Genomic DNA, 57,671 nt, shown 5'->3' with positions numbered 1-57,671 from the left:
GTTGATAATATAGGTTTTCATATTCAGCCGGTGGCATCTGCTCGCTCGAACCATGCCGACGCTTACTGTTATAAAACATTTCGATATAATCAAAAATATCGCTTCTGGCTTCGTCTCTCGTTCCGTAGATCCTTTCTTAATTCGTTCGCGTTTCAGTAACTGGAAAAAGCTTTCCGCAACCGCGTTGTCATGGCAGTTACCGCGACGACTGATGCTGCCTTTCAGACCGTGTGATTTCAGGAACGACTGCCACTCATGGCTCGTGTACTGACCGCCCTGATCAGAGTAAACCAGTACCTGCTTTTGAGGATTACGCCTCCACACCGCCATAAGTAATGCGTTCAGGACAATCTCTTTTGTCATGCGGGGTTGCATTGACCAGCCGATAACTTTTCGTGAGAACAGGTCAACCACCACGGCCAGATACTGCCAGCCTTCGTGGGTTCGGATGTAGGTTATGTCCGTCACCCAACGCTCATCCGGTGAGTCCGGATTGAACTGCCGCTGGAGCCTGTTGGGTGTCACGATGCTGGCTTCACCTTTACGTGCCCGTGGGCTACGGTACCCAACATGAGCTTTTATTCAGGCACGCTTCATCAGCCGCCAGACCCGATTCACTCCGCACTGCTGTCCGGTATCACGCAGATCGGGATGGATCTTGCGATAACCATAGACACAGCCAGACTCAAGCCAGAACTGTTTGATCTGCCCGGTCAGCATCTGGTCTGTCTGGTGACGCTGTGAATGTGGCTGCTGAAGCCAGAAATAAAATCCCCTCGGATGGACATCCAGAACCCGACAGAGCAAACGAACAGGCCAGCAACGGCGGTGGTCGCGGATAAAGGCGTACCTCAGTCGGACAGCTTTGCGAAGTACGCCGCGGCTTTTTTTAATATGTCCCGTTCGTCTGTAACCCGCTTCAACTCTTTCTGAAGGCGGCGGATCTCGGCCTGAGCATCTAACTGTTCTTTATTAGTGGAAGAATCCGGACCGTACTTCTTTATCCAGGCGTAAAGACTGTGAGTGGTGATACCAAGACGTGTTGCAACACTGGAAACAGAATGACCACGATCAACAACCTGTCTGACTGCTTCAATTTTAAACTCTTCAGGATAACGCTTATCGCTCATGGGCACCTCTCTTTAAGTCATCTTAAATGACTCTGAGGTATCTGTTAAACCTGTGGCGATTAAGAAGTATTCTACAACCGGGCCCGACGCCATAGCCATCTTGATGGCGTTAGTCCTGAGGAGAGGACATGTCCACGGCCATGAAGTCAGTCCACTTAACACCACCTGTATATCTAAAACGATCTAATGTTGTTAACGATCAAAAAAATTGCCAGTATCCCTAAAAAAGTTGGTAAACCTGCCGATGAACTGACAACCTATGTCAGCATTTCACATATAATCCATGTCAGGAAAACAGAAAAGTAGGTGCTTATGGCCGATTCAGCAAGGAGTTGCTCAGCGGGACGTTTAGTCGATATTCTGATAGAACTACAAACTTGTGGCGCTGTGAATCGCTATCAGTTGATGAGGAAATTTAATATTACTGAACGAACGGTCTATCGTGATCTTAATATGCTTTCCTCATTTATAGAGGGGTGTGGTGGTGGAGAGTATCGATTGATACCTATTCGAGCTCAGAATAATCGCTACGATGCTCTTCATTACCCACTGGCTAAGTTGCTGGACGCCGACGCGGTTTTTCCTGACAGAGATGAGGATTTTTGGCTTAGCTTAGAGAAAAGAGTTGCAGAACAGCATGTTAGAGTTCATTTTGGTCGCCCTGAACATTCAGTCAGAAATGATTTGCGAAAGTATTTTAACTTATTAGAAAAAGCGATTCAGAAAAACAGCATCTGTCATATTGTATATAAAGACAAAACGCGCACCGTTCATCCTTATAAATTAGTTAACCAGAAAAATATTTGGTATCTGCTGGCGACTGAGGACGGAAAACTAAAGTCTTTTTCGTTAAGTAAAATTCGGTGGTTGGATATCCGGAAAGAGCATTTTGCTGTAGATACACCCACACTGTCATTAATTGATGAGCATCACGATCCTTGGGTGAGTGAAGAGACGTTTGAGGTGCGGGTGCGTATTAAACACAGTATTGCTGGCTACTTCGCAAGACGAGACTTACTGCCTCAGCAAGAATTGGTTCGCGAAGAGAATGATGGCGTGACTTTGCTTTGCAAGGCAGCACATCAGAATCAAATTATTCCACTAATTCTATTCTGGTTACCGAATATAGAAATTCTGGAACCAGAATGGTTGAAAAAAACGGTCATCAACTTACTGCATAACTACATCACTGTCGATCGCGACTCCGTTCCTGTTCAGGAATGTGATGCGTAGCGGGTAACAACGACTTATTGCAAAGGAGATTATTATCTATGGCATTACCATTCATTATTCTGGGCGTCGCGGCAGCGGCAACGGCGTTTGGCGGTAAAAAAGCTTATGATGGCTACCAGAAAAAATCGGAAGCTGATGATGTATTAGATCGCGCGCAGCGTCGCTTTGATAAGCATAAAGAGAGCTTTGATCTGGTAAATGAAATAACGTCGAAAAAACTGGCCGAACTGGGTGAAAAAGAGCTGGAAATCGGTAGAGATTTCAATGAGTTTAAAACGATTGCCGACGATCTGCTGGCGCGTATGGCGAAAGATGGGCATAAAGATCTTCGGCTGAAGGTACCACAGCATAACATCAATAAAATTCAGAACTTGGCGATTTCCGCCACGGAATACCTGACGACGGTCGTCGGTGCCGGGGTTTCTGGTGCTGCCGCTGGTTTTGCCGTGTACAGCGGCGTGATGGCGTTTGCCGCAGCTTCTACCGGTACGCCGATCGCCGCCCTGTCTGGTGCGGCGGCGTATAACGCCACAATGGCGGCGATTGGTGGTGGTTCCCTGGCCGCAGGTGGTTGGGGGATGGCGGGCGGCGCGATGGTGCTTGGCGGTGCAGTGGTGGCTCCGCTGATTGCTATTGCGGGCTGGGCTTACGATAGCCATGCCGAAAAGGCGCTTAACAATGCTTATCAAAGCTCCCGCGAAGTGACCGCGGCGGTGGAAAAAATGAATGCGGCTGAAGCGCAGCTGACGAAGGTGCAGCAGTATGTAAATAGAATTTATGAATCAATCACCCGTATGCATAGCGTCTTTATTCAGCACTACTTTGAGCCGCTGAAAGCGATGCATGCCATCATTGTTGAACGTCATGAGAAGAATATCACTACCGAGATTAGTGAGTCGGAAGAGATTATGGCGATTATCGACCATGGTTATGAATTAGCCGCCATAATGACCGACGTGATCACCACGCCGTTGTTCAAGCCGGTGACGCAGGAAAACGGTGAAGCCGTTATCGAAGATGGCGTGATCCAACTGCAGACCGACAGCAACGGTATGAACCTGCTGAACAAAGAGATTCTGGACGAAAAACTGGCGGCTTCTGATTCTGAGTTTGACGCATTTTCTTCTCGTATTTAATCGACTCGCCGGGCGAATCTGCCCGGTATTGCTATGGGCGAGCACAATGAACACAGCCAGGTTTGACTGGGGTGAAGAGTTACATCAGACGGTAGTCAAGAGTCTGACTACCTCTTTTGGGTTGGATTTTCTCTTGCTGGAGGATAAACACGGCGGCGATGTGAATACCATTCATAACGCTCGCGAGGGAGTGTATGCCTCCGATGCCGAGCGTCAACGGTACGGGCAACGCGAAGGGTATGATTCTCATCATTACCATAGCCACGAAAACTACATTGCCACCAACCGGGCGGGAAAAAAGGCGCACGAGGCCGGTACGTTGACCGATACCTACACTGGTGAGAAATTTGCGGCTAATGATAAAAAGAATCTCGACCATATTATTGCCGCCCATGAAATTCACAACGATCCAGGGCGTATCCTTGCCGAATGCGATGGTGCCGACCTGGCTAATGATTCATCAAATCTGACCTTTACGAATGAGTCGCTGAATAAGGCGAAGAAGGCGAAAACGATGGATGCCTTCGTGCAAACGCTACAAGAACAGCATGCTGTGACCACGCAGGAAATTGCCCGTTTACGCAGCCAGCCAACGCTTTCCGAGCAAGAGCAAAAACAACTGAATAAGCTGGAAAATAAAGCAGCCGCCGATTTTGAACGGATGAAAGAGGCTGACAAAAAGGCGCGGGAAAAATACAACAGTACGATCAATCAGGAATATTACACCAGCAGCAAGTTTGCGAAGAATGTCGCCACTGCCACAATGAACAATGCATTTCGCATGGGAACGCGGCAGATGTTGGGGCTGGTTCTGGCAGAGACCTGGTTTGAGTTCCGCGAGCGCATTCCCGTGATGTTCGAGAAGCATCGTCGTTCATTCGATGCCGGAGACTTCCTGCAAGATGCGGCGGAGGCATTACGCGCAGTCTGGCAGCGAGTGCAGGGTAAATTCAGCACTTTCCTGACGTCCTTTAAAGACGGTGCCATCGGTGGCGTGCTCTCCAGCGTTACGACGACGCTCTTCAATATCTTTTTTACGACTAAGAAGATGATGGTGCGCCTGATTCGTGAGATGTGGAACAATTTGGTACAGGCCTTTAAAGTTATGGTCTTTAACCCTGAGGGATTAGCGCCGGGGCAGCTAGCTAAAGCGGTGAGCAAGCTGGTGGCTGCGGGTGTGGCCGTGGCTGCTGGTGTGGTGGTTAACGAAGCTTTAGCCAAGATGCTCGTCTTTCCTTTTGGTCCGGAACTGGCGGCTTTCTGCGGCGCGCTGGCGACCGGTCTTCTGACGATGGTGATGAACTACTTCCTTGAACACAGCGCATTGATGAAAAAGGTCTGGGCGTTTCTGGATACGTTTAAAGATAAGTATCAGAAAGCACTAGAGTATTATCAGCAGGTGAATGCTGAACTCGATAGCTATCTACTGGAGCTTTCGGCGTTAGAGTTTGTTATTGATACGTCTGCGTTATCGCGTTTCTCGCTGCATCTTAACGCGGTGAATAGTGAAATTGAGCGCGGTTTGTTGCTGCGTGCGGAGGTTGAGCGCCGTAATATTGCGCTACCGTTTGAAGCAGGGAGTACCCGCTCTGTGCGTAGCTGGTTAAGTAAGCTATGACGCTAACGCCCGCGTTTCCCTGTAACCAGTGCGGCGCTTGTTGTCGCCACGTCAATCGCGCCAGTGAAACGCAATTTCTCGATCGTGGTGACGGCATTTGTCGTCACTATCAGATGGAGACAAAGCTGTGCGCGATTTATGAAACACGTCCGCTTATTTGCCAGGTAGAAAAACAGTATCAGCTTAACTACCAACAGCAATATAGCTGGCAGGAATTCATTACTCTTAATCGTGAAGCTTGTTTAATTCTAGAAAAACTTGAGCAGTAGGATGGACTGATCCCATGACCGTAGTCACGACTAGGCCAGTTTGAAGGCCTTTGGACTGATGCTGCCGTTGTTTTAACCACTTGAACCCGAATCAAAGAGCAGAATCTAAAGTAAATCACTTCGGAGACAAAAAACACCAAATAATAGCCATCTAGATTTATAGATGGCTAACGCATTTTTGTATTTACCCCGCAACACGCCTATTCACTACAGCTTCTCTCATCCTTAGCTCATCAATAAAATCCCCATACCACTGCATCATTTCCCTTCTTCCTTCCAGATATTGCACATGGTTGTAAGTACCACGGATCGCATTCTTATCGACGTGTGAAAGTTGCGTTTCAACCCACGCCGAGTTAAATCCCTGCTCATGCAAAATGGTACTCATGGTGTGACGGAAGCCATGTCCAGTTAGCCTACCTTTATAACCCAGTAGCTCTATTACCTGATTCACACTTTCCTTTGAGATTGGTTTAGTTCGATCATTACGCCCGATAAACACTAATGGATACTGCCCGGTAATCGGTTTAAGCGATTCAAATAGGGCCACTACCTGGTTCGATATTGGAACAATATGGGGTCGCTTCATTTTCATCACCTCGGCAGGTATTTCCCAGGGTCGTTTTTCAAAATCAATATCTTCCCATCGGGAAAAACGTAGCTCCTGAGTTCGTACGCCCGTCAGCATGATGATCTGTGTTGCTGTTTTTGTGATGACACTGCCGGTATAGCCAGAGAGGTCTTTGAGGAAATGCGGGAGCTCCTCTGCAGAGAGGAAAGGAAAATGCGTTTTCTTTGGTGTTGCCAGGGCAGTTGCAAGATCCGGTGCTGGGTTATATTCGGCCCTGCCTGTGACTATTGCATAGCGAAACACTTCACCACAGCGTTGACGAACCTTGCGCATTTTCTCTAACGCCCCGCGCTTTTCCATGCGACGGAGTGCTTCCAGTAATTCCATTGGTTTGATTTCAGCAATAGGGCGCTTATCAATGTAGGGAAAAATATCTTTCTCAAAGGTATCAATGATTTCATCGCGGTAGCGTAATGACCAGCGATCGGCTTTTGAGTGATGTCACTCACGAGCTATAGCTTCGAAGGTGTTCTCAATATTGAGCTTTTGGGCTATTTTCTCCGCTTTTTTTACTTCTGCTGGATCACTTCCTGCAGCTAATGTCTTTTTAGCCGCTTCTCTTCTGTCACGAGCCTCTGCAAGTGATACTTCAGGATAAACACCAAATGCTAAGCGCTTCTCTTTACCGCCGTAGCGATATTTTAGTCTCCAGTAGCGAGAGCCGCTGGTTGCTATCTCAAGATAAAGTCCACCACCGTCTGAGAGCTTGTATGGCTTATCTTTAGGTTTTGCGGTCTCTCCTTGTCGGGCTGTCAGTTTCATTGGGGGCACCTAGAAATAGGGGCATCTTCTATGCCCCAGAACACGCTTGATTCTGATAGACATGAGTTGACCTAAGGAGAGCATAGATGCTTTCAGTTGCAGGTATTATAAGGGATTAATTGACTTAGGGAGAATTTAGAAGAGGCAAATTGGCGGAAGATCACAGGAGTCGAACCTGTCCGGGACCGCTGGCGGCCCCAACCGGATTTGAAATCCGGCCGCCTCACCGGAGACGACGATCTTCCTTTGAAGATGCCGCGCAGTATAGCGGCAATTGGCGGCAAAATCTTGATCGCAGCGGGGCGTTATTGCACCTTCTCGCCGTGATGCTGCCGATACTCCTTTGGCGTGGTGGCGTAACTTTTCTTAAACACCGAATAGAAGTACTGCAGGGAAGGATAGCCGCACATCTGCGAAATTTCATTAATATTCAATGAAGAGCAGGCCAGCAGTTCACGCGCTTTCTCCAGCTTCTCGCGGTGAATCATGGCGTGAATGGTGTCGCCGGTCTCATCGCGAAAACGTTTTTCCAGATTGGAGCGCGACATGCCAATCGCATCCAGCACCTGTTCGACCTTGATGCCTTTACAGGCGTTAAAGCGGATGTAATGCATCGCCTGAATCACCGCCGGATCGCGCAGCGAGCGAAAATCGGTAGAACGGCGGGCAATGACTTTCACCGGCGGCACCAGAATGCGTTGCAGCGGCAGCGTTTGCCGATCGAGCAGACGATGCAGCAGCTTGGCGGCCTGATAACCCATCTGGCGCGTGCCCTGGGCTACCGAAGAGAGCGCCACGCGGGACAGATAGCGCGTCAGCTCTTCGTTATCGATGCCGATTACGCTGAGCTTTTCCGGCACCGGAATTTTCAGGTGTTCACAGGCCTGCAGCAAATGGCGCGCACGCGCGTCGGTCACCGCGATAATGCCGGTCTGCGGCGGCAGCGTTTGCAGCCAGTCGGCGAGGCGGTTTTGCGCGTGCTGCCAGTTTTCCGGCGCGGTTTCCATCCCCTGATACACCACGCCCTGATAGCGCTCGCGCATCACCAGCTGGCGAAACGCCTGCTCGCGCTCCTGCGCCCAGCGTTTGCCACTGGCGGCGGGCAGGCCGTAAAACGCAAAGCGGTGAATGCCTTTCTCTTTCAGATGCAGAAAGGCACTCTCCACCAGCGCAGCGTTGTCGGTGGCGATGTAGTGCACCGGCGGATAATCCTGCTGCCGGTGATAAGAGCCACCAACACCGACAATCGGCACCGGCACATTGCTGAGCAGGCTCTCGATCGAGCTGTCGTCGTAATCCGCAATGACACCGTCGCCCAGCCATTCGCGGATGTTGTCGATGCGGCAGCGGAAATCCTCTTCAATGAAGATATCCCAGTCGGTTTGCGAAGCCTGCAGATACTCGCCGACCCCTTCCACTACCTGGCGGTCATACACCTTGTTGGCGTTAAACAGCAGCGTAATACGGTAACGTTTTTCGTGCATCGTGGCGCGCTCCCTTAAACCTGTTGCGCATTGCATAGCACGGCGGAAAAGGCAGCAGAAATTGTTTGCGCCACATTGTGATCGCCCACGCGATTACACCCGGCGGCGCGTGGCCGTATCCATCCACACCGCCAGCAGTAAAATCGCCCCTTTGACGATGTACTGCCAGAAGGTCGGCACGTCCATCATGCTCATGCCGTTATCCAGAGACGCCATGATGAAGGCGCCCATCACCGCGCCGGCCACCGAACCGACGCCGCCCGCCAGGCTGGTGCCGCCAATCACGCAGGCAGCGATGGCGTCCAGTTCGGCAATATTGCCCGCAGAGGGCGAGCCAGCACCAAGACGTGAGCTAAGGATCAGGCCGGCGATAGCCACCATGACGCCGTTGATGGCGAACACCGCCAGCTTGGTGCGCGCCACGTTGATGCCCGACAGGCGCGCTGCATCAATGTTGCCGCCGATGGCGTAAATCCGTCGTCCGAAGGCGGTGCGCGTGGCCATAAACATGCCGCCGAGCAGCAGCAGTGCCAGCAGCAGGACCGGTGTCGGCACGCCGCGGTAATCGTTCAGTAACCAAATGGCACCCAGCACCAGAACAGCGGTAATCGCCTGGCGTGCCACCGTGCCGCTGGCGGCTGGTTGTGATAACCCCAGCTGCTGGCGACGCAGCCGCAGCCGCCATTGCCAGAGAATAAACAGCGCCAGACCGGCGAAGCCGAAGCCAAAGCCAACACCGCCCGGCAAATAGCTTTGCCCGATCTGCGACATCGCCGGCGTTGTTGGCGCTACGGTGGTGCCATCGGTAATACCAACCAGAATGCCGCGAAACGCCAGCATGCCCGCCAGCGTGACGATGAACGAGGGCACTTTACGGTACGCGACCCACCAGCCATTCCAGGTGCCCAGCAACAGGCCAAGCACCAGCGTTACCACGATGGTCAGCGGCAGCGGCCAGCCGAGCCAGACGTCAAAGATGGCCGCGGCACCGCCCAGCAGGCCCATCATCGAACCGACGGAAAGGTCGATCTCCGCCGAGATAATGACAAACACCATGCCCACCGCGAGGATGCCGGTGATGGCGGTCTGGCGCAGCAGGTTAGAGACGTTGCGTGGGCTAAGCCAGGCACCGTCGGTGGTCCAGGTGAAGAACAGAGCGATAAGCACAATCGCTCCCAGCATCACCAGCACCTGCAGATTGAAGCGCGGAAACTTGCCCGGCGCTGGCTTGCCCGGGGTACCGGACAGGCTCTGGCTACTTTCAGTTTTAAGCATAATGTTCGCTCCGCAGGGCAGCTTCCATGACCTGCTCCTGAGTCAGGTTGTCGTTAATCAAATCGGCTTTGATTTGCCCTTCATGCATCACCAATACGCGGTCGCTCAGCCCCAGCACTTCGGGCAGTTCAGAGGAGATAACGATTACCGCGATGCCCTGCTGCACCAGCGCGTTAATCAGCAGATAGATCTCCTGGCGAGCGCCGACGTCGATGCCGCGCGTCGGTTCATCAAGAATCAAAATGCGCGGATTGAGCAGCAGGCATTTGGCGAGGATCGCCTTTTGCTGATTGCCACCGCTGAGACGGCCAATCGCCAGTTCGGGTGAGGAGGTTTTGACACGCAGACGGCGGATAGCATCGTTAATCGCCTGCTGCTCCTGCGCTTCATCCAGCGTGGAGAAGCGATGGCTGTATTGATCCAGCGCAGCCAGCGTGATGTTTTTCCCTACGCCCATCAGTGGCACGATGCCATCTTTTTTCCGGTCCTCCGGCACCATGGCGATGCCGTGCGCAATCGCGGCCCGGCAATCGTCGATCTTCACCTGCTGGCCATCAATCCAGATTTCGCCCTGCCAGCGACCGGGCCAGACACCAAACAGGCACTGGACCGTTTCGGTGCGTCCTGCACCCACCAGCCCGGCAATACCGAGAATTTCGCCGCGCTTCAGGCTGAACGACACATTATTGACGCGGCGCACGTGGCGGTTGACCGGATGCCAGGCGGTGAGGTTTTCCACTTTCAGTACCGTTTCGCCGATCTCGTGCGGCTGGTGCGGATAGAGTGCGGTGAGCTCGCGACCCACCATCATCGTGATGATGTCATCTTCACTCAGCCCGGCCGCTGGCCGTGTGGCGATATGCTGACCATCGCGGATCACACAGATGGTATCCGAAATCGCTTTGACCTCATTAAGCTTGTGGGAGATGTAGATGCAGGCAATACCGTGCTCGCGCAGGTTAGTGATAATCCCAAGCAGCACCTCGGTTTCCTGTTCGGTGAGCGACGAGGTCGGCTCATCGAGAATTAGCAATCGCACCTGCTTATTCAGCGCCCGCGCGATCTCTACCAGCTGCTGCTGCCCGAGGCCGAGCTCGCCAACTTTGGTGGCAGGCGAAACGTTAAGTTTGACCCGCTCCAGCAGCTGCTGGCAGCGCAGCGTCATGGTTTCATCATCGACCATACCGAAGCGACCGAGCTCGGCACCGAGGAAAATGTTCTCCATGACCGTAAGCTGCCGCACCAGCGCCAGCTCCTGATGAATAATCACAATGCCTTTGCGCTCGGTGTCGCGGATGGTTTGCGCCTCGATGCGATCGCCGGCAAAGCGAATTTCGCCGTCAAATTCGCCGTGCGGGTAAAGCCCGCACAGCACTTTCATCAGCGTCGATTTGCCCGAGCCGTTCTCACCGCACAGCGACATGACTTCACCGGCTTCGAGCCGCAGGCTGACGGCGTCCAGCGCTTTCACCGCGCCGAAACGCTTGGTGATGTTGTTCATTTCCAGCAGCATCGATCTGCTCCTTCGCGTTTCAGGCGCTTAGAGTTCGCTCTGTTTATGGAAGCCGTCTTTCACCACGGTGCTTTCGATGTTGTCTTTGTTGACCGGAATCGGCTTCAGCAGGCGCGACGGCACCTCTTTCAGGCCATTATTCAGCTTGCTGTTGCTGGCGGGCGTTTTGCCATCGCCCAGTTCCACCGCAATTTTTGCCGCTTCGGTGGCAAGTTCGGTGATGGGTTTGTACACCGTCATGGTTTGCGTGCCGTTCATGATGCGTTTGATGGCGGCGAGATCGGCATCCTGACCGGAAATGGCGACTTTGCCCGCCAGTCCCTGCGCGCTCAGCGCCTGAATGGCCCCACCGGCGGTGGCATCGTTGGAGGCAACAACGGCATCAATGTGGTTGCTGTTAGCGGTCAGCGCGTTTTCCATGATTTTCAGCGCATTCTCTGGCAGCCAGGCATCAACCCACTGATCGCCCACCACTTTGATGCTGCCGTTATCGATGTAGGGTTTTAACACTTTCATCTGGCCGGCACGGAACAGACGCGCGTTATTATCCACCGGCGATCCGCCCATCAAAAAGTAGTTCCCTTTAGGTACCTGTTTAACCAGACTTTCGGCCTGCAGTTCACCGACTTTTTCATTATCAAACGAGATATAAAAATCGATGTCGGCATTATTAATCATGCGGTCATAAGCGAGGACTTTAATGCCTTCGCGTTTCGCTTCGGCCACCACATTACTCAATACCTGACCGTTATAAGGAATGATGACCAGCACATCGACACCGCGGTTGATCATATTTTCAATCTGTGAGATTTGCGTCTCTTCATTGCCGTTGGCCGACTGGACAAATACTTTGGCCCCAGACTTTTCCGCCTGGCTGACAAAAATGTCCCGGTCTTTCTGCCAGCGTTCCAGACGTAAATCATCGATCGCCATACCGATTTTCACTTCTTTCGCCAGCCCGGCGTGGCTGAACAGGGCCAGTGCAGCGCTGAGGGCTAACAGCGTGTGTCTCATTTTCATCATGGTCATCCTGTAGGTTGAGGCTATTGTCGTTGTAAGGCTATGAACCAGGGCGGATGAATTGTTGCCCTGCGACGTGAACAACATCAATTACTGATTTTTATCCTGCTATTACGTTTTTTTGTTTATTTGTGATTCTTTGAGCGCGATCGAAATTTTACGCGGCCATCTGTTAAATCCTGCAGCGGCGCTGCGCGCCGGCACGCGATGTAATTAAATACATGGATTTGCGAGCTGCCGCACAAATAATAATTATCTTAAGTTCAGTGTGAAATATCGTAATTGAGCTGAACGCTTACGCCTCCGCAAAATAACGCTTCACTGCTGACCATTCGGGTCTGATGCTAAGGAGCACAACATGCACGCTTATTTCGACCAGCTTGAGCGCGTTGGTTATGAAGGGGCCAATACCACTAACGCACTGGCGTTTCGCCATTACAATCCGCAGGAAGTGATTCTGGGTAAAACCATGGCGGAACACCTGCGTTTTGCCGCCTGTTACTGGCACACGTTCTGCTGGAACGGGGCGGATATGTTCGGCGTGGGTGCCTTTGATCGCCCGTGGCAGAAAAATGGCGATGCGCTGCAGCTGGCGAAGCTCAAAGCGGATGTCGCGTTCGAGTTCTTTTACAAACTCAACGTGCCTTATTACTGCTTCCATGATGTCGATGTGTCACCGGAAGGTGATTCGCTGCGCAGCTACCAGGAAAACCTGGCGGTAATGACCGATAAACTGCTGGAAAAACAGCAGGAAACCGGCGTCAGATTGCTGTGGGGCACCGCGAACTGCTTTACGCATCCCCGCTATGCGGCCGGCGCGGCGACCAGCCCGGATCCGGAAATTTTCGCCTGGGCAGCCAGCCAGGTGTGCAGCGCGATGCAGGCGACGCAGACGCTGGGCGGTGAAAACTATGTGCTGTGGGGCGGACGCGAAGGATACGAGACGCTGCTGAATACCGATTTGCGGCAGGAGCGCGAGCAGATCGGGCGCTTCATGCAGATGGTGGTGGAGCACAAGCATAAAATTGGTTTCCAGGGGATGCTGCTGATTGAGCCGAAGCCGCAGGAACCGACTAAACACCAGTACGACTTTGATGTCGCGACGGTCTATGGTTTCCTCCGGCAATTTGGCCTGGAAAAAGAGATCAAAGTAAATGTGGAAGCCAATCATGCCACGCTGGCGGGTCACTCTTTCCATCATGAAATTGCGACGGCGATTGCGCTGGGCATCTTCGGTTCGGTCGATGCCAACCGCGGTGACAGCCAGTGCGGCTGGGATACTGACCAGTTCCCGAACAGCGTCGAAGAAAACGCGCTGGTGATGTACGAAATCCTTAAAGCGGGCGGGTTCACCACCGGCGGCTTAAACTTTGATGCCAAAGTACGGCGCCAGAGCACCGACAAATACGATCTGTTTTATGGCCACATCGGCGCGATGGATACCATGGCGCTGGCACTGAAAGTGGCGGCACGTATGGTGAGCGATGGCGAGCTGGATAAGCGCGTGGCGCAGCGCTATAGCGGCTGGAATGGTGAGTTCGGCCAGCAAATTCTGAAAGGCGAGTTTTCTCTTGCCTCGCTGGCGGCGCATGCTCAGCAGCAGCAACTCAATCCGCAGCATCGCAGCGGACGCCAGGAGCAGCTGGAAAATCTGGTGAATCACTATCTGTATAATTTCTAATCCATCGGGAGCGAAGCATGGTTATCGGGATCGATTTAGGTACCTCCGGCGTCAAAGTGGCGCTGCTGGATGCGCACGGCCAGGTTCAGGCAACGGCCAGCGCGCCGCTGCAGGTGACGCGTCCGCAGCCGCTATGGAGCGAACAGGATCCCGAAAGCTGGTGGCAGGCCACCGATAGTGCCATGCAGGCGCTGGCGCAGCAGCACGATTTACGCCACGTCAGCGCCATCGGCTTTAGCGGCCAGATGCACGGCGCGACGCTGCTGGACGCCGCGCATCAGGTGCTGCGTCCGGCGATATTGTGGAACGACGGGCGCAGCAGCGCGCAGTGTCACGAGCTGGAGCAGCGCGTGCCGACGTCGCGTCAGATTACCGGCAACCTGATGATGCCGGGTTTTACCGCGCCCAAATTGTTGTGGGTGCAGCAACATGAACCGGCGATATTTGCGCAGGTAGCAAAAGTGCTGCTGCCGAAAGATTATCTGCGCTGGCGGATGAGCGGCGATTTCGCCACCGATATGTCAGATGCGGCGGGAACGATGTGGCTGGATGTGGCACAGCGCGACTGGAGCGATGTAATGCTGGCGGCGTGCGGGCTGAACCGCAGCCACATGCCGCAGCTGTTTGAAGGCAACCAGATTACCGGCACGCTGCTGCCGGAAATTGCGGCGCGCTGGGGAATGGAGCCGGTGCCGCTGGTGGCCGGCGGCGGCGACAATGCGGCTGGTGCTGTCGGCGTTGGCATGGTTGAGCCAGGGCAGGGCATGCTGTCGCTCGGCACCTCCGGCGTCTATTTTCTGGTGAGCGAAGGCTATCTCAGCAATCCGCAACGCGCCGTGCACAGTTTCTGTCATGCGCTGCCGCAGCGCTGGCATCTGATGTCGGTGATGCTGAGTGCCGCCGCCTGTCTGGACTGGGCCGCTGTGCTGACCGGCTGTGATGATGTGCCGCACCTGCTGGCCGAAGCTGAACGCGCCAGCGCGCAGGCCACGCCGGTATGGTTTTTGCCTTATCTTTCCGGCGAGCGCACGCCGCACAATAATCCGCAGGCACAGGGAGCTTTCTTTGGCCTGACGCACCAGCACGGCCGGCCGGAACTGGCGCGCGCGGTGCTGGAAGGCGTGGGCTTTGCGCTGGCGGAAGGCATGGATGCGGTGCATGAGTGTGGCGTACTGCCCAACGCGGTGATGCTGATTGGCGGCGGTGCGCGCAGCGCGTACTGGCGGCAGATGCTGGCGGACATCAGCGGACTGACGCTGGATTATTGTCACGGCGGCGAGGTGGGACCGGCACTCGGTGCCGCGTGCCTGGCGCAGCTGGCGATGGACCCGGCCAGCGAATGGCCGGCACCGGCGTTAGTGCAGCGCCATCAGCCGGACGCCGCGCAGCATCAGGCTTATCAGCCGCGCCGTGCGCGCTTTGCGCAGCTATACCAGCAGCTGTTACCACTGATGTCCTGATTTGGCTGACGCATGGCCGGATGAGGTCGCAAGGCGTGAACAGAGTCGGGTATGATGGGAAGAATTGATGAAGATACGTGGCCGGATTTGGCTGCGCATCTTCGCCCATCGTTACCCTTCATCGCCTGAGGAACCCACCATGCCGCAGCCCGTCTATTTTCTTGTCCTGCCGGGCGTCATGGCGCTCGACCTCACCGGGCCGGCAGAGACGCTGCAGCTGGCGGGCGGACATTTTGCGCTGCACTACATCGGCCCGCAGGCGAGCGTCACCTGCTCGACCGGCATGACCATTGCTGATATTGCACCGCTGCCCGCCACGCTACCCGATAACAGTCTGTTGATTGTGCCCGGCGTGTTCGATTCCCGCATCTGGTTCGATACCGGGGCAGCCGGGCAGGCGCGTGACTGGCTGCGCCAGCAACACGGCGCGATTCATACGCGGCGCATTACCCTCGTGTGTATTTGCTCCGGCGCGCTGCTCTCTGCGCAGGCTGGCCTGCTGGATGGCGTACAGTGCACCACGCACCATGATGTGTTGCCGCGCCTGAAAGCTGCCGCGCCGTCTGCGCTGGTGAAAGACAACCGCGTGTTTGTGGAAGATGCCGGCATCTGGACCAGCGCGGGGATTACTGCGGGTATCGATCTGGCGCTGCACCTGATCAACCGTTTGTGCGGCGCGCGGCAGGCGCTAACGGTGGCGCGGGAGATGGTGGTGTGGTTCCGCCGCTCGGGTGACGATCCGCAACTGTCGCCGTGGCTGCGTTATCGTAATCATCTGCATCCGGCGATTCATCGCGCGCAGGACGCGATGATTGCGCATCCGGAACATGACTGGTCGCTGGGCGCGCTGGCCGAACGTGCCCACGTCAGCGAGCGCCATCTGACGCGCCTGTTTCGCCAGCATCTGGGTATCAGCGTGCGGGAATATCACGAGCAGCTGCGGCTGGTAATTGCGCGCCAGCGCCAGCAGCAGGGGGAGGCGGCGGAGAAAGCGGCGCTGGCCGCCGGCTTCTCCTCGGCGCGCCAGCTGCGCCGCGCCCGGCAGCGCTGGGACGATCAGCTCACCAGGTGATGCTTGTCCACGCGTTTTAGCAACATCGCCAGCAGCAGACTGCCCAGCAGGGTTACGCCAAAGACCCACGGCAGATCGAGCCACGGCCGTGACATATCGTCGTAATGATGGGTACGCAGATAGTGAATGAACAGCGCATGGAAACCATAAATCGGCAGCGAATAGCGTGAAATGGTTGCCAGCAGCGGCAGCGGCCGGTGGTTCAGCACATTTTTAAACAGCACCAGCAGGCTTATCGCCGCGATAAACACCAGTGGGCCACAGTAAAGATACCAGGTGTCATTAAACGCGCCGTTAATCTTCAGCATCTGTCTGGTGCCAAGCGCGATACCGATGACGCAGGCGATAAAACTCAGCCCGGCCAGCCAGCTGATGCCGCGCCTGTCGGTATCCATCACGCCAATCGCCCGCCCAAGCAGCGCGTACAGCAGGTAGTAAATCGAGTCGCCGCTGACATACAGATTGACCGGCAGCCAGTGGAACGGCCCCAGCGACTGGCTGACGGTGTTCGGATTGGCGATCACCGCAAGGACCAGCACCAGCAGCGCCACATAGCGCGGCGGCACGTTTTTCACCTGAATCAGCGGAGACAGCAGGTAGATGCCGATAATGGCGAAGAAGAACCACAGATGGTAGAACACCGGCTTCTGCAACAGCTTCAGCAGCGATCGGCCTTCGCTGATCGGCGTCAGCCAGGTGATGTAGGCCAGCGCGACGGCGCTGTAGAACAGCAGGCACAGCACAATGCGCAGCAGATGGCGGCCCTGCGCGCTGCGTTCGCCAAAGAACAGATAACCGGAAATCATGAAGAACAGCGGCACGCAGACGCGCGAAGCCGAGTTAAGCAGATTGGCGACGTCCCAGCTGGGTCCGGTGACTGCCATCGGTCCGGTGATGTACCAGGTGGTGGTGTGAATGACGATCACCATCAGACAGGCGACCGCGCGTAAGTTATCAATCCAGCAGATTTTTTGCGACATGGCTTCCTCGTGCGTACTCCGTGCGAAGAAGGGTAGCCAGTGCACAGCGGGCCAACAACCCCCGCAGCCTGGATTTCGGAGCTCTCTGTTAACCGCCGCACAACCGCAGCCGCCTGCGCCAGGATTTCCGGCTGCACAATGCGCGGTCAAAGGGTATACTGTCGCACTCTTTTTAAATCCACCCGTATCGCGTGCGAATTCAACATGCAAAAGTTTGATACCAAGACCTTTCAGGGCCTGATCCTGACCTTGCAGGATTACTGGGCGCGTCAGGGCTGCACCATCGTCCAACCGCTGGACATGGAAGTGGGCGCTGGCACTTCTCACCCTATGACTTGCCTGCGTGCTCTCGGGCCAGAGCCGATGGCGAGCGCCTACGTACAGCCATCGCGCCGTCCCACCGATGGCCGCTACGGTGAAAACCCGAACCGTTTACAGCACTACTACCAGTTCCAGGTGGTGATTAAGCCGAACCCGGACAACCTTCAGGAGCTGTACCTCGGATCGCTGAAAGAGCTCGGTATCGACCCTGGCGTGCATGACATTCGCTTCGTCGAAGATAACTGGGAAAACCCAACGCTGGGCGCCTGGGGACTCGGCTGGGAAGTGTGGCTGAACGGCATGGAAGTCACGCAGTTCACCTACTTCCAGCAGGTCGGCGGCCTGGAGTGTAAGCCGGTGACCGGCGAGATCACCTACGGTCTGGAGCGTCTGGCGATGTACATTCAGGGCGTGGACAGCGTGTACGATCTCACCTGGAGCGACGGCGCGTTCGGCAAAACCACCTACGGTGACGTGTTCCACCAGAACGAAGTGGAGCAGTCGACGTACAACTTTGAGTACGCCGACGTCGATTTCCTGTTCAGCTGCTTCGAGCAGTATGAAAAAGAGGCACAGCAGCTGCTGGCGCTGGAAAAACCGCTGCCGCTGCCGGCTTATGAGCGCATTCTCAAAGCCGCGCACAGCTTCAACCTGCTTGATGCGCGCAAGGCGATCTCGGTCACCGAGCGCCAGCGCTATATCCTGCGTATCCGCACCCTGACGAAAGCCGTGGCGGAAGCCTATTATGCCTCCCGTGAGGCGCTCGGCTTCCCTATGTGCAACCGTAATAAGTAAGAGGCAGCCATGACCGATAAAACTTTCCTGGTGGAAATTGGCACCGAAGAGTTGCCTCCGAAAGCCCTGCGCAGCCTGGCAGAAGCCTTTGCTGCGCACTTTACCGCTGAGCTCGATAGCGCCGGTCTGGCGCATGGCGACGTCAGCTGGTTTGCGGCACCGCGTCGTCTGGCGCTGAAGGTGGCACAGCTGGCGGCAGCGCAGCCCGATCGCGAAGTAGAAAAGCGCGGCCCGGCCGTCGCTGCGGCGTTTGATGCCGAAGGCAAGCCGACTAAAGCGGCAGAAGGCTGGGCACGTGGCAACGGCATTACCGTAGAGCAGGCTGAGCGTCTCAGCACTGACAAAGGCGAGTGGCTGGTGCATCGTGCTGCAGTAAAAGGCGAAAGCGCGCAGGCGCTGCTGCCGGCGATGGTCGCGACCGCGCTGAGCAAGCTGCCGATTCCAAAACTGATGCGCTGGGGTGCCAGCGACGTGCAGTTCGTGCGTCCGGTGCACACCGTGACGCTGCTGCTGGGTGATGAGCTGATTCCGGCCACCATCCTCGGCATTCAGTCCGATCGCGTCATTCGCGGCCACCGCTTCATGGGCGAGCCGGAATTGACGCTGGACAACGCCGATCAATATCCGCAGCTGCTACAGGAGCGCGGTAAAGTGATCGCCGATTACGCCACGCGTAAAGCCAAAATCAAAGCCGATGCCGAAGCCGCCGCGCAGCAGCTGGGCGGTAAAGCCGACCTGAGCGACAGCCTGCTGGAAGAGGTGGCTTCGCTGGTGGAGTGGCCGGTGGTGCTGACGGCGAAGTTTGAAGAGAAGTTCCTCGCGGTACCGGCTGAAGCGCTGGTGTACACCATGAAAGGGGATCAGAAGTACTTCCCGGTTTACGCGGAAGATGGCCAGCTGCTGCCCAACTTCATCTTCGTCACTAACATTGAATCGCGCGATCCGCAGCAGATCATTGCCGGTAATGAAAAAGTGGTGCGTCCGCGTCTGGCCGATGCCGAGTTCTTCTTCAACACCGACCGCAAAAAGCGTCTGGAAGATAACCTGCCGCGTCTGGAAACCGTGCTGTTCCAGAAAGAGCTGGGTACGCTGCGTGACAAAACCGACCGTATTCAGGCGCTGGCCGGCTGGATTGCCGCGCAGATTGGCGCTGATGTCAATCACGCCACGCGCGCTGGCCTGCTGTCGAAGTGCGACCTGATGACCAATATGGTGTTCGAGTTCACCGACACCCAGGGTGTGATGGGCATGCACTACGCGCGCCACGATGGCGAAGCGGAAGATGTGGCGGTCGCACTTAACGAGCAGTATCAGCCGCGTTTCGCCGGTGACGATCTGCCGTCCAGCCCGGTGGCCTGCGCCGTGGCGATTGCCGATAAAATGGATACCCTGGCCGGTATCTTCGGCATCGGACAGCATCCGAAAGGCGATAAAGACCCGTTTGCACTGCGTCGTGCCGCGCTGGGCGTGCTGCGTATCATCGTTGAGAAGAACCTGCCGCTCGATCTGCAAACCCTGACGGAAGAAGCGGTGCGCCTGTATGGCAGCAAGCTGAGCAACACCAACGTTGTTGATGATGTCATCGACTTCATGCTGGGCCGTTTCCGCGCCTGGTATCAGGAAGAGGGCCACAGCGTTGACACCATTCAGGCGGTGCTGGCGCGTCGTCCAACCCGTCCGGCCGATTTCGATGCACGTATGAAGGCGGTTTCGCACTTCCGTACGCTGGAAGCGGCTTCGGCGCTGGCGGCGGCTAACAAGCGCGTGTCGAATATCCTGGCGAAAGCCACCGAAACCCTGAACGACAGCGTGCAGGCGTCCCTGCTGAAAGAGAACGCTGAAATTCAGCTGGCGACCTTTGTCACCGCGCTGGGCGACAAGCTGCAGCCGTACTTTGCGGAAGGCCGCTATCAGGATGCTCTGGTTGAGCTGGCGCAGCTGCGCGAAGCGGTGGATAACTTCTTCGATAACGTTATGGTGAATGCCGATGACGAAGCGGTGCGTATCAATCGCCTGACGCTGCTGGCGCAACTGCGCGAGCTGTTCCTGCAGGTGGCGGACATTTCGCTGCTGCAGTAAGCGATGGGCAGAAGTGAACCGAAGGGACGAGCAATCGTCCCTTTTTTTTCACGCAGCAGAAGGGGTGAACAGGCGCGCGTCGCGCAGCAGGTGATCGTTACCGCGACGGCGGGTAAAGCCGCTGCGGTCAAAGAATTCCAGAATCTGCACCGCGACTTTGCGGCCGGTACCCAGCTGGTTGCGGAAGTCGGCGGCGCTGGTGCTGCCTCCGGCGGCCGCGCGCTGACGAATCAGATCGGCGAAGATCTGGATCTGCGCGCTGCGGTAGTAGCGATCGCGCACGATCGCCGTGATATGGCCGAGACGCGCCGCGGTGAGCAATAAACCGCGAATCTGCTCTTCATCCTGCTGCAGCGCATCGGCAATGTCGCGCACCCACAGCGGCTGGTCGCTGAACAGCGGCTCGACCTGCTGCCACAGCGTGGCTTCCTGTGGATTAAAGCGCGGCGCGAAGTCGGGCAGGTGCAGCCAGCCCTGTTTCTGCCGCAACTCGCCTTGTGCCAGCATCTGGTCGATTAATCCCGGCACCAGCGGTACCGGCGCATGCGGCAGCGCCACACGGCGCAGGCGATCGTGGCCGATGCCCGGCAGCTCCGGATGCTGCTGGTGGAAGGCGCTCAGCGCTTCCCGTAAACGCTGCTGCCAGGCGCTGGCCATGGTGTCGCTCATCAGGCTGGTCCCCAGCCGTACCGGATTCAGCGGCAGCAGCAGCGCGTCCAGCGCCGGCGCAGTGAGCTGACGCGCCCAGCCGAGCTCGTCATACGCGGCCGGTTGATACGCCAGATGCGCCTGCAGGCTGGCGCTGTCATCGCGCGCCGCGGCCAGCTGCTGTAGCCACTGCAGATAGTCCGGCTGGCGTTTACCGCGCTTTTTGCTGTCGCACAGCAGTACGCGTCCGCCGCCCAGCGTGTGCTGCGCATTGCTGTCGCGGATAATTATCCGATCGTTTTCCGCCAGCCACAGCGGCTGGCTGAGCACCAGTTCAGCCACATCGTCCGTGAGCTGCGTTAAGCGGCCGGTGACGTGGCGGGCCGCGTGATGCAGATGCACCGGCTGTGAGGCCGTTTTCAGCGGTTGCAGCAGGCGCAGTGCGACGATTAGCCGCTGCGTGCCGGCGGGACGCGGCTGCGCCAGCAGCCAGTCGCCGCGCGTAATCTGTGCCTTCTCCACGTCACCGACGATATTCAGCGCGATGCGCTCGCCCGCCTGCGCGCGCGTCACCGGCTGGTTCTGCGCATGCAGCGCCCGCACGCGCAGCGGCAGGTTCAGGCTGCTGAGCCACAGCGTGTCGCCCACCCTGACTTCACCGCTCAGCGCGGTGCCGGTGACCACCAGCCCGGTGCCTTTCAGCGTGAAAGCGCGGTCGATGGCGAGCCGGAAACGGCGGCCAGGCTCAAACGCCGGTGCGTTCAGGCTGCTGAGGTGCTGGCGCAGCGTTTCAATGCCCTGCTGCGTATGGCTGCTGGTAACAAACTGCGCTGCCGCTGGCCAGCCGAGCTGCTGCGTGAGCTGCGCGACCTGCTGCTGCACCTCCGCGATGCGTGCGGCATCGACGCGGTCGGCTTTGGTCAGCGCCACGCTCAGCGGCGGCTGTCCGGCGAGGCTCAGCAGCTGTAAATGCTCACGGGTCTGCGGCATCACGCCATCGTCACAGGCCACCACCAGCAGCGCATGATGAATGCCGCCGATGCCGGCCAGCATGTTGGCGAGAAATTTTTCATGGCCAGGCACATCAATGAAGCCCAGCGTGCGGCCATCGGGCTGCGGCCAGTAGGCATAACCGAGATCGATGGTCATGCCGCGCCGTTTCTCTTCCGGCAGGCGATCGGCATCAATACCGGTCAGGGCCTGCAACAGTGCGGTTTTACCGTGATCGACATGTCCGGCCGTGGCAATAATCATGGTACTAAGGTCCGTATCAGGGCGGCTTCGTCATCAAGGCAGCGTAAATCCAGCCACAGTTTGCCCTCCTGCAGGCGGCCGATAACCGGGCGTGCCAGCTGGCGCCAGCGCTGCGCCAGGGCGTTGAGCTGGCTGCCGTGACCGTCGCGTGGCGTGAAGGTGATAGCAAAGCTGGGCAGACGTTCGACCGGCAGCGAACCGCTGCCAATTTGCGAGGAACAGGCGGCGATCGCCAGCGAAAAATCGGCGCTGAAGGCGTGCTCCAGCGCCGGCATCAGACGTTCAGCCTGTTGCAGAATATCGTGCGCGCTGCGCGTGAGCAGGCGCAGTGTTGGCAGCGCCTCGTGCAGGGTTTCCGGCTGACGGTAGAGCTGCAGCGTGGCTTCCAGCGCCGCCAGCGTCATTTTATCGACGCGCAGAGCGCGCTTCAGCGGATGCTGTTGCAGCTGGTCAATCAGCGCTTTTTTGCCGACGATAATCCCGGCCTGCGGGCCACCCAGCAGTTTGTCACCGGAGAAACTCACCAGGCTCACGCCGGCCGCAATCAGCTGCTGCGGCATCGGTTCAGGCGGCAATCCGTACGCCGTCATATCCACCAGCGAACCGCTGCCGAGATCGCTGATCACTGGCAGGCCGTGCTCGTCACCTAACTGCACCAGTTCCGCTTCCGATACGGCATGGGTGAAGCCCTGAATCTGATAGTTACTGGTGTGCACTTTCATTAACAGGGCACTATCGTCAGCGATCGCGCTGCGATAATCCTTCAGATGGGTGCGATTGGTGGTGCCAACCTCCACCAATCGGCAGCCCGCCTGGCGCATCACGTCAGGGATACGGAATGCGCCGCCGATCTCCACCAGTTCGCCGCGCGACATAATCACGTCGCGACCCGCTGCCAGGCTGGCCAGCATCAGCAGTACCGCAGCGGCGTTGTTATTGACGATACAGGCAGCTTCGGCGCCGGTTAGCTCGCACAGCAGTGCGCTGACTGCGCGATCGCGATGACCGCGCGCCGCGTCGTCCAGCGCATACTCCAGCGTTACCGGCTGGCGCAGACAGGCGCTGACCGCCGCGATGGCGCGATCGCTGAGCTGCGCGCGCCCGAGATTGGTGTGCAGCACGGTGCCGGTCAGGTTAAACACCGGGTGCAGCGCGCTTTGCTGCTGCTGCTGTGCGCGGCGCAGCGCTTCATCCGGCCAGCTGGCGTGCCAGTGTGGTAACGATTGATGTTGCTGAATGTGGTCGCGCGCCTCCTGCTGCATGCCGCGCAGCTGACGCGTGATAAAGGCGGTACCGGTTTGTGCCAGCAGCGGCTGCAGCGCCGGATCGCGCAGCAGGCTGTCGATGGCAGGGAGCTGACTGTAGAGGGCTTTCATCACATCACTTAGTGGGTGGGCGGAACCGTACGGGCAAAGCTTTCCCGCTCGAACAGCGTTTCTGCCAGTTTAACCAGCGCCGGGCGATTGACGCACCAGTTGGGCAGCACGCGGCGAAAATTGAGATAGCCCAGGGTGCAGCCGGTGGCGATATCGGCGAGGTTGAGCGTGCCGCTGTTGAGCAACTCGCCCTGCGCGGCGGCGGTTTCCAGCGCGTCGAGGCCGCGCGCGATTTTCTCGCGATTACGCAGCAGCACCTCTTCCGACTGCCGATCGCCGGGACGCATCTGTTCGCGCACGATCATCACTGCCGCATCATTGATGCCGTCGGCCAGCTTCTCCAGCTGGCGGATCTGCAGGGCGCGCAGTGCGTCGTCGGGCAGCAGGGCAGGGGCATCGCCACGCAGTTCAATCACCTGAGCAATGATCGAGGAGTCAAACCAGGTCAGCTGCTGGTCATCAATGAAGGCCGGCACTTTACCCAGCGGATTGTACTGCGGGACGTGGCTGTCAGGCTCCCACGGAGAGTGGTTGACGAATTCAAACACCAGGCCCTTTTCCAGCAGGATCACTGAGATTTTGCGCACAAACGGGCTGGTATAGCTGCCAATCAGTTTCATCAGATGTCTCCGTTGCGATAAATGCCAGGCTCCACATTGTAGCGGCGCGATTTATCGCGCAGGGTTTGATGGTGCAAAACCGCGCGATAAATCGCGCCGCTACAAATCGCAGAATGAGTAAATTTACTGCATCAATCCCCGGGAAACATAAACGGATTCAGGCTGCTGCGCGCGAATCCTTCCTGCTCCATGCGGGCATCCAGCACCAGCGAGGCGAGATCGTCGGCCACCGGTTCCAGCGCCGGATCTTTCTCCTGGTATAGCATCTTCAGGTAGGTACCGCAGTCGCCGCAGCTTTCGGCTTTCACGGCGGCCTGCTCGCTGTCCAGCGACCAGTAATGCAGATCGCGCGTTTGCTCGCAGTTCGAGCACTTGCTGCGCACTACGTACCACTCGCTTTCGCACAGATTACAGTGCAGATAGCGCAGACCCTGCTGGCCAACGTCCATGTGCACCACGCTGGCGACCGGCACGCTGGCGCACACCGGGCAGAACTGACGGTGCTCGCCATATTCGGCCCGCGCTTTGCCGGGGATCATCGCCGCCATCTGCGCCCAGTAAATTGACAGCGCCGCCCAGATGAACGGGGCTTTATCACTGCTGACCTGGGCGAATTCGCCTTCCAGCAGCGCGCTGGCAAGGGTTTCCAGCTCGGTGGACGAGGCCTTCTCCAGATTCTCCAGCACCGCCAGCGCCTGGCCGCTCATCTCTGGCTTCAGCTCGGCGATCAGCGAATGCAGCAGCCGCTGCCAGTGCACATCGCGCGGGTAAGTGTGGATATCCAGCGGCGGTTTGCCCTGCTGCGCGCTCTCGGCCAGCCGCTGATGCAGATCGATCTGCAGCGGATGGTCATACAGCACGATTTCCTGGGCCTGCGCAATTACCGCGGCAAAACGCAGGTAGTCGCCCAGCGGATTTTTCGCCGCCAGATCACGCAACCGCGCCGCACGGCGGCTGTAGAGATTTTTCAGCCGGGGGAAAAGTAACGGCGGAACTTGCTCCGCCGTGTTCTTTTCGCTCTTCTCCAGCTGCTCCTGCGGGATGATGCGAATACTCATCAGGGACGTTTTTCCTGTTGTGTTTGGCGTTGGCGCTGCTCGCGATACCAGCGTGGGTGATGTTTCTTCGCCCACGCGGCCGGTACCCAGCCCTCAACCATGGCGGTAATGGTGCCTTTCACCCACAGGGCGGCATAAATATGCACCATAATCGTCATGATCAGTGCCACAGCCGAGACCGAATGCACCACCAGCGCGGCGCGAATCAGCGGAATGGTGAAGTACCCGGCGAACCAGGGGCGCCAGATAACAATTCCGCTCACCAGCAGCAAGACTAAGCTGATGATAGCAGCCCAGAACACACACTTCTGCCCGAAGTTGTATTTGCCGGTATCGCCCACCTCTTCATTACGCACGATTTTGCGGATATTTTTCGCCCATACCAGATCTTCGCGCTGGATAAGATTGTGCTTCCAGTAGCGTAAGAACATGATAATAAAGGCTGCAAACATCACCACGCCGACGAACGGGTGCAGAATACGCGCCAGCTGTGGCGTGCCGAGCACGTGCATCAGCCAGTTAAACGACGGGAAAAAGAAACCCAGTCCGCTGAGCGCGGCAAACACAAAACAGAACGCGACAATCCAGTGATTGATGCGTTCCGGCGCGCTGTAGCGCACCAGACGATCGCGCTTTTTCATCATTCGCGCTCCTCTTTTTCATGCAGGTTTTCGTCGTCGTCCTCTTCCACCCGGTTCGGACCGACACCAACGTAGTGGAACACCGCGGCGGCGAAGGTGGCGGCAAAGCCGATAGCAGCCAGCGGTTTCCAGACGCCTTTCCAGAAGGTGACCGCCGGGCTGATGCTCGGGTTGGCTGGCAGGCCGTGATACAGCTGCGGTTTGTCGGCGTGGTGCAGCACGTACATGACGTGGGTGCCGCCGACGCCAGCCGGATCGTACAGCCCGGCGTTGGCATAGCCGCGCGTGTTCAGCTCAGCGACGCGATCGGCAGCCAGCTGCTGCATATCGCTTTTGCTGCCGAAGTGAATCGCCCCGGTCGGACAGGTTTTCACGCACGCCGGTTCCTGACCGACGTTAACGCGATCTACGCATAACGTGCATTTATACACGCGGTTGTCGTCTTTATTCAGCCGCGGCACGTCAAACGGACAGCCGGCAATGCAGTAGCCGCAGCCAATGCACTGTTCCGACTGAAAATCGACGATCCCGTTCGCGTACTGAATAATCGCGCCTTCCGACGGACAGGCTTTCAGGCAGCCGGGGTCGGCGCAGTGCATACAGCCATCCTTGCGGATCAGCCACTCCAGCTTGCCGTTCTCCTCGACTTCAGAGAAACGCATCACCGTCCAGGATTTGGCGGTCAAATCCGCCGGGTTGTCATACACCCCGACGTTATGACCGACCTCGTCGCGAATGTCGTTCCACTCTGAACACGCGACCTGACACGCCTTACAGCCGATGCAGGTGGTAACGTCGATCAGTTTCGCCACTTCCTGCTGATGGTCACGCGCCTGCGGGGCAGGCGTGAAACCATTGGTGGCGGAGCGGCGGATAATATCTTGCGATTGATAAGCCATCTTCGTTCTCCGTTACACCTTCTCGACGTTAACCAGGAACGCCTTAAACTCCGGCGTTTGCGTGTTGGCGTCACCGACAAATGGCGTCAGGGTATTGGCGATAAAGCCTTTTTTCGCCACGCCCTGATAGCCCCAGTGAATCGGGATGCCAATGGTATCGACAGTTTTGCCATCGACGTTGAGCGGACGCAGGCGCTTGGTGACCACCGCTTTGGCTTTGATATAGCCGCGGTTGGAGCTCACTTTCACCGTATCGCCCTGGGCGATGCCGAGCTTGTTCGCCAGCTTCTCGCCAATCTCCACAAACTGTTCCGGCTGCGCGATAGCGTTGAGCAACGCGTGTTTGGTCCAGTAATGGAAATGCTCGGTCAGACGATACGTGGTGCCGACATACGGGAACTGCTCCGCTTTGCCCATCGCCGCAAGATCGTCTTTGAACACGCGCGCGGCCGGGTTGGAGACCACGTCAGGATGCAGCGGGTTGGTGCCGAGCGGCGTTTCAAACGGCTCGTAGTGTTCCGGGAACGGTCCTTCTGCCATTTTGTCGATGGCGAACAGGCGGCCCATGCCTTCCGGCTGCATGATAAACGGCCCGACGTTACTGCCCGGCGCGGCCGTGCTGTAGTCCGGAATATCCATACCGCCCCACTTGCTGCCATCCCATTTGAGGATCTGGCGTTTCGGATCCCACGGGTTGCCCTGCGGGTCGGCGGAGGCGCGGTTATACAGGATGCGGCGGTTCAGCGGCCACGCCCAGCTCCAGTTCAGCGTATTGCCCAGCCCGCTCGGATCGGTGTTATCGCGGCGCGCCATCTGGTTACCGTCGGGTGTCCAGCTACCGGCGAAAATCCAGCAGCCGCTGCTGGTGCTGCCGTCATCTTTCAGATGGGCAAAGGTGCTGAGCTGCTGGCCTTTTTTCACCAGCAGCGTGCCTTTGTCATCGTAGATGTCCGCCAGCGCTTTGCCGTTGCTCTCCATCGCCACCTCTTCCGAGGCCGGATTGTCGGGCGTCAGGTAGTTCCAGGTCATGTTCAGCACCGGCTCTGGCTGTGCACCGCCTTCACGCGCATACATCTCACGCAGACGCAGATAGATACCGGAGAGAATTTCACCGTCGTTGAGCGCTTCGCCCGGCGCATCCTGACCTTTCCAGTGCCACTGCAGCCAGCGGCCGGAGTTGACGATTGAGCCGTTCTCCTCGGCAAAGCAGGTCGACGGCAGACGGAACACTTCGGTCTGAATCTGCGCCGGATCGACATCGTTAAACTCGCCGTGGTTTTGCCAGAAGGTCGAGGTTTCGGTGTTGAGCGGGTCGATGGTGACGAGGAACTTCAGCTTCGACAGCGAATCGATCACTTTGCGCTTGTTCGGGAACGACGCCACCGGGTTAAAGCCCTGGCACAGATAGCCGTTGACCTTGCCCTGCGACATCATCTCGAAGTACTGCAGCACGTCGTAGCCTTTGTCCCACTTCGGCAGCCAGTCAAAGCCCCAGCTGTTCTCCGCCTGCGCTTTATCGCCAAAGAAGGCTTTCATCATGCTGACGAAGAATTTCGGGTAGTTGCCCCAGTAATTCACCTGGCCCGGCAGCGTTGGCTTCGGCGTGTTCGCCGCCAGATAGCTGGTGAGATCGGTCTGTTTTTCTGACGGCAGCGTCATGTAGCCCGGCAGGCTCTGCGACAGCAGGCCGAGGTCGGTCAGGCCCTGAATATTGGAGTGTCCGCGCAGCGCATTGACGCCGCCGCCGGCCATCCCCATATTGCCCAGCAGCAGCTGAATCATCGCCATGGTGCGAATGTTCTGCGCCCCGACCGAGTGCTGTGTCCAGCCCAGTGCATACAGGAACGAGGTGGTGCGGTCGCGCGCGCTGGTTTCACCAATCAGCTCACAGACGTGCAGGAAATCCGCTTTTGGCGTGCCGCAGATGCGCTCAACCATTTCCGGCGTATAACGGCTGACGTGCTGCTTCAGCAGATTCCAGACGCAGCGCGGATGACTCAGGCTGTCATCGCGTTTGGCAAAGCCGTCGTCGCCCAGCTCGTAGTTCCAGCTGGTTTTGTCATATTTGCGATTGGCTTCGTCGTAGCCGCTAAACAGGCCATCGTCGAAATGGTAATCCTCCCGCACGATCAGGCTGGCATTGGTGTACGCCTGCACATATTCATGCTGGATTTTGTCATTCTGCAGCAGCCACAGCAGCACACCCGACAGGAAGGCAATGTCGGTGCCGGGGCGGATAGGCGTGTAAAAGTCTGCCACCGATGCCGTGCGCGTGAAGCGCGGATCGATAACAATCAGTTTGGCTTTGTTGTGAATTTTGGCTTCCATCGCCCAGCGGAAACCGACCGGATGCGCCTCAGCAGCGTTTCCGCCCATCACCACAACCAGATTGGCATTACGGATGTCGACCCAGTGGTTGGTCATCGCACCGCGACCAAATGTTGGAGCAAGACTTGCTACCGTTGGTCCGTGTCAGACGCGTGCCTGGTTGTCGACCGCCAGCATACCGAGCGATCGGGTAAATTTTTGCGTTAAGTAGCCGGTTTCGTTGCTGGAGGCCGAAGCGCACAGCATGCCGGTGGAGAGCCAGCGGTTTACCGTCACGCCGGCGGCGTTCTGCGCGATAAAGTTGGCGTCGCGATCGGCTTTCATCAGCTGCGCGATGCGCGTAAAGGCGTCATCCCAGCTGATGCGCTGCCATTTGTCGGAGCCTGGCGCACGGTATTCCGGATATTTCAGACGGCTGTCGCTGTGGACAAAATCAAGCAGGCCCGCGCCTTTCGGACAGAGCGCGCCGCGGCTCACCGGATGGTCCGGATCCCCTTCGATGTGGAAAATGGTCTCTTTGGCGTTCTTTGCGCCATCGCCGAGGCTGTACATTAACAGGCCACAGCCGACTGAGCAGTAAGTGCAGGTATTACGGGTTTCGCGGGCACGCAGCAACTTATACTGCCGTGTTTCCGCCAGCGCGGCTTCGGGCGTAAAGCCGAGCAGGGCTGCCGTGGTTCCTGCCATACCGCCAGCGCAGATCTTGAAGAATTTTCTTCGGCTGACGTTCATGGATAATCCTTGAGTCGACATTGCTGTAATAATTTTTTTGCGCTGGATGAAGCCGGGGTTCAGAATGGCTCCACGCAGGATTGCGTCAAAAGCGACCTGATATTACCACTACTTTAATGTGGTTGTTATGCGAGACGAGAGAAGTGAAAGCGAAACAGCAAAAAAGTAACCAGAATGTGAATGAGATCGCAGGACTGAGCCAGACTACCGTATGGCAGCGCCACGCGATTACCGAAGCGGAAAGCGACTGGCTGGCGCAGGAAGTGCCGGTGGCGCTGGTCTACAACGGCATTTCACACGTGGTGATGATGGCAACGCCGGATAATCTGCAGGCTTTTGCGCTCGGTTTTTCGCTCTCCGAAGGCATTATTGAGCAACCCGGCGAGATCTATGGCATGGATGTGGTGCCGGGCTGCAATGGGTTCGAAGTGCAGATCGAACTCTCCAGCCGGCGTTTTATGGCGCTGAAGGCGCAGCGTCGCGCCATGGCGGGCCGCACCGGTTGCGGCGTATGCGGGGTGGAGCAGCTGGATCAAATCGGCAAGCCGGTGCAGCCGCTGCCGTTTACGCAGACCTTCGATCTGGCCTGCCTCGATAACGGGCTGGCACAGCTGCGCGATTTCCAGCCCATCGGCAATCTGACCGGCTGCACGCACGCCGCCGCGTGGATGTCGCCGCAGGGCGAACTGCAGGGCGGCTGCGAAGACGTGGGTCGCCACGTGGCGCTGGATAAGCTGCTGGGTCAGCGCAGCCAGCAGCACTGGCAGCAGGGCGCGGTGCTGGTTTCCAGCCGCGCCAGCTATGAGATGGTGCAAAAATCTGCCATGTGCGGCGTAGAGATTCTGTTTGCCGTCTCGGCCGCCACCCAGCTGGCGGTTGAGGTGGCCGAGCGCTGTAACCTGACGCTGGTCGGTTTTTCTAAACCGGGACGCGCCACGGTGTACAGCCATCCGCAGCGTCTGATCAACGGTTGATGTGCGATATATGCCGGAAATCTCACCGTTCGCGGCATGCGGCGTACCGGGAGGTGTCAGGCAATCTTATATTACGCTGCGCTTTTTCTGGTTAGCCTGCTAAATAATATGCATGCAATAGTTTTTAATGTGACATTCTTTTCGATAGGAATGAAGAAGTTGATGCGCTATCATTAACGTCTCAATCAATAATAATATATTCATTATGGCTTTAATTAAAAAGCTGCGGCAGCTGAATCGCAGGCGTAATTATTTAAAGAAAGAGATTAAATATTCTCTTGATCTTTATTTTGCAGCAAGGAAATGGAAAAAGTCTTCAGGCCACAAACAGAATTGTGAGGATATCAAATCCATTCTGCTGGTTCGCAATGAAGGTAAAATCGGCGATGCCATTGTTTCTACGTGTTTTCTCAGAGCGCTGTTTGAAGCCGGGTATCGTGTAGATATTCTGGCGGTAAAAGAGAATGAGAGCCTTTTCCGGCATAACCCGTATATCCACAACATCTATCTCTCGGAGAGTTTCAGCGATTGTCATCAGCGCGATAAATATGACACCGCCATCGGTAGTGAGGTCGTTACGCTCCTGAGAGACAATGCTTACGATTTATTGATCGATACGGCTATCTGGCAAACCGCGCTGTATATGCCCAAAATGATTGCCGATATCAATCCTAAAATGACGCTGGGTTTCAATAAGCCTGGCTGGCTTAAACCCTACGATATCAACATTCAGTTCGATCACCTTAATAACCACGTTAAAAATATCTATCGTGCGGTTCTTGACTATCTTCAGGTTGAGACGGTTGATGGGCTGAATTATGAAATATTTTACCCTGAGCGCATTGATGCCGAAATTCACCAGTCCGGCATGTTTTCCGCTGATGAGCACAATATTTTAATCAATATTTATGCCAGTCATGCCGACCGTGACCTCTCTGAGCAGCAGCTGAATGAGCTAATCGGGGCGATTGTCAGGCACAATGCGGCCACCAATATCGTGGTGCTCGATCACAAAGGCGCGCTGGAACAGGCGTCGCTGCACCCCGCGAAGTTATACCGCGTTCCCTCGCTGTATCATGCTTTCGCTGCGGTTAAGCAAAGTGATTGCGTGATTACTCCCGATACCGCCGTGGTGCATATCTCGGCGGCTTATAACAAAGCCCTGGTTGGCATCTATCAGGACTCACTGAAAAATAATCAGCTGTGGTCGCCTGGCTACAGTAACGGCCATCAGATATTTTCCGATGAGTTTGTTTTTAAAAATGACGGACGGCTGGTTGATAAAATAAGCCAAAAAATCCTCACGCTGGTTCAGCCATAATCGATGAGGTCACCGTGCCGTCAGTACGGTGACCGTGCATCGGGCAGTCCCTTACACCACCTGCACCGCTAACGCCTGCTGCAGAGCGCTGAGCGCACCGGGCTTTGCCGCACCGCCGTCGCAAATCAACAGATCGATATCGCCGACAGGGGCGTACTGGGTACGGCTGATCACGCCGAGTTTGCTGTGATCCGCCAGCAGCAGGGTGCGGCTGGCCTGCTGTACCATGGCGTGCGCGATGGCGGCTTCATGCGGATGGAAGCTGCTGGCGCCGTTTCGGGCATCGATGCCGACCGGTGACAGCAGCGCCACGTCGGCGCGATATCGATAAATTTCCCCCACCGTCATTTCTCCCCGCGTCTGCTGCGCGCCGGCCATCATCATGCCGCCCAGCAGCAGCACCTGGTTATTCAGGGTTTCATGCTCTTCGGCCGCGCTAAGCGCCAGTGCCGCCTGCAGACTGTTGGTGATGATGGTCAGGCCGGACATGGTGCGCAGCTCTTCTGCCAGCAGCGTGGTGGTGGTGCCGGCATCGAGGAACAGCGTCTGGCCGGGCTGCAGATGTTGTACCGCCGCGGCGGCAATCGCGCGTTTCTCTCTGGCCTGTGCGTTACGGCGCACCTGCAGCGGTGGCTCCGGCGGGCTCTCCAGCGCCACCAGACCGCCATGTACGCGGCGCGCCAGCCCCTGCGCCTCAAGCGAAATGATATCGCGCCGTGCCGTTTCCCGCGAAATACCCAGCTCTTTGATGATGCGTTCAGTGCTGAGCTGATGTTGCGTGCTCAGCAGCGCGCGGATGCGATGTAAACGGGTTTCCTGCAGCATGACGTTTCCCTGTGGCAGAGCGAAGCTGGGCCTAAGCTTACCTGAGTGTCATCGTGGCGTCATGTGTATTTGGTTGTATTTGTGTATTTGGTTGCATTTTTCACTAAAGCAGGCATGATGTTCGCAGAGATCAGGCTGCAAACACCCCTTTCACCTTCGCAACGGGAGTTACCATGGTTACACGTTCCACCATCATGGATACCAACAGTTTTCGCGCCGAACACGCCGACGCGCTGGATCCGGCCACCCGCACTCTGACGGATAAGCGCAGCAAAGTGCTGGGCGAATCGTATCGTCTGTTTTATCGCAAGCCGGTGCATCTGGTGCGCGGCGAAGGGCAGTATTTATGGGATGCGGCGGGTAATAAATATCTGGATGTGTATAATAATGTGGCGAGTATCGGCCACTGCCATCCGGCGGTCATTGAGGCGGTGAATCAGCAGATGAAGATGCTGAACACGCACACGCGTTATCTGCACGAGCGCATTCTTGATTACAGCGAAGCGTTGCTGGCGACCACGCCGGAAGCCATCGACCGCGCCATGTATATGTGTACCGGCTCAGAAGCCAATGATTTGGCGATTCGCGTGGCGCGCGCCTGGAGCGGTGGCACCGGTATTATTGTCTCGCAGGAGGCGTACCACGGAACCAGTGATTTGACCTCTGGCGCGTCACCGGCGCTGGGTAGCGGTCAGCCGCTGGCCGCGACCACCCGCCTGGTGCCACCACCGGATGCTTATCGCGTCGATGCGCCCGACCTCGGGGCATGGTTCGCCGATCAGATTCAGCAGCAGATTGATGACATGAAAGCGCACGGTATTAAATTCGCCGGTTTCCTCGCCGACTCGATCTTCTCCTCCGACGGCGTGCTGCCTAATCCGCGCGGATTCCTGCAGCAAGCGGTGGATGTGGTGCATGCTAACGGCGGCATTTTTATCGCTGATGAAGTGCAGCCCGGCTTTGCCCGTACCGGCGATGCCTTCTGGGGCTTTGCCCGTCACGGCGTGGTGCCGGATGTGGTCACCACCGGTAAGCCGATGGGCAACGGTATTCCGGTTTCCGGCCTGCTGGCGAAAAGCGACGTGCTGGCCGCGTTCAGCGATGAGATCCCTTATTTCAATACTTTCGGCGGCAATCCGGTGGCGATGGCCGCTGCGCAGGCGGTGCTGACGGTGATTCAGGAAGAGGGGCTGCAGGAGCATAGCCGCGTGGTCGGCGCACAGCTGCTGGCGGAGCTGCAGAAGCTGATGGACCGCCATGACTGCATTGGTGATGTGCGCGGTGCCGGGCTGTTTATCGGGTTTGAGCTGGTGCAGGATCGCAGCAGTAAGACGCCGGACAAAGCGCTGGCGCTGGATTTGATCGAGAAGCTGCGCGATCACCATGTGCTGACGTCGGTGGCCGGGCCGTACGGCAACGTGCTGAAACTGCGTCCGCCGCTGGCGTTCCAGAGCGGTGATATCGACTGGCTGGTGGGAGCGCTGGATAAGTCGCTGACCGAGCTGGGGCGTTAATTACTCAGATATCAGGTCGGCATGAATGGCAACCCGACAGCATAATGTGCCAGATGCGCGTTGATGCGCATCTGGCAGGGCGCGAAAGGAGATCACGCCGCGGCAGTTTCCTGCGCAAAAATCTGCTCCATCTTCTGCCACGCCTGCGCCACATCATCGTCGAGATTGAACAGGCCGGAGGTGCCGACAATAAACACGTCGACGCCCGAGGCGGCAATCTGCTTAAAGGTGCGCGCATTGCACGACCCATCGATTTCGGTCAGATAGTGATACCCGTGCGTTTCCCGCATGGCGATCAGCTGGCGAATTTTGTTCAGCGTTTCCGGAATAAATTTCTGCCCGGCGAAACCAGGATCGACTGACATCACCGTCACTTTATCCAGCAGATGCGCATATTCACGAATGCTGTCGGCTGGCGTAGCCGGATTCAGCACCACGCCGCAGCGACGGCCGGCCTCTTTAATTTGCGTCAGCAGGCGAAAAATTTTGTTGTTTGCCGTCTCCGGATGGAAACTGATAATATCCGCGCCGGCGTCAATGCACATCGGAATAATATCTTCCGGGTGATTCACCATTAAATGCACATCAATCGGCACATCGGTAATTTTACGCAGGTTCTCAATAAAGAACGGCGACAGCGTAATATTCTTAACATAGCTGCCGTCCATAATATCGACATGATAGAACGAGGCGCTGGCGTTCATCGCTTCGATCTGCTCGCGGAAGCGGGTCAAATCCATGCACATCAGGGACGGTGAAAAGCGGGCGTTCATGCTGATTTCCTCATTACGCAAACAGCGCCCGCAGGCGCTGTCTGTGACATCAATGGAAGAACGAAATAATATGGCCGAGCACAATGCCGACGATACCGAAGTCCGCATCACCAAAGGTGGTGGACGCGAAGCCAAGGTCACCCATCAGCGGCAGCAGAATGGCGGGCAGGAAGGAGATCAGCAGCCCCTGAACAAAGGAACCGATGATGGCACCGCGCCGTCCGCCGGTGATGTTGCCGTAGACGCCAGCGGTCGCGCCGCAGAAGAAGTGCGGTACCAGGCCCGGCACAATCACGCTCAGACCGAACAGCGGGCACAGGAACATGCTGATCAGACCGGCGGCGAAGCTGCACAGGAAGCCGATGATCACGGCGTTCGGCGCGAACGGGAAGACCGTCGGACAATCCAGCGCCGGTTTTGCGTTCGGCACCAGTTTATCGGCGATGCCTTTGAACGCCGGGACGATCTCGGCAATCACCATGCGTACACCGGCAAGAATGATGTAAACACCCGCAGCAAAGGTGATTGACTGGATAATGGCAAAGACGATGAAGTTCTGGCCGCCGCTCACCTCGCTTTCGGTAAACTCTTTACCGGCAACCAGCACCAGCGCGACAAACAGAATCATCATGGTCAGCGAAATTGCCACGGACGAGTCGCGCAGGAAGTTGAGGGTTTTCGGTACTTTCAGCTCTTCAATTGACGGGCTGCCTTTGCCCACCGCTTTGCCGACCAGCGCCGACAGCAGGTAGCCGGTGGAGCCAAAGTGGCCCAGCGCCAGATCGTCCGAATTGGTAATTTTGCGGGTGAACGGCTGCAGAATCGCCGGACATACCACCATCATGGTGCCGAGAATCAGCGAACCGATCAGCACCAGCCAGAAGCCGTGCACGCCGCCCACTGACAGGATCACCGCCAGCATGGCTGACATATACAGCGTATGGTGCCCGGTCAGGAAGATGTATTTCAGCGGCGTGATGCGCGCCAGCACAATATTCACCAGCATACCGAACACCATGATCATCGCGGTTTCGGTACCGTAGTTTTTCTGTGCCAGCGCGGCCATTGCATCAGTATTCGGCACTACGCCCTGAATATTGAACGAGTGCTCGAATAGCTGGCTGAAGATGGTCAGGGTGGCCGCAATTAAGTTGGCCCCGGCGATAAGAATAACAAAACCCATGATGGTTTTTAGCGTACCGGAAATCACATCGGATACCGGTTTCTTTTGCAGTAATAAACCAATCAGGGAAAAAAGGCCGACAAGTATAGCGGGTGTTCCAAGAACATCCTTAATTATAAACTGCAGCATAAATTACTCCGTGTGAGTAAATTTCGTCGGGTCAATTACAGGTTGTCGGCGAGAATTTCTTTGATTCTGGCGTTATCCAGTAAATTGCTCAGGCCAAATACCTGTGCGCTGTGGCTCGACAGCTGGTCAGCGATATCTTTAGCGCTGATGATAATATCGGCCTGCTCAGATTTGGCAGAGGTTAAATCGGTATGACCCACTTCAGCCTCTTTACCCAGTTCCTTAATAATTTTCTTCACGTTCATTTCCACAATGAAGCTGCTGCCTAAACCGTTTCCACACACAATCAGTACTTTTTTCATTTTCAGGTTTCTCTGGTGATTAATCTTTAATGACAGCTTCAATCGCTGGCAGGGTCGATGCCGACAGCAACTGCTGCAGGCGGGATTCGTCGCTGAACACCTCAGCCAGCGCGGTGATCATCTGAATATGATCGTCGCCAGACAGGGCGCACAGCATAATAACGACAAATACCGGGTCGTTTTCATCGGCGGCAAAATTCACGCCTTGTTTTACATGCAGCAGCGACAGGCCGTTTTTGCGCGCACCCTGTTCCGGACGCGCATGCGGCATCGCCAGACCCGGCGCCAGCACATAATAGGGACCCAGCTCAGCATGCGAGGTAAAGATCGCATCCAGATAAGCCGGGGTAATTGCCCCCTCCGCCAGCAGCGGCTCGGCCGATAAACGCACCGCTTCCTGCCAGTCGCTAACGTCGTCTATTACCCGGATATGTTGCGGTGTCAGCCATTGAGTGAGCATCAGTAATTCCTGTTTATTCGTCGATGCGGTGCACTGTAGGTGATTTTATCGCCTGGGTTCTGTGATGTTGCTCGCAAAAGTTAGCGCTAACACGAGTGATGTTAAAAAGTGTGTTAGCGATAACATTTTTGCGCGCGCGGTTTGTCACGCTGAGGCCGGGGTGACATGCTCAGGCCAGCGAAAATTACGCAGCCAATGAGACATGCCCGATTCTGTGGTTTTTAACATGGCACCAATTTGCTTTTGGTTTTAAGCTGCGTGCGGATAAATCGAGCGCTACCCGGAACCAGCAGGGTAGAGACAGGAGAACGCATGACAGAAAAACGACGGCGCAGTACCGGCAAAAGCACGCTGGCCGATGTTGCCCGTTTGGTCGGTGTCAGCGCCATGACGGCGTCGCGCGCTTTGCGTATGCCGGAGAAAGTGTCGCCCGAAATTCGCGCAAGGATCGACGCGGCCGTCGCGGAACTGGCCTATGTGCCCAACGTGCAGGCGCGTAACCTGGCGTCAGCCTCGTCGCGGCTGATCACCATGGTGGTACCCTCATTTGCGACGCCGGGCAGCGCGATTGTGTCAGAGGCACTGCAGGAGGTGCTGCGGCCGCAGGGCTATAACATGATGCTGGCCGAAGCCAATCACTCGGCGGCGGAGGAGAGCGAGCTGATCGAGATGCTGCTCTCCTACAACCCGGCCGCGATGGTGCACTTCAATTTCGACAATGCCGCCGAAGCGCAGCGCCTGCTGAGCAACTCCGGCCTTCCGGTGATGGACATCGGCGGCGTGCATCAGGATTCTGCCGGCATCAGCATCGGCGTGGACTATGCGAAAGCCATTCGCCAGCTGGTAAACAGCCTGGTGGAGCGCGGCTATCGTCATCCCGGCCTGCTGTGCACACAAACGCACAGCACTATTTTCCGTCAGCTGCTCAATGGCTGGCACAGCGGAATGCTGGCGCTGAATCTGGCACCGCACCGCGTAGTGACCTCACCGAAAATGCCCACCTTTGCCGCCGGCCACAGCCTGCTGGCAGAGATCCGTCTCACCTGGCCGGAACTGGACGTCCTGATCTGTACCAGCGATGAAGTGGCGTGCGGCGCTATCATGGCCTGTCACGCGGCGGGCGTCTCGGTGCCCAGCCAGCTGGCGATTGCCAGCATCGGCGGTGGCCCGCTGGCGGCGGTGTGTTCGCCGCCGCTGACCAGCATTGTGCTGCCGTACGAGGAGATGGGGCGCATGGCCGGTAAACGCCTGCTGGCGGCGCTCAACGGCGACGAACCGCCTGCCATCAATGAGTTGCCGGTGCAGCTTAAGCTGCGCGCCAGTACGCACAAGGTGTAGCCGTGTGTGCGCACCTTTTGCCAGATTGATCAAATCCTTATCATTACTAAGGCATTGATAACCCTTTTCCGGATCATGATTTTAACTATAATGATCCGACTGCTTATGCGGCACACCAGCAAGGTTGTGCTGCCAAACACTAAATGGAGAGGAAGAACATGAGTTATTCACTGCCATCCCTGCCGTACGCCTACGACGCACTGGAACCGCACTTCGACAAGCAGACGATGGAAATCCATCACACTAAACATCACCAGACCTACGTTAACAACGCCAACGCGGCGCTGGAAGGTACCGAATTCGCAAACCTGCCGGTTGATGAACTGATCACCAAACTGGATCAGCTGCCAGCAGACAAAAAAGGCCCACTGCGTAACAACGCTGGTGGCCACGCTAACCACAGCCTGTTCTGGAAAGGCCTGAAAACCGGCACCACGCTGCAGGGCGATCTGAAAGCAGCAATCGAAAAAGATTTCGGTAGCGTTGAGAAATTCCAGGAAGAGTTCGAGAAAGCGGCCGCGACCCGTTTTGGCTCTGGCTGGGCGTGGCTGGTGAAAAAAGGCGACAAGCTGGCGGTCGTTTCAACCGCTAACCAGGACAACCCGCTGATGGGCGAAGCCATCGCTGGCGTGTCTGGTTTCCCAATCATCGGTCTGGATGTGTGGGAGCACGCTTACTATCTGAAGTATCAGAACAAGCGCCCTGACTACATCAAAGCGTTCTGGAACGTGGTGAACTGGGACGAAGCAGCGGCACGTTTCGCCTCGGCAAAATAAGTTCTGGCTTACGCTATGTGAATAACCGGTGCCTGCGTGCACCGTTTTTTTTATCGCCATCCTAAACCGCAGCTCAACAAACACCACGTCATGACCAGGCTAAAGTGGTTATTAACGCGCCGTTGATAATTTGGGGCATACAGTAGCCTTCAGTTATCTCGCGACGTAAAAATAATCATGTCTATTATTACACATTCTGAGCCGGACTCCGTTTCGTCGGCCGCGCTGTTTATACCTTTAGTCAGTGGAAAGCTGCGGCCAAATAAGCTGTGGAATAGCCAGCAATTTCGCCTGAAATTTGCCTTAAGGTCAGCGGTATTTCCACTGACCACCTTTAATTATCTCCATCAGCTGGCCAGACTCTCTTTTCTGCCGCAGCTGTTAAACAGCCAGGGCTTACTGCCGGCTAAGCCGCATCGTCCCTATTTGCGCGCCGGTTTCAGCGTGGCGCAGCGTGCGCAGGCGATTCTCGATCATTATCAATTGATGGACAAGCTGGCGAATAATCAGCTGCGCCAGTTGCTGCTGAGCCCGAGCGGTAATCTGCTTGCCCGTTTCAGCGGCAAAAACGAGGAGCAGTTTGCGATTTATTGCTGCTCCGGCCATTACGACCGGGAAGGGGAAATTACGCTGCTGCTTAATTATCAGGACATGACGCTGGCCTCGCTGTCATTCTCTATTATTCAGGAACAGCAGCAGCGCACGCTATTAATTGGGGGCTTGCAGGGGCCGCGGAAACATATTTCCAGTGACGTTATTCGCGATGCCACCAAAGCCGCGCACGGCGTATTTCCTAAGCGTCTGCTGATGGAAGCGGTATTTATTCTGGCGGCACAGTGCGGCGTACAGGCCATTACCGCCGTCGGCGATACCACTCATGTTTTCCGCAGCCTGCGCTACCGTCACAGCAAAGGTGATAAATTCTTTGCCAGCTATAGCGAGTTCTGGCTGTCACTGGGCGGGGAAATGCGGGGTGATGAGCTGTTTACGCTGCCGCTGAGCATGGCTCGTAAAGATCTGGAAGAGATTGCCAGCAAGAAGCGCGCGGAGTATCGCCGCCGCTATGCCTTGCTGGATACGCTGGCGCAGCAGGTGCTGCAGGCTGCCGGGGCAGAACGCGACGTGGCCCACGCCGCGTAACGGCAATCAGAACGGCTGCTTCGCGTAGCCGGTCATCACCTTCAGCCCCATCTCGCGTCCCAGCGCGGTCATCGGGTGTACCACCACCAGGCCGCGCACGCTTTTCTTCAGCGCGCCCATGTTGGCCTGCTCTTTTTTGGTGATTTCACGGCTGAACGGCAGCTTTTTCAGCTGCTGCGCTTCTTTGCTCAGCTTCTCTTCGCGCACGTTGCGCAGACGCTCAATTTCCTGCACCAGCGTCTCTTTCTCTTTCAGCAGCGCGCCAAGCTTTTCGGCATCGCCCGCTTCAAGCAGCTGCGGTTCTTTGCGATTCAGCGCGTCCAGCTGGTCGCTGAGACGTTTAATCTCGGCTTTTTCTTGTTCTTTCATTGGGAAAACTCATTAAGGAAAACAGGCAAAGGATACATCAAATCCGCCCGCTTTTGCAGCGCAGCGACAACAGAGGCAACGGGATAATCGGGTGCAGCGCGGCGTGCGGGCAAAAAAATACCCAGCGCAAGGCTGGGTATTGGCTGGAATTACAGAATGAAGCGGCTGAGATCTTCGTCGGCCACCAGTTCATCCAGATGCTGACCAACGTATTCGGCATCGATGGTGATCGATTCGCCGTGGCGATCGCTGGCGTCGTAGGAGATATCTTCCATCAGACGCTCCAGCACGGTGTGCAGACGACGTGCACCGATGTTCTCGGTGGTTTCGTTCACCTGCCACGCCGCTTCGGCGATGCGACGAATGCCGTCTTCGGTGAATTCAACGTTAACGCCTTCGGTGCCCATCAGCGCTTTGTACTGTACAGTCACGGACGCGTTCGGCTCGGTCAGGATGCGTTCGAAATCATTGACCGTCAGCGCCTGCAGCTCAACGCGAATCGGCAGACGACCCTGCAGCTCCGGAATCAGATCCGACGGGCTGGCCACCTGGAACGCACCGGAGGCGATAAACAGGATATGGTCGGTTTTGACCATGCCGTGTTTAGTGGACACGGTGCAGCCTTCCACCAGCGGCAGCAGATCGCGCTGTACGCCCTCACGTGACACATCCGGGCCCGACGACTGGCCGCCGCGCTTACAGATTTTGTCGATTTCGTCGATGAACACGATACCGTGCTGTTCAACCGCGTCGATGGCGTCCTGCTTCAGCTCTTCCGGGTTCACCAGCTTGGCCGCTTCTTCTTCTATCAGCAGCTTCATCGCGTCTTTAATTTTCAGCTTACGCGGTTTCTGCTTCTGGCCGCCGAGGTTCTGGAACATCGACTGCAGCTGGCTGGTCATCTCTTCCATGCCCGGAGGCGCCATGATTTCAACGCCCATCGGTGCAGCAGCCAGATCGATCTCAATCTCTTTGTCATCCAGCTGGCCTTCGCGCAGCTTTTTGCGGAACGACTGGCGCGCAGCGGACGGCTCAGCGCTCTGTTCCGGCTGGCCCCAGTTGTTTTTCGCTGGCGGGATCAGCACATCCAGAATGCGATCTTCTGCCATCTCTTCAGCGCGGTATTTGTTTTTCTCGATCGCCTGGCTGCGCACCATCTTGATGGCGGAGTCCGTCAGATCGCGAATAATCGAATCCACTTCTTTCCCGACATAGCCCACTTCGGTGAATTTAGTGGCTTCAACTTTGATGAATGGCGCATTGGCCAGCTTCGCCAGACGGCGGGCGATTTCGGTTTTACCGACGCCGGTTGGGCCGATCATCAGGATGTTTTTTGGGGTCACTTCATGGCGCAGCTCTTCGTCAAGCTGCATGCGGCGCCAGCGGTTACGCAGCGCAATGGCGACCGCTTTTTTGGCGCCGTCCTGGCCGATGATGAAGCGGTTAAGCTCGCTGACAATCTCGCGTGGAGTCATCTCAGACATGGTTTTGGTCCTTACGCCTTAGACGGTAATTCTTCGTAGTTAATGTTGTGGTTGGTGTAGATGCAGATATCACCGGCGATATTCAGCGCTTTGGCTACGATATCGTGCGCACCCATCTCCGTGTTCTCCAGCAGCGCGCGGGCGGCTGCCTGGGCGTAAGGCCCGCCGGAACCGATGGCAATCAGGTCATTTTCCGGCTGAATCACGTCACCGTTACCGCTGATGATCAGCGAGGAGTTCTCATCGGCAACCGCCAGCAGCGCTTCAAGGCGGCGCAGCATCCGGTCAGTACGCCAGTCTTTCGCCAGTTCGACCGCGGCTTTCACCAGATGGCCCTGATGCATCTCCAGTTTGCGTTCGAACAGTTCAAACAGGGTAAAGGCATCTGCGGTGCCGCCAGCAAAGCCCGCGATCACTTTGTCGTTGTAAAGACGACGCACCTTTTTAACATTGCCTTTCATTACGGTATTGCCGAGCGTCGCCTGGCCATCACCGCCGATCACGACCCGGCCGTTGCGTCGTACACTTACTATTGTTGTCACGGGCAGACCCCTTGTTGCAGTGGAAAAAAGACACCGCGCAGCGGGCGCGGCGTATCATGCAACCAGATATGGGGTAATCCTGTGGGGTTTCAACCCCCGGCAATATCTGATGCTGCAAATTGCCGGGGGCGAGCAGGGAGGGTTAAGGCAGGGCGAGCGGGATACAGCTGCTGTGGCCGGAGCTGTGCAGGCGCTTCACGGTGCTGTCTGCGCTGCTGCGGTCTTTAAACGGCCCAATCACCACGCGATTCCAGCCGCCGCCAGTCGTGATGCGGCTTTCGAAACCTTCAAACGCCAGACCGGCGCGTACCGATTCCGCCTGATCGGTTCCTTTAAACGAGCCACACTGCACCATCCAGCGCTGGGTGCTCGCTTTCTCTTCCGTTTTGGCTTTGGCGCTCTCCTGCGGCTTCGCCGGCTCGCGAGTGATCGGCGCGGCCTGTTGCTGCTGCTGGCGTGCCGCCTGCTGCTGCAATTCCTGCTGGCGCTGCTGCTGCAACTGTTGCTGACGCTGCTGCTGTAACTGCTGTTGCTGACGCTGCAACTGTTGTTGTTGCTGTTGTGCCTGCTGCTGACGCTGCAGGGTTTGCTGGCGCTGAGCCGGGGTTTGTTCGTTCCACGGCACTTCATTCAGCTGGGTTGGCTGCTGGCGCATATCGGCCTGCATCTGCTCCAGCAGCTGACGCTGTTCGTCGGTCAGCTGAGTTTGCGACTTGATTTCGCCACCGGCAGACGGCTCGGTGGGCGACGGCACGGTCACCTGACGATTTTCCAGCTCTTTGATGTACTTCCAGCGCTCTTCCGGCTTCGGCGGCAGGCCATTACCGTTGGCTTTATGATTCGGAATCACCGGTGTTTCTTCTTTTTTGTGATGCGAGATGAACCATAAACCACCGGCAAAGGTCACCAGCACTGCCACGGCCAGTACTATCATCAGCTTTGAAGTGCCGGAGCCGCCTTTGCTTTTCTTGCTGCGGCCTGCGGGTTTTTTGCGACGCGTCCCTGTTGAACGCCCGCGGCCTACGTAATCTCTCTGTGCCACTTTCGTTCTGATACCCTTCAAAAAAATGCCACTGGGCGTGTAAATGGGGTGTTAATTTTGCCCGGCAAGGAATGCGTCATGTTACTCAAGGGCTGGAACTTTGACCAGCACAGTCTGCCTTCAGAATCTGCTGAAAATGCAGGGTTCCCGCATTCATTTTTCGCGTTTTGCTGCCGGTGCAGTACTGCCGCGGACGCGGAGTTCGGCGTCGAGCAGGCGTGAACCGTTGTTGACCCGTTTGCCCTGCAGCTCATCCAGCAGCAGCAGCATCGCTTCGCGGCCAATGGCAAAACGCGGCTGTGCCACGGTGGTCAGGGGCGGATCGTAGTATTGCGCCAGCTCGATATCATCGAAGCCGACCACCGACAGATCCTGCGGAATACGCATTCCCAGCTTGCGCGCCTGGTTCATCGCGCCAAGCGCCATCAGATCGCTATGGCAGAACAGGGCTTTCGGCGGCTGCGGCAGGCTCATCAGCTGCTTCAGCGCGCTGGCACCGGCTTCAAAGGTGAAGTCGCCGTGCACAATCAGCGTGGGATCAATGGCGATATTGCTGCGGCGCAGCGCCTGGATGTAGCCCTGCAGCCGATACTGGCTGAGCGGGATATGTTCCGGTCCGGTGATGCAGGCGATCTGCCGATGGCCCAGCTGTAACAGATGATTCACCGCTTCAAAGGCCGCGGTCAGGTTATCGATATGCACCGTGGGCAGCGCCATCTCCGGCGCGAACTCGTTGCCCATCACCATCGGCGGCAGATTGCGCTGATCTTCAATGCCGGCGTCAAACGGCAGCTGCGAACCCAGCAGTACCATGCCGTCAATCTGGCGCGTCAGCATCAGGTTAAGGAAGGTTTTCTCCTGCTGATCCTGATGGGCGCAGTCACCAATCAGCACCAGATAGCCTTCCTGCGCGGCGGTCACTTCCACGCCGCGGATAATCTCGCTGAAGAAAGGGTCACAGATGTCCGGCACAATCACCAGAATGGTTTGCGTGTCGCCGCGTTTGGCGTTGCGCGCCAGACCATGCGGCGCATAGCCGACGGCCTGCACCGCCTGTTCCACTTTCTGCCGGGTCGCGGCGGAGACTTTTTCCGGATTCATCAGCGCGCGCGAAACCGTGGCGGTGGAGACGCCAGCCTGCTCGGCCACATCTTTCATGGTGGCTGCCGATGAGGGTTGCTTCTGATCCAACGTTAACTCCTGACGCGGTACAGCGCATAGATATTCACACATAGCCGGCCCAGTGCCGGGACGGGCACTATTGTTAACCCAACGCCGTGTGAGGTTGTTACTTAATTTGCATAAAAATTGTGACTTGTGCGACTTTTTTCGATCTGGCTCGCAGATGTGGCGCGGCTTAACTCTCGGTGGGGTCGATATCCAGCGTCCATTTGACTTTGCGCGCGGCGGGCAGGGTGGTGACCAGCGGCAGTGAACTGCTCAGCAACTGCTGCAGCCGCTTGCGCGATGGATGCTGTAGCAGCAGTTGCCAGCGCCAGCGTCCGCTGCGCTTCGGTGCCAGCGCCGGCACCGGCCCCATCAGCCACATCGCCTCATCTTTGAGCGGGCTGGCTTCCAGCAGGTTACGTAGCTGCGTAAGGAACTCCGCCGCCTGCGCGTTATCCAGATCTTCAGCGCGAAACAGTGCGTGGCTGGTCCACGGTGGCAGCTGCACTGACTGACGCTCCAGCAGCGTCTGATCGGCAAACGCAAAATAGCCGCGATGCAGCAGCGTTTGCAGCAGTGGATGTTCCGGATGGTGCGTCTGCAGTAACACTTCGCCCTGCTTACCGGCGCGGCCGGCGCGCCCTGCGACCTGCGTATAGAGCTGGGCAAAGCGCTCGGCGGCACGGAAATCCGCAGAAAACAGCGCGCCATCGACATCCAGCAGCGATACCAGCGTCACGTCCGGGAAGTGATGGCCTTTGGCCAGCATCTGCGTGCCGACCAGAATGCGCGCCCCGCCGCGATGCACATCGGCCAGATGCTGTTCCAGCGCGCCTTTGCGGCTGGTGGTGTCGCGATCGATGCGCGACACCGGTACGCCAGGAAACAGCATGCTGAGCTGCTGCTCCAGCTGTTCCGTGCCCACGCCGACCGGCAGCAGATGGGTTGAACCGCAGCCCGGACACTGATGCGGCAGCGGACGCTGGCTGTCGCAGTGGTGACAGCGCAGCTGACGATGCTGCTGATGCAGCGTGTAATAACTGTCGCAGCGCTGGCACTCCGCCAGCCAGCCGCAGTCGTGGCACATCAGCGCTGGCGAAAAGCCGCGGCGATTGAGAAACAGCAGAACCTGATTATCCGCCTGCAGGTGCTGGCGCATCTTGCCCAGCAGCGCTGGCGCGAGACCGCCTTTCAGCTGCTGCCCCTTGAGATCGATTAGCTGCTGCAGCGCCGGTTTGGCGTTACCGGCGCGTTTGGTCAGGTTGAGCTGGCGATATTTGCCGACACGCACGTTGTGCAGCGTCTCCAGCGCCGGCGTCGCCGAGCCCATCACAATCGGCACATCTTCTTCGTGAGCGCGGAATACCGCCAGATCGCGCGCCTGGTAGCGCCAGCCCTCCTGCTGTTTGTAGGAGCTGTCGTGTTCTTCATCAATGATGATCACGCCCGGCCGCGCCAGCGGTGTGAACAGCGCGGATCGTGTGCCGATAACAATGGCGGTCTCGCCGCTGCGCGCGCGCAGCCAGACCGCCAGACGCTCGCTGTCATTGAGCGCCGAGTGCAGCACATCAATCGGCGCATCGAAGCGTTCACGGAAACGGGCGATGGTTTGCGGCGTCAGGCCAATTTCCGGCACCAGCACCAGCGCCTGTTTGCCGCGCGCCAGCACATTCTCCAGCACGCTGAGATAGACCTCGGTTTTACCCGATCCGGTGATGCCTGCCAGCAGCCACGCGGCGTAATGCTCGTCCTCGCTGCGAATGGCGCCCACCGCCATCGCCTGATCGGTATTCAGCCGCAGCCGTTCACCTTTCACCGCAAAACTGGCGCGCCAGTCGTGCTGCTGTGGCGCATGTTCGCGCAGGTCGCACAGCCCTTTAGCGCGCAGTGCCTGCAGCGCGGCATCGGTAAAATCCTGCTCGCCGAGCTGGTGACGATACAGCGGTCGCTGACGCAACGCCGCCAGCGCCTGCTGCTGTTTCGGCGCGCGCTTCAGGCTTTCCAGCGCCACTTCGCGCCCGGCTTCGTTCACTACCCACTGCCACAGCGGCGCTTCCTGGGCCGGCTTGCCCTGACGTAGCAGCACCGGCAGCGCATGGCTGAGCACTTCGCCGAGCGGAGAGTGATAGTAGCCAGCGGCCCAGTTGAGGATGCGCCACAGCGCGGGTGAGAACAGCGAGCGGTCGTCGAGCAACGCATCAATCTGCTTCAGCTGGGCAAGGGGAAGATCGCTGGTGGCGTGCGTGCTAACCACGATGCCCGTCATTTTCCGGTTGCCGAACGGTACGCTCACGCGCGCGCCGGCCACCGGCTGCGGCGCATCGGCGGGCAGCAGGTAGTCAAACAGGCGAGGCAGCGGAACGGGCAGGGCAACCTGAACAACGGGCATGTCGATCTCTATCCGGTTCTGTAAAAAGGAGAAGTAGTGTACACGCTGGCGTCACCCCCGTCATACTTCAGCGCGCGGCGGCGCTGGCTGCAGGCGTTTACCCGGAGTGGCAGAGCATGGCGCATTGCGCGGATTTGATCAATGCGCTCATTTTCTGTATACTATGCCGCCTTTGATGAGATGACTCGTCAAAGATACACCATTTATTAACCGCGTGTGGTGCTGTGCAGGTTCGCCTGGCACGGAGAGCGACACGGCCTTTTATGAGGTTCTCCCATGAAACAAGGTATTCACCCGAAATACGAAGCTGTGACCATCACCTGCTCTTGCGGCAACGTGATCAACACCCGTTCAACCATGACTGGTACCCTGAACCTGGACGTGTGCGGCAAATGCCACCCGTTCTACACCGGTAAGCAGCGTGTTGTTGACTCTGGTGGTCGTGTTGATCGCTTTAACAAGCGTTTCAGCATCCCAGGCAGCAAGAAATAAGATTATTTGCCGGCGAATCTTCACGATTCGGTTGCAAGAAAAAACCCAGCCTCGGCTGGGTTTTTTTATTTCTGGCCTCAGTATTCCCAGCTGTCGGGATCGATGCCCATCTCACGCATAATCTGTTTTGCTTCTTCCGGAATCTCGTCGCTGCGCTCTTTACGCAGATCAACATCATTCGGCAGCGGTTGCCCGGTGAAGGCATGCAAAAAGGCTTCGCACAGCAGTTCGCTGTTGGTGGCGTGACGCAGATTGTTCACCTGACGACGGGTACGCTCATCCGTTAAAATCTTCAGCACTTTCAGCGGGATAGAAACTGTAATCTTCTTAACCTGCTCGCTCTTCTTACCGTGTTCAGCGTAAGGGCTGATATATTCGCCGTTCCATTCAGCCATGGGTTACCTTAATCAATAAAAAGTTGAATATGGGGAAATCCGTTGATTATGCCCGATTTTTCGATGCCTGACCGCTTAAACTGCCGGTTTTATGCTTACACATCGCGTTTCACAGGAAAGCGCGCTGAACACCAGGCGATGACGCGTAATTTTAGCGGGTATTGCGGCTTTGCTCAATCTATACGCAAAGACATTTAGATGTCCAGATGTATTGACGTCCAGTTGCGGAATGTTATTCTGTTGCCACTTTTTTATTACACTTCAGGAACAGTAAGCACCATGACGCGTAAACAGGCAACCATCGCAGTACGCAGCGGTTTGAATGATGACGAGCAATATGGCTGCGTTGTCCCACCGATTCACCTCTCCAGCACCTATAACTTCCTCGATTTCAACGAGCCGCGCGCGCATGACTATTCACGCCGTGGTAACCCGACGCGCGATGTGGTCCAGCGCGCGCTGGCTGAGCTGGAAGGGGGCGCGGGCGCTGTGCTGACCAACACCGGGATGTCGGCGATTCATCTGGTGACGACGGTGTTCCTGAAGCCAGGCGATCTGCTGGTGGCGCCGCACGACTGCTACGGCGGCAGCTATCGTCTGTTTGACAGCCTGAGCAAGCGCGGCGCTTACCGCGTGAAGTTTGTCGATCAGGGCGATGAAGCGGCGCTGGCGGCGGCGCTGGCGGAAAAACCAAAGCTGGTGCTGGTCGAAAGCCCGAGCAATCCGCTGCTGCGCGTGGTGGACATTGCGGCCATCTGCGCCGCCGCGCGTGCTGCCGGTGCGGTGAGCGTAGTGGACAACACCTTCCTCAGCCCGGCGCTGCAGAACCCGCTGGCGCTGGGTGCCGATCTGGTGATCCACTCCTGCACCAAATATCTCAATGGTCACTCGGACGTGGTGGCCGGTGCGGTCATTGCTAAAGATCCGGCGCTGGTCACGGAACTCGCCTGGTGGGCGAATAACATTGGCGTCACCGGCGCGGCGTTTGACAGCTATCTGCTGCTGCGCGGCCTGCGCACCCTGGCACCGCGCATGGCGGCGGCGCAGCGTAACGCACTGGCGATTGTTGATTACCTGAAGCAACAACCGCTGGTGAAAAAGCTGTATCATCCGTCTCTGCCAGAGAACGCCGGCCACCAGTTTGCCGCGCGTCAGCAGCGCGGTTTTGGCGCCATGCTCAGTTTTGAACTCGACGCCGATGAGGCGCGGCTGCGCCGCTTCCTGAAAGCGCTGCAGCTGTTTACGCTAGCGGAGTCGCTGGGCGGCGTGGAAAGTCTGATTTCGCATACCGCCACCATGACGCACGCCGGCATGTCGGCGGACGCGCGTGCCGCAGCGGGCATTTCCGACTCGCTGCTGCGTATTTCTGTCGGAATTGAAGATCACGAAGATTTAATCGCCGACCTGGATAATGCATTCAGGATCGCAGCCGAGGGGTAACCATGACGATTTCAGCAGGCGCGGGAACGCCGATCAAGCAGTTGCATAAATTTGGTGGCAGTAGCCTGGCCGACGCGCGCTGTTATCAGCGCGTCGCCGGTATCATGGCCGATTACAGCCAGCCGGGCGACTTAATGGTGGTCTCTGCCGCAGGCAGCACCACTAACCAGCTGATCAGCTGGCTCAAGCTGAGCCAGAGCGATCGCTTATCGGCCCATCAGGTGCAACAGGCGTTACGCCGTTTTCACAGCGAGCTGATCGCTGCACTGCTGCCTGCTGAATATGCAGAAACCCTGACCGCAGCCTTCATCCGCGATCTTGAACGCCTGGCGGCGCTGCTCGACGGCGCCATCACCGATGCGGTGTACGCCGAAGTGGTTGGCCACGGCGAAATCTGGTCGGCGCGCCTGATGGCGGCGGTACTCAGCCAGCGCGATATCGAAGCGGCGTGGCTGGACGCACGCGACTTCCTGCGTGCCGAACGTGCGGCACAGCCGCAGGTAGATGAAGGCAAATCCTGGCCGCTGCTGCAGGCGCTGCTGGCGCAGCATCCGCATAAGCGTCTGGTAGTCACTGGCTTTATCAGCCGCAGCGAAGCGGGCGAAACCGTACTGCTCGGCCGTAACGGCTCTGACTACTCGGCAACACAGATTGGCGCGCTGGCGGGCGTGAACCGCGTCACCATCTGGAGCGACGTGGCGGGCGTTTACAGTGCGGACCCGCGCAAGGTTTCCGATGCCTGCCTGCTGCCGCTACTGCGGCTGGATGAGGCCAGCGAGCTGGCCCGACTGGCGGCGCCGGTGCTGCACACGCGTACGCTGCAGCCGGTCTCCAACAGCGACATCGATTTACAGCTGCGCTGTAGCTATCAGCCGGAGCAGGGCTCAACGCGCATTGAGCGCGTGCTGGCGTCCGGCACCGGCGCGCGCATTGTCACCAGCCACGACGATGTCTGCCTGGTTGAGATTCAGATTCCCGATAGCCACGATTTTGCTACCCAGCAGAAAGAGATCGATCTGCTGCTGAAGCGCGCGCAGCTGCGTCCGCTGGCGATGGGTATCCATCCGGATCGTCGCCTGCTGCAGCTGTGTTACACCTCGGAAGTGGTCAACAGCGCCTTCAACCTGCTGCAGGACGCGGCGCTGCCCGGTCATCTGCAGCTGCGCGACGGTCTGGCGCTGGTGGCGCTGGTCGGTGCTGGCGTAACGCGTAATCCGCTGCACAGCCATCGCTTCTGGCAGCAGATCAAAGACCAGCCGGTCGAATTCGTCTGGCAGTCAGAAGATCACATCAGCCTGGTGGCGGTGCTGCGCGTCGGACCGACCCAGCATCTGATTCAGGGACTGCACCAGTCGCTGTTCCGCGCCGAGAAGCGCATCGGCCTGATTCTGTTTGGCAAAGGCAATATCGGTTCACGCTGGCTGGAGCTGTTCGCGCGCGAGCAGGAGACGCTGTCGGCGCGTACCGGGTTTGAATTTGTGCTGGCGGGCGTGGCGGACAGTAGCCGCAGCCTGCTGAGCTACGACGGTCTCGACGCCAGCCGGGCGCTGGCCTTCTTTGATGATGAAGCCGAAGCGCGCGACGAAGAGTCGCTGTTCCTGTGGATGCGCGCGCACCCGTTTGACGATCTGGTGGTGCTCGACGTCACCGCCAGTGATTCGCTGGCGCAGCAGTATCACGATTTTGCCAGCCACGGCTTCCACGTCATCAGCGCCAACAAAGTGGCCGGCGCTGCCAGCGGCCAGAGCTGGCGTCAGGTACGCGATGCCTTCGCCAAAACCGGTCGCCACTGGCTGTATAACGCGACCGTGGGTGCCGGATTGCCGGTCAATCATACGGTGCGCGACCTGCGTGAAAGCGGCGACAGCATTCTGGCGATCAGCGGTATCTTCTCCGGCACCCTGTCGTGGCTGTTCCTGCAGTTTGACGGCACGGTGCCGTTCAGCGAGCTGGTCGATCAGGCGTGGCAGCAGGGCTTAACCGAGCCCGACCCGCGCGTCGATCTCTCCGGTCAGGATGTGATGCGCAAACTGGTGATTCTGGCGCGCGAAGCCGGTTACGATATCGAGCCGGATCAGGTGCGGGTTGAATCACTGGTGCCGTCACAGTGCGAAGGTGAATCCATCGACCACTTCTTTGAAAACGCCGACGAGCTGAACGAGCAGATGCTGCAGCGCTTCGAAGCCGCACAGGAGATGGGGCTGGTGCTGCGCTACGTGGCGCGTTTCGATGCCAACGGTAAAGCGCGCGTTGGCGTGGAAGCGGTGCGTCCGGAGCATCCGCTGGCGGCGCTGCTGCCGTGCGATAACGTGTTTGCCATCGAAAGCCGCTGGTATCGCGACAATCCGCTGGTGATCCGCGGGCCAGGTGCCGGCCGGGATGTCACCGCCGGTGCGCTACAGTCTGATATCAATCGTCTCGCCCAACTGCTGTAAACCTGCTGCGCAGACGGCGTCCGCTGTCTGCGTTTTTTCCTCTGCTTCCCCCGTCAGGTGAATCCCTTTCACTTTGGTTGAATATTTGTCACGCCCGGCAAGCAATTTTATGTTGACGCTAAGCTGAAGATCGTTCATTTTGTGCATCTGGACGTCTAAACGTATGGATGTTCGCGGTTCGCAAATTAATCGATATGTGATGATGAGGTAACAGGATGAGTTTCTTTCATGCTAATCAGCGCGAAGCGCTGAACCAGAGCCTGGCTGAGCTGAACGGGCAAATTAATGTCTCTTTTGAGTTTTTCCCGCCCCGCACCAGCGAAATGGAAGCAACCCTGTGGAACTCAATCGACCGCCTGAGCAGCCTGAAACCCAAATTCGTCTCGGTCACTTACGGAGCCAACTCCGGCGAGCGCGATCGCACTCACAGCATCATCAAAGGCATTAAAGAGCGCACCGGACTGGAAGCGGCACCGCACCTCACCTGTATTGATGCGACGCGTGATGAACTGCGCGCCATTGCGCGTGACTACTGGAATAACGGCATTCGTCATATCGTGGCGCTGCGCGGCGATTTACCACCGGGCGGCGGCAAACCAGACATGTACGGCAGCGATCTGGTGTCGCTGCTGAAAGAGGTCGGTGATTTCGACATCTCGGTAGCGGCCTATCCCGAAGTGCATCCGGAAGCGAAGAGTGCGCAGGCAGATCTGATCAACCTGAAGCGAAAAATTGATGCCGGCGCCAGTCGCGCGATCACCCAGTTTTTCTTCGATGTGGAGAGCTATCTGCGCTTTCGCGATCGCTGCGTGGCCACCGGTATCGACGTGGAGATCGTGCCGGGCATTCTGCCGGTCTCCAACTTTAAACAGCTGCAGCGTTTCGCCACCATGACCAACGTGCGCGTACCGGGCTGGATGAACGCCATGTTTGACGGGCTGGATGATGATGCGGAAACGCGCAAAATGGTCGGTGCCAACATCGCCATGGACATGGTGAAAATCCTGTCGCGCGAAGGGGTGAAGGACTTTCATTTCTACACGCTGAACCGCGCCGAGATGAGCTACGCTATCTGCCACACGCTGGGTGTTCGCCCGACGCTGGCGGCATAAGCGTGAAAGGATAAAAAAGAGAAGGGGGCCTCAGGGCCCCCTTTTTGCTGTGCGAGGCGTGATGCGCCGCCAGCCGTTAGCCGGTGTTACGCATGCCGGCCGCGACGCCAGCGATAGTGACCATCAGCGCCTGTTCTACGCGCGCATCAGGTTCGTCGCCGCGCTCTTCCTGCGCACGCGCACGCTGCAGCAGTTCCGCCTGCAGCACGTTGAGCGGATCGGTGTAGACGTTACGCAGCGCAATGGATTCGGCGATCCACGGCTGGTCCGCCATCAGATGCGCATCGTTCGCGATGGTCAGCACCGCTTTGATGTCGGCATCGAGCTGATCGCGCAGCTGTTTGCCGAGCGGCCACAGCGATTTATCCACCAGACGCTGATCGTAATACTCCGCCAGCCACAGGTCAGCCTTCGAGAACACCATCTCCAGCATGCCGAGGCGCGTGGCGAAGAACGGCCATTCGCTGCACATAGTTTCCAGCTGATCCTGATGGCCTTCGTCCATCGCTTTCTGCAGCGCCGCGCCGGCCCCCAGCCACGCGGGCAGCATCAGGCGGTTCTGCGTCCAGGCGAAGATCCACGGAATGGCGCGCAGCGACTCAACGCCGCCGGTCGGACGCCGTTTCGCCGGGCGCGACCCGAGCGGCAGTTTGCCCAGCTCCTGCTCTGGCGTCGCCGAGCGGAAGTAGGGTACGAAGTCCGGATTTTCACGCACATAGCCGCGGTACATGGCGCACGAATAGGCTGACAGACCGTTCATGATTTCCTGCCATTCGCGTTTTGGCTCCGGCGGTGGCAGCAGGTTGGCTTCCAGAATCGCCCCGGTGTAGAGCGACAGGCTGGCGATGGTGACTTCCGGCAGGCCATATTTGAAGCGGATCATTTCGCCCTGTTCGGTCACGCGCAGGCCGCCTTTCAGGCTGCCCGGCGGCTGTGACAGTAGTGCTGCATGCGCCGGTGCGCCACCGCGGCCAATCGAACCGCCGCGTCCGTGGAACAGCGTCAGGGTAATGCCGGCTTTGTCGCAGGTTTTAATCAGTGCATCCTGGGCCTGATACTGCGCCCAGCTGGCTGCCATCACGCCAGCATCTTTTGCCGAGTCGGAATAGCCAATCATCACCATCTGCTTGCCGTTGATGAAGCCGCGATACCAGTCGATATTCAGCAGCTGGCTCATCACGTCATTGGCGTTGTTGAGATCGTCGAGGGTTTCAAACAGCGGCGCCACCGGCATTGCGTAAGGGATGCCGGCCTCTTTCAGCAGCAGATGCACCGCCAGCACGTCAGACGGCGTTTTGGCCATCGAAATCACATAGGCGGCAATCGAGCCCTGCGGCGCTTCTGCCGCTACTTTACAGGTATCCAGCACTTCACGCGTGTTGTCGCTGGGCTCCCACTGCCGCGGCAGCAGCGGCCGCTTGGAATTCAGTTCACGGATCAGGAACGCCTGCTTATCGGCTTCTGACCAGCTTTCATAGTCGCCCAGTCCGAGATAGCGCGTCACTTCGGCAATCGCTTCGGTGTGGCGGGTGCTCTCCTGACGGATATCGATGCGCACCAGCGGCACGCCGAAGCACTTCACGCGGCGCAGCGTATCCAGCAGCTGGCCGTTGGCGATAATGCCCATGCCGCACTGCTGCAGCGACTGGTAAATAGCAAACAGTGGCTGCCACAGCTGATCGTTTGAAACCAGCAGATCGGCCGGACGCGGCAGGCGCTCACCCTTCAGACGGCGCTCCAGATAGCTCTGGGTGCTCATCAGCTGGCTGCGGATACGCTTCAGAATCACACGATACGGCTCCAGCGCCTCCGCATCGCCACACAGTTCGCGCACTTCGTCGCTGCACTCGGACATCGACAGCTCGGACACCAGCACGCCGATGTCGCGCAGGAACAGGTCGGCGGCTTTCCAGCGGCTTAGCTGCATTACGTGGCGGGTAATCGGTGCGGTGACGTTCGGGTTACCGTCACGGTCGCCGCCCATCCACGAGGTAAATTTGATTGGCACAAAATCCACCGGCAGCTGGATGCCGAAGCTCTCTTCCACCTGCTGGTTCAGCTCGCGCAGAAACGCTGGCACGCCTTCCCACAGGCTGTTCTCCACCACCGCGAAGCCCCATTTGGCTTCATCTACCGGCGTCGGGCGATATTTACGGATCTCATCGGTGTGCCATGCCTGCGCTACCAGCTGACGCAGACGGCGCATAACCTGGTTGCGTTCGTAGTCGGTGATGTCACTGTGGTCGAGCTGCTGCAGACAGCTGTTCACTTCGCCCAGCTTGTGGATCAGCGTGCGGCGGGTAATTTCGGTCGGGTGGGCGGTGAGCACCAGCTCCAGCGACAGCTCCTCAATCGCCTGGCGGATGGCCGGCTCGCTGAGATCGCTCTGCTGCTTCAGGCGCTCGAAGGTCTTTTTCAGCAGCTCCGGATGGTTAGCACCGTCGCCGCTGCGCGAAATGGTTTGATACTGTTCTGCCACGTTGGTGAGGTTAAGGAACTGGCTGAACGCGCGTGCCACCGGCAGCAGCTCGTCGTTAGACAGGTTTTGCAGCGTGGAGAGCAGTTCCTTACGATGAGTGTCATTTCCTGCACGGGATGACTTAGAGAGCTTGCGGATGGTCTCCACCCGATCGAGGATGTTCTCTCCCAGTGCATCCTTTATCGTATCCCCGAGCAGTTTGCCGAGCATACTGACATTACTTCGCATTGCGGAATATTGTTCGTTCATGTGACCCTGACACCCTTATCGTCTTAAATATAAAACCTCTATACCCAACGGGCATAACATCGTCTTTTATCTAGCCACGGTTCTTCCTGTTCGTCAATTGACTTAAATTGCCGGTATCGTGCTGCTAACTATCGGAAATTCATCGAATTTAATTGACAGGAGGTGGGATAAGTTATTCTTATTATCAAATCCCGGATAATGACGGGGCAATTTGCTGATTTCGCAGTGAAATGCCCCATCTTTTAATCATCAATGGCAAAAATGCTGTACAACCTGAGTGATAAGCGCATGAGTCGGCTTAATAAATGCAGTATCAATAAACTCATCTGGCTGATGCGCCTGATTGATGGATCCAGGCCCTAATACCAGCGTCGGGCACAACTGCTGGATAAACGGCGCTTCGGTGCAGTAATTCACCACTTCTGTCGGCACGCCCAGCAGCTTCTCCACCACTTTGACCAGTTCATGATCGGCCGGGCATTCGTAACCGGGAATCGGCGGATGCAGCTCACCTACGGTCAGACGGCCCGGCCAGCGCGCGCTCACCGGTGCCAGCGCTTCATTGAGTAAACCGTCGAGATCGCTCAGCGTCAGTCCCGGCAGCGGACGGATATCCATATGCAGCTCGCAGCAGGCGCAGATGCGGTTCGCCGCGTCGCCGCCGTGGATATGGCCAAAATTCATGGTCGGATATGGAATGGCGAAGCCGTCGTGGTGATAGCGCTCTTTCAGCGTATTACGCAACTGCATCAGCTGAGTAATGGATTCATGCATCAGCTCGATAGCGTTCACGCCGCGCGCCGGATCGCTGGAGTGCCCGGACTGACCCTGAATGCGTATGGCGTGCGACAGATGGCCTTTGTGGGCGCGCACCGGTTTCAGCGACGTCGGTTCGCCGATGATGGCGCAGTCCGGCCGCAGCTGGGTCGATTCAGAGAAGTATTTCGCGCCGGCCATCGTGGTTTCTTCATCGGCGGTGGCGAGGATGTACAGCGGTTTGCTGAGCTTCGTCACGTCAACGTCACGCAGCGCATCAAGAATAAAGGCAAAGAAGCCTTTCATGTCGGCGGTGCCTAAGCCGTACAGCTTGTTGTCGTGTTCGGTCAGGGTGAAGGGATCGCGCGTCCAGCGGCCGTCGTCGTACGGCACGGTGTCGGTATGGCCCGCCAGCAGCAGGCCACCTGCGCCGCTGCCGCTGCGCGCCAGTAGATTGAATTTGTGGCGTGTACCCGGCACCGGCTGGACTTCCACGCTGAAGCCGAGATCGCGGAACCAGCCCGCCAGCAAATTGATTAAAGTTTCATTGCTCTGATCCAGCGCGCTGTC

At 57.4% G+C, this 57,671-nt stretch carries 45 protein-coding genes, 1 tRNA gene and 2 pseudogenes (1 of these 48 running past the window's edge); 19 read left to right on the top strand and 29 right to left on the bottom strand.

Annotation, left to right across the window (positions count from 1 at the left end):
* Positions 1-1,130: pseudogene (locus ERD80_RS06640) on the bottom strand (IS3 family transposase); it reaches 17 nt to the left of the window's first position.
* 312 nt (positions 1,131-1,442) lie between these two features.
* Here ERD80_RS06640 and ERD80_RS06635 point away from each other — a divergent pair.
* The 4 genes from ERD80_RS06635 to ERD80_RS06620 are packed head-to-tail and all read left to right on the top strand — an operon-like array spanning position 1,443 to position 5,386.
* Positions 1,443-2,363, top strand: a complete 921-nt coding sequence (locus ERD80_RS06635; RefSeq protein WP_136546267.1) for a WYL domain-containing protein — start codon at positions 1,443-1,445, stop codon at positions 2,361-2,363.
* A 38-nt stretch (positions 2,364-2,401) separates the two neighbouring features.
* On the top strand, positions 2,402-3,499 hold the full coding sequence (locus ERD80_RS06630; protein WP_136546265.1) for a chemotaxis protein: 1,098 nt from the start codon (positions 2,402-2,404) through the stop codon (positions 3,497-3,499).
* Positions 3,500-3,545: 46 nt separating this feature from the next.
* Positions 3,546-5,117 carry a cobalamin adenosyltransferase gene (locus ERD80_RS06625; protein WP_136546263.1) on the top strand — a complete coding sequence of 524 codons (1,572 nt, stop codon included), beginning with the start codon at positions 3,546-3,548 and terminating at the stop codon, positions 5,115-5,117.
* The gene (locus tag ERD80_RS06620) at positions 5,114-5,386 is read left to right on the top strand and encodes a YkgJ family cysteine cluster protein (protein WP_061353835.1); all 273 of its coding nucleotides are present in this window, start codon (positions 5,114-5,116) and stop codon (positions 5,384-5,386) included. Before ERD80_RS06625 ends, ERD80_RS06620 begins: the two co-directional genes overlap by 4 nt.
* A gap of 184 nt (positions 5,387-5,570) precedes the next feature.
* Here the strand turns inward: ERD80_RS06620 and ERD80_RS06615 are convergent.
* The 6 genes and pseudogenes from ERD80_RS06615 to xylF all read right to left on the bottom strand — a co-directional run bounded on the left by ERD80_RS06615 (position 5,571) and on the right by xylF (position 12,071).
* A pseudogene (locus ERD80_RS06615) lies at positions 5,571-6,779 on the bottom strand (integrase arm-type DNA-binding domain-containing protein).
* Positions 6,780-6,929: 150 nt separating this feature from the next.
* A tRNA-Sec gene (locus tag ERD80_RS06610) sits at positions 6,930-7,024 on the bottom strand.
* A 60-nt stretch (positions 7,025-7,084) separates the two neighbouring features.
* Positions 7,085-8,263 (bottom strand): D-xylose utilization transcriptional activator XylR, encoded by a 1,179-nt coding sequence (xylR, locus tag ERD80_RS06605; RefSeq protein ID WP_021506871.1) that lies wholly within the window; start codon positions 8,261-8,263, stop codon positions 7,085-7,087.
* A 93-nt stretch (positions 8,264-8,356) separates the two neighbouring features.
* Positions 8,357-9,538: a xylose ABC transporter permease XylH gene (xylH, locus tag ERD80_RS06600; protein WP_058758166.1), complete on the bottom strand. Its 1,182-nt coding sequence runs from the start codon at positions 9,536-9,538 to the stop codon at positions 8,357-8,359.
* Complete coding sequence (locus ERD80_RS06595; protein WP_058758165.1) at positions 9,531-11,051, bottom strand: xylose ABC transporter ATP-binding protein; 1,521 nt, start codon at positions 11,049-11,051, stop codon at positions 9,531-9,533. Before ERD80_RS06595 ends, xylH begins: the two co-directional genes overlap by 8 nt.
* Positions 11,052-11,078: 27 nt before the next feature.
* Positions 11,079-12,071: a D-xylose ABC transporter substrate-binding protein gene (xylF, locus tag ERD80_RS06590; RefSeq protein ID WP_058758164.1), complete on the bottom strand. Its 993-nt coding sequence runs from the start codon at positions 12,069-12,071 to the stop codon at positions 11,079-11,081.
* 358 nt (positions 12,072-12,429) lie between these two features.
* On the opposite strand from xylF, the gene xylA reads away from it, so the two are divergent.
* The 3 genes from xylA (at position 12,430) to ERD80_RS06575 (ending at position 16,284) form a co-directional block, all read left to right on the top strand.
* Complete coding sequence (xylA, locus tag ERD80_RS06585; RefSeq protein WP_058775593.1) at positions 12,430-13,752, top strand: xylose isomerase; 1,323 nt, start codon at positions 12,430-12,432, stop codon at positions 13,750-13,752.
* 17 nt (positions 13,753-13,769) lie between these two features.
* Positions 13,770-15,212, top strand: coding sequence for a xylulokinase (xylB, locus tag ERD80_RS06580; protein WP_136546261.1), 1,443 nt, complete (start codon positions 13,770-13,772; stop codon positions 15,210-15,212).
* 139 nt (positions 15,213-15,351) lie between these two features.
* Entirely contained in the window at positions 15,352-16,284 is a 933-nt protein-coding gene (locus ERD80_RS06575) for a helix-turn-helix domain-containing protein (protein ID WP_136546273.1), read from the top strand.
* Here ERD80_RS06575 and ERD80_RS06570 read toward each other — a convergent pair.
* Positions 16,269-17,264, bottom strand: a complete 996-nt coding sequence (locus tag ERD80_RS06570) for an acyltransferase (protein WP_058758160.1) — start codon at positions 17,262-17,264, stop codon at positions 16,269-16,271. The genes ERD80_RS06575 and ERD80_RS06570 overlap by 16 nt on opposite strands.
* 204 nt (positions 17,265-17,468) lie before the next feature.
* Here ERD80_RS06570 and glyQ point away from each other — a divergent pair, with 204 nt between their 5' ends.
* Together glyQ and glyS are read left to right on the top strand one after the other, a co-directional pair.
* Positions 17,469-18,380, top strand: a complete 912-nt coding sequence (gene glyQ, locus ERD80_RS06565) for a glycine--tRNA ligase subunit alpha (RefSeq protein ID WP_021506863.1) — start codon at positions 17,469-17,471, stop codon at positions 18,378-18,380.
* A gap of 9 nt (positions 18,381-18,389) precedes the next feature.
* On the top strand, positions 18,390-20,459 hold the full coding sequence (glyS, locus tag ERD80_RS06560; RefSeq protein WP_058775590.1) for a glycine--tRNA ligase subunit beta: 2,070 nt from the start codon (positions 18,390-18,392) through the stop codon (positions 20,457-20,459).
* A gap of 48 nt (positions 20,460-20,507) precedes the next feature.
* Here glyS and selB read toward each other — a convergent pair whose 3' ends face one another.
* The 7 genes from selB to fdnG form a co-directional block, all read right to left on the bottom strand.
* Positions 20,508-22,361 (bottom strand): selenocysteine-specific translation elongation factor, encoded by a 1,854-nt coding sequence (selB, locus tag ERD80_RS06555; protein WP_136546259.1) that lies wholly within the window; start codon positions 22,359-22,361, stop codon positions 20,508-20,510.
* Positions 22,358-23,737 carry an L-seryl-tRNA(Sec) selenium transferase gene (gene selA / locus ERD80_RS06550; RefSeq protein WP_136546257.1) on the bottom strand — a complete coding sequence of 460 codons (1,380 nt, stop codon included), beginning with the start codon at positions 23,735-23,737 and terminating at the stop codon, positions 22,358-22,360. The genes selB and selA overlap by 4 nt, the downstream gene beginning before the upstream one ends.
* Before the next feature lie 8 nt (positions 23,738-23,745).
* On the bottom strand, positions 23,746-24,357 hold the full coding sequence (locus ERD80_RS06545) for a glutathione S-transferase (RefSeq protein WP_021506859.1): 612 nt from the start codon (positions 24,355-24,357) through the stop codon (positions 23,746-23,748).
* A 131-nt stretch (positions 24,358-24,488) separates the two neighbouring features.
* Entirely contained in the window at positions 24,489-25,415 is a 927-nt protein-coding gene (fdhE, locus tag ERD80_RS06540) for a formate dehydrogenase accessory protein FdhE (protein ID WP_058770768.1), read from the bottom strand.
* Positions 25,415-26,056: a formate dehydrogenase cytochrome b556 subunit gene (fdoI, locus tag ERD80_RS06535; protein WP_136546271.1), complete on the bottom strand. Its 642-nt coding sequence runs from the start codon at positions 26,054-26,056 to the stop codon at positions 25,415-25,417. The genes fdhE and fdoI overlap by 1 nt, the downstream gene beginning before the upstream one ends.
* Complete coding sequence (gene fdxH / locus ERD80_RS06530) at positions 26,056-26,955, bottom strand: formate dehydrogenase subunit beta (protein ID WP_021506856.1); 900 nt, start codon at positions 26,953-26,955, stop codon at positions 26,056-26,058. The genes fdoI and fdxH overlap by 1 nt, the downstream gene beginning before the upstream one ends.
* A 12-nt stretch (positions 26,956-26,967) precedes the next feature.
* Positions 26,968-30,015, bottom strand: a complete 3,048-nt coding sequence (gene fdnG / locus ERD80_RS06525) for a formate dehydrogenase-N subunit alpha (RefSeq protein WP_081049407.1) — start codon at positions 30,013-30,015, stop codon at positions 26,968-26,970.
* A gap of 143 nt (positions 30,016-30,158) precedes the next feature.
* Between fdnG and fdhD the strand changes: the two genes are divergently transcribed.
* Entirely contained in the window at positions 30,159-30,989 is an 831-nt protein-coding gene (gene fdhD, locus ERD80_RS06520; RefSeq protein ID WP_058758153.1) for a formate dehydrogenase accessory sulfurtransferase FdhD, read from the top strand.
* Positions 30,990-31,194: 205 nt separating this feature from the next.
* Entirely contained in the window at positions 31,195-32,310 is a 1,116-nt protein-coding gene (locus ERD80_RS06515) for a glycosyltransferase family 9 protein (RefSeq protein WP_136546255.1), read from the top strand.
* A gap of 51 nt (positions 32,311-32,361) precedes the next feature.
* Here the strand turns inward: ERD80_RS06515 and ERD80_RS06510 are convergent, their stop codons facing one another.
* Positions 32,362-33,135 carry a DeoR/GlpR family DNA-binding transcription regulator gene (locus ERD80_RS06510; protein ID WP_088516188.1) on the bottom strand — a complete coding sequence of 258 codons (774 nt, stop codon included), beginning with the start codon at positions 33,133-33,135 and terminating at the stop codon, positions 32,362-32,364.
* Between the two features lie 173 nt (positions 33,136-33,308).
* Here ERD80_RS06510 and ERD80_RS06505 point away from each other — a divergent pair, with 173 nt between their 5' ends.
* Positions 33,309-34,649, top strand: coding sequence for an aspartate aminotransferase family protein (locus ERD80_RS06505; RefSeq protein WP_058758150.1), 1,341 nt, complete (start codon positions 33,309-33,311; stop codon positions 34,647-34,649).
* A 92-nt stretch (positions 34,650-34,741) separates the two neighbouring features.
* On the opposite strand, the gene alsE is transcribed toward ERD80_RS06505, so the two are convergent.
* The 4 genes from alsE to ERD80_RS06485 are packed head-to-tail and all read right to left on the bottom strand — an operon-like array spanning position 34,742 to position 37,496.
* Entirely contained in the window at positions 34,742-35,422 is a 681-nt protein-coding gene (alsE, locus tag ERD80_RS06500) for a D-allulose 6-phosphate 3-epimerase (protein WP_021506849.1), read from the bottom strand.
* 49 nt (positions 35,423-35,471) lie between these two features.
* Positions 35,472-36,734, bottom strand: coding sequence for a PTS ascorbate transporter subunit IIC (locus ERD80_RS06495; RefSeq protein ID WP_021506848.1), 1,263 nt, complete (start codon positions 36,732-36,734; stop codon positions 35,472-35,474).
* Positions 36,735-36,769: 35 nt separating this feature from the next.
* Positions 36,770-37,036: a PTS sugar transporter subunit IIB gene (locus ERD80_RS06490; protein WP_021313417.1), complete on the bottom strand. Its 267-nt coding sequence runs from the start codon at positions 37,034-37,036 to the stop codon at positions 36,770-36,772.
* A 19-nt stretch (positions 37,037-37,055) separates the two neighbouring features.
* Positions 37,056-37,496, bottom strand: a complete 441-nt coding sequence (locus ERD80_RS06485; protein WP_021506847.1) for a PTS sugar transporter subunit IIA — start codon at positions 37,494-37,496, stop codon at positions 37,056-37,058.
* A gap of 312 nt (positions 37,497-37,808) precedes the next feature.
* Here ERD80_RS06485 and ERD80_RS06480 point away from each other — a divergent pair, with 312 nt between their 5' ends.
* The 3 genes from ERD80_RS06480 (at position 37,809) to ERD80_RS06470 (ending at position 40,750) form a co-directional block, all read left to right on the top strand.
* A complete protein-coding gene (locus ERD80_RS06480; RefSeq protein ID WP_021506846.1) occupies positions 37,809-38,834 on the top strand; it encodes a LacI family DNA-binding transcriptional regulator in 1,026 nt (341 codons plus the stop codon).
* A 158-nt stretch (positions 38,835-38,992) separates the two neighbouring features.
* On the top strand, positions 38,993-39,610 hold the full coding sequence (gene sodA / locus ERD80_RS06475; protein ID WP_021506845.1) for a superoxide dismutase [Mn]: 618 nt from the start codon (positions 38,993-38,995) through the stop codon (positions 39,608-39,610).
* A gap of 177 nt (positions 39,611-39,787) precedes the next feature.
* Positions 39,788-40,750 carry a VirK/YbjX family protein gene (locus ERD80_RS06470; RefSeq protein ID WP_136546253.1) on the top strand — a complete coding sequence of 321 codons (963 nt, stop codon included), beginning with the start codon at positions 39,788-39,790 and terminating at the stop codon, positions 40,748-40,750.
* Positions 40,751-40,756: 6 nt separating this feature from the next.
* Here the strand turns inward: ERD80_RS06470 and ERD80_RS06465 are convergent, their stop codons facing one another.
* The 6 genes from ERD80_RS06465 to priA form a co-directional block, all read right to left on the bottom strand.
* Positions 40,757-41,119: a YibL family ribosome-associated protein gene (locus ERD80_RS06465; RefSeq protein WP_021506843.1), complete on the bottom strand. Its 363-nt coding sequence runs from the start codon at positions 41,117-41,119 to the stop codon at positions 40,757-40,759.
* A 149-nt stretch (positions 41,120-41,268) separates the two neighbouring features.
* A complete protein-coding gene (hslU, locus tag ERD80_RS06460; RefSeq protein WP_021506842.1) occupies positions 41,269-42,603 on the bottom strand; it encodes an HslU--HslV peptidase ATPase subunit in 1,335 nt (444 codons plus the stop codon).
* 11 nt (positions 42,604-42,614) lie between these two features.
* Entirely contained in the window at positions 42,615-43,145 is a 531-nt protein-coding gene (gene hslV / locus ERD80_RS06455; RefSeq protein ID WP_031279590.1) for an ATP-dependent protease subunit HslV, read from the bottom strand.
* Positions 43,146-43,287: 142 nt separating this feature from the next.
* Positions 43,288-44,187 (bottom strand): cell division protein FtsN, encoded by a 900-nt coding sequence (gene ftsN, locus ERD80_RS06450; protein WP_072208558.1) that lies wholly within the window; start codon positions 44,185-44,187, stop codon positions 43,288-43,290.
* A 153-nt stretch (positions 44,188-44,340) separates the two neighbouring features.
* The gene (gene cytR / locus ERD80_RS06445) at positions 44,341-45,378 is read right to left on the bottom strand and encodes a DNA-binding transcriptional regulator CytR (protein WP_021506839.1); all 1,038 of its coding nucleotides are present in this window, start codon (positions 45,376-45,378) and stop codon (positions 44,341-44,343) included.
* Between the two features lie 166 nt (positions 45,379-45,544).
* Positions 45,545-47,743 (bottom strand): primosomal protein N', encoded by a 2,199-nt coding sequence (gene priA / locus ERD80_RS06440; protein WP_136546251.1) that lies wholly within the window; start codon positions 47,741-47,743, stop codon positions 45,545-45,547.
* Between the two features lie 276 nt (positions 47,744-48,019).
* Here priA and rpmE point away from each other — a divergent pair, with 276 nt between their 5' ends.
* Positions 48,020-48,235: a 50S ribosomal protein L31 gene (gene rpmE, locus ERD80_RS06435; RefSeq protein WP_021506837.1), complete on the top strand. Its 216-nt coding sequence runs from the start codon at positions 48,020-48,022 to the stop codon at positions 48,233-48,235.
* A gap of 77 nt (positions 48,236-48,312) precedes the next feature.
* Here the strand turns inward: rpmE and metJ are convergent, their stop codons facing one another.
* Entirely contained in the window at positions 48,313-48,630 is a 318-nt protein-coding gene (gene metJ / locus ERD80_RS06430) for a met regulon transcriptional regulator MetJ (protein WP_007885403.1), read from the bottom strand.
* 279 nt (positions 48,631-48,909) lie between these two features.
* On the opposite strand from metJ, the gene metB reads away from it, so the two are divergent.
* The 3 genes from metB to metF all read left to right on the top strand — a co-directional run bounded on the left by metB (position 48,910) and on the right by metF (position 53,617).
* On the top strand, positions 48,910-50,070 hold the full coding sequence (gene metB / locus ERD80_RS06425; protein ID WP_021506836.1) for a cystathionine gamma-synthase: 1,161 nt from the start codon (positions 48,910-48,912) through the stop codon (positions 50,068-50,070).
* A gap of 2 nt (positions 50,071-50,072) precedes the next feature.
* Positions 50,073-52,505 carry a bifunctional aspartate kinase/homoserine dehydrogenase II gene (locus tag ERD80_RS06420; RefSeq protein WP_021506835.1) on the top strand — a complete coding sequence of 811 codons (2,433 nt, stop codon included), beginning with the start codon at positions 50,073-50,075 and terminating at the stop codon, positions 52,503-52,505.
* Positions 52,506-52,720: 215 nt separating this feature from the next.
* Positions 52,721-53,617, top strand: a complete 897-nt coding sequence (gene metF / locus ERD80_RS06415) for a methylenetetrahydrofolate reductase (protein WP_021506834.1) — start codon at positions 52,721-52,723, stop codon at positions 53,615-53,617.
* 76 nt (positions 53,618-53,693) lie between these two features.
* On the opposite strand, the gene ppc is transcribed toward metF, so the two are convergent.
* Both ppc and argE read right to left on the bottom strand, forming a co-directional pair.
* Positions 53,694-56,345, bottom strand: a complete 2,652-nt coding sequence (gene ppc, locus ERD80_RS06410) for a phosphoenolpyruvate carboxylase (RefSeq protein WP_031279588.1) — start codon at positions 56,343-56,345, stop codon at positions 53,694-53,696.
* Between the two features lie 249 nt (positions 56,346-56,594).
* Positions 56,595-57,671, bottom strand: a 1,077-nt coding sequence (argE, locus tag ERD80_RS06405) for an acetylornithine deacetylase (RefSeq protein ID WP_136546249.1), incomplete at its 5' end; no start/stop codon positions are given.

The organism is Pantoea sp. R102 (assembly GCF_004916815.1).
Classification (GTDB): Bacteria; Pseudomonadota; Gammaproteobacteria; order Enterobacterales; family Enterobacteriaceae; genus Pantoea; species Pantoea dispersa.
The sequence above is the reverse complement of the archived record's forward strand: the minus strand, read 5'-3'. Positions and strand labels throughout refer to the sequence as shown.

Excerpts from the sequence above, each read along its gene's own strand:
- ERD80_RS06545 (WP_021506859.1), bottom strand. The coding sequence starts at position 24,357 with ATGAAACTGATTGGCAGCTATACCAGCCCGTTTGTGCGCAAAATCTCA.
- xylH (WP_058758166.1), bottom strand. The coding sequence starts at position 9,538 with ATGCTTAAAACTGAAAGTAGCCAGAGCCTGTCCGGTACCCCGGGCAAG.
- metB (WP_021506836.1), top strand. The coding sequence starts at position 48,910 with ATGACGCGTAAACAGGCAACCATCGCAGTACGCAGCGGTTTGAATGAT.
- ERD80_RS06485 (WP_021506847.1), bottom strand. The coding sequence starts at position 37,496 with ATGCTCACTCAATGGCTGACACCGCAACATATCCGGGTAATAGACGAC.
- ERD80_RS06515 (WP_136546255.1), top strand. The coding sequence starts at position 31,195 with ATGGCTTTAATTAAAAAGCTGCGGCAGCTGAATCGCAGGCGTAATTAT.
- selB (WP_136546259.1), bottom strand. The coding sequence starts at position 22,361 with ATGATTATTGCCACGGCCGGACATGTCGATCACGGTAAAACCGCACTG.
- glyS (WP_058775590.1), top strand. The coding sequence starts at position 18,390 with ATGACCGATAAAACTTTCCTGGTGGAAATTGGCACCGAAGAGTTGCCT.
- ERD80_RS06465 (WP_021506843.1), bottom strand. The coding sequence starts at position 41,119 with ATGAAAGAACAAGAAAAAGCCGAGATTAAACGTCTCAGCGACCAGCTG.
- ERD80_RS06495 (WP_021506848.1), bottom strand. The coding sequence starts at position 36,734 with ATGCTGCAGTTTATAATTAAGGATGTTCTTGGAACACCCGCTATACTT.
- xylF (WP_058758164.1), bottom strand. The coding sequence starts at position 12,071 with ATGAAAATGAGACACACGCTGTTAGCCCTCAGCGCTGCACTGGCCCTG.
- ERD80_RS06420 (WP_021506835.1), top strand. The coding sequence starts at position 50,073 with ATGACGATTTCAGCAGGCGCGGGAACGCCGATCAAGCAGTTGCATAAA.
- ERD80_RS06635 (WP_136546267.1), top strand. The coding sequence starts at position 1,443 with ATGGCCGATTCAGCAAGGAGTTGCTCAGCGGGACGTTTAGTCGATATT.
- fdoI (WP_136546271.1), bottom strand. The coding sequence starts at position 26,056 with ATGAAAAAGCGCGATCGTCTGGTGCGCTACAGCGCGCCGGAACGCATC.
- hslU (WP_021506842.1), bottom strand. The coding sequence starts at position 42,603 with ATGTCTGAGATGACTCCACGCGAGATTGTCAGCGAGCTTAACCGCTTC.
- selA (WP_136546257.1), bottom strand. The coding sequence starts at position 23,737 with ATGAAAGCCCTCTACAGTCAGCTCCCTGCCATCGACAGCCTGCTGCGC.
- ERD80_RS06510 (WP_088516188.1), bottom strand. The coding sequence starts at position 33,135 with ATGCTGCAGGAAACCCGTTTACATCGCATCCGCGCGCTGCTGAGCACG.
- ERD80_RS06480 (WP_021506846.1), top strand. The coding sequence starts at position 37,809 with ATGACAGAAAAACGACGGCGCAGTACCGGCAAAAGCACGCTGGCCGAT.
- ERD80_RS06470 (WP_136546253.1), top strand. The coding sequence starts at position 39,788 with ATGTCTATTATTACACATTCTGAGCCGGACTCCGTTTCGTCGGCCGCG.
- xylB (WP_136546261.1), top strand. The coding sequence starts at position 13,770 with ATGGTTATCGGGATCGATTTAGGTACCTCCGGCGTCAAAGTGGCGCTG.
- ERD80_RS06630 (WP_136546265.1), top strand. The coding sequence starts at position 2,402 with ATGGCATTACCATTCATTATTCTGGGCGTCGCGGCAGCGGCAACGGCG.
- fdxH (WP_021506856.1), bottom strand. The coding sequence starts at position 26,955 with ATGGCTTATCAATCGCAAGATATTATCCGCCGCTCCGCCACCAATGGT.
- ERD80_RS06620 (WP_061353835.1), top strand. The coding sequence starts at position 5,114 with ATGACGCTAACGCCCGCGTTTCCCTGTAACCAGTGCGGCGCTTGTTGT.
- rpmE (WP_021506837.1), top strand. The coding sequence starts at position 48,020 with ATGAAACAAGGTATTCACCCGAAATACGAAGCTGTGACCATCACCTGC.
- metJ (WP_007885403.1), bottom strand. The coding sequence starts at position 48,630 with ATGGCTGAATGGAACGGCGAATATATCAGCCCTTACGCTGAACACGGT.
- xylR (WP_021506871.1), bottom strand. The coding sequence starts at position 8,263 with ATGCACGAAAAACGTTACCGTATTACGCTGCTGTTTAACGCCAACAAG.
- fdhE (WP_058770768.1), bottom strand. The coding sequence starts at position 25,415 with ATGAGTATTCGCATCATCCCGCAGGAGCAGCTGGAGAAGAGCGAAAAG.
- ERD80_RS06505 (WP_058758150.1), top strand. The coding sequence starts at position 33,309 with ATGGTTACACGTTCCACCATCATGGATACCAACAGTTTTCGCGCCGAA.
- ppc (WP_031279588.1), bottom strand. The coding sequence starts at position 56,345 with ATGAACGAACAATATTCCGCAATGCGAAGTAATGTCAGTATGCTCGGC.
- sodA (WP_021506845.1), top strand. The coding sequence starts at position 38,993 with ATGAGTTATTCACTGCCATCCCTGCCGTACGCCTACGACGCACTGGAA.
- ERD80_RS06575 (WP_136546273.1), top strand. The coding sequence starts at position 15,352 with ATGCCGCAGCCCGTCTATTTTCTTGTCCTGCCGGGCGTCATGGCGCTC.
- ERD80_RS06595 (WP_058758165.1), bottom strand. The coding sequence starts at position 11,051 with ATGCTGCTGGAAATGAACAACATCACCAAGCGTTTCGGCGCGGTGAAA.
- alsE (WP_021506849.1), bottom strand. The coding sequence starts at position 35,422 with ATGAACGCCCGCTTTTCACCGTCCCTGATGTGCATGGATTTGACCCGC.
- priA (WP_136546251.1), bottom strand. The coding sequence starts at position 47,743 with ATGCCCGTTGTTCAGGTTGCCCTGCCCGTTCCGCTGCCTCGCCTGTTT.
- metF (WP_021506834.1), top strand. The coding sequence starts at position 52,721 with ATGAGTTTCTTTCATGCTAATCAGCGCGAAGCGCTGAACCAGAGCCTG.
- xylA (WP_058775593.1), top strand. The coding sequence starts at position 12,430 with ATGCACGCTTATTTCGACCAGCTTGAGCGCGTTGGTTATGAAGGGGCC.
- ERD80_RS06490 (WP_021313417.1), bottom strand. The coding sequence starts at position 37,036 with ATGAAAAAAGTACTGATTGTGTGTGGAAACGGTTTAGGCAGCAGCTTC.
- ERD80_RS06625 (WP_136546263.1), top strand. The coding sequence starts at position 3,546 with ATGAACACAGCCAGGTTTGACTGGGGTGAAGAGTTACATCAGACGGTA.
- ERD80_RS06570 (WP_058758160.1), bottom strand. The coding sequence starts at position 17,264 with ATGTCGCAAAAAATCTGCTGGATTGATAACTTACGCGCGGTCGCCTGT.
- glyQ (WP_021506863.1), top strand. The coding sequence starts at position 17,469 with ATGCAAAAGTTTGATACCAAGACCTTTCAGGGCCTGATCCTGACCTTG.